Genomic DNA, 56,081 nt, shown 5'->3' on the forward strand with positions numbered 1-56,081 from the left:
GCAGGAAGTGATGAGTGACATGAGTGCTACTGCCACCACCACCGGGCGCGTGGTCCGGGTCATCGGTCCGGTCGTCGACGTGGAGTTCCCGCGGGAGTCCGTGCCGCAGCTGTTCAACGCGTTGAACGCCGAGGTGACCTTCAAGGCCGTCGCCAAGACGCTGACCCTCGAGGTCGCCCAGCACCTCGGCGACAACCTGGTCCGCACCATCTCCATGCAGCCGACGGACGGCCTCGTCCGCGGTGCCGAGGTCAGCGACACCGGCCGCGCCATCTCGGTGCCCGTCGGTGACGTCGTCAAGGGCCACGTGTTCAACGCCCTCGGCGACTGCCTCGACGCCCCCGGCACCGGCCGCGACGGCGAGCAGTGGGGCATCCACCGCAAGGCCCCCGCCTTCGACCAGCTTGAGGGCAAGACCGAGATCCTTGAGACCGGTGTGAAGGTCCTCGACCTGCTCACCCCGTACGTCAAGGGTGGAAAGATCGGTCTGTTCGGCGGCGCGGGCGTCGGCAAGACGGTGCTCATCCAGGAGATGATCACCCGTATCGCCCGCGAGTTCTCCGGCACCTCGGTGTTCGCGGGCGTCGGCGAGCGCACCCGTGAGGGCAACGACCTCATCCTGGAAATGGACGAGATGGGCGTGCTGCCCGACACCGCGCTGGTGTTCGGTCAGATGGACGAGCCCCCGGGCACGCGTCTTCGCGTCGCGCTCTCGGCGCTGACCATGGCGGAGTACTTCCGCGATGTGCAGAACCAGGACGTGCTGCTGTTCATCGACAACATCTTCCGCTTCACCCAGGCCGGTTCCGAGGTGTCGACCCTGCTGGGCCGCATGCCTTCCGCCGTGGGTTACCAGCCGACGCTGGCGGACGAGATGGGTGAGCTCCAGGAGCGCATCACCTCGACCCGTGGCCGCTCGATCACCTCGTTGCAGGCGATCTACGTGCCCGCGGACGACTACACCGACCCGGCCCCGGCGACCACGTTCGCCCACCTGGACGCGACAACGGAGCTTTCCCGCCCGATTTCGCAGAAGGGCATCTACCCGGCGGTCGACCCGCTGTCCTCGTCCTCCCGGATTCTGGAGCCCTCCATCGTGGGCGCCGAGCACTACCGGGTGGCGCAGGAGGTCAAGCGGATCCTGCAGAAGTACAAGGAGCTGCAGGACATCATCGCCATCCTCGGTATGGACGAGCTGTCCGAAGAGGACAAGGTGCTGGTGGGTCGCGCCCGTCGACTGGAGCGCTACCTCGGCCAGAACTTCTTCGTCGCGGAGAAGTTCACCGGCCAGCCGGGCTCGTTCGTGCCGATCAAGGACACGATCGAGGCGTTCGACCGCGTCTGCAAGGGCGAGTTCGACCACTACCCCGAGCAGGCGTTCTTCTCCTGCGGTGGCCTGGACGACGTCGAGGCCAACTACAAGAAGCTCCAGGGCTGATTGTCGGACCTGTTGCCGGAGCCGGGGCCGCCGTCAGGTGGCCCCGGCTCCGCCATGCCGGGGGAGAGCATGCTCGCGTTCCGGGCAGAGACGTGGCGGCGCACCGCCTACGGCATCACCACGCTGCCGCTGGCGTCCGTCGTGTACCTGGCGCTGACCCTGCCGGGACTGATCGCCGGTCCGCTGGCGGCGGTCGGCGCGATCCTGACCGTGTTGCTGGCACTGGCCTTCCGCCGGGTGGCCCGCCACGCGGTCTGGTTCGAACGCCGCCGGGCTCAGGTGCTGTTGGGCCGCGACATCGGCCCCAGCCCCGGCAGGCGCTGGCGTGAGGTGGCCTACCTGCTGCTGAACGTCCCGTTCGGCCTGCTGTTGTGCTTCGTGTGCGCCTACCCATGGGTGCAGGTCCTCTACTCCCTGAGCTACCCGATCCTCCAGTGGGGCACCACCTTCGGACCCAGCACCTGGGGCGGCCCGACGTGGCTGGGTGCCGTCGCCCTGCACACGCTGCCCGGAGTGATCCTGCTGGTGGCGGGGCCGTGGCTGATCAGGTGGGCCACGACGGCACACGCCGACTGGACCGCCCGCATGGTGGGGTCCGGTGCGTCCTCGCCCGGGACACTCAGCTGAGGGGCACCACCACGGGCGCCTTGCCCGGATAACCGACCTCCACCTCCACCGACCTGCCCGGCACGAACGCGGCATGGCTGCCCAAGGGCTGCCAGTCGGTGGCCTGCGAGGTGCGGTAACGCAGCTCGGCTCCATAGGCCGCCACCGCCCACCCGCGGTCCGGTATCCACAGCCTCACCGGCAGTGGCTCGTTGGTGTCGATTGGCCCGCCGTAGAGCACATCTCGCGACCGGACCCCAGGACCGGTCCTGACGGCTGCGAGCTCCTCTCGCCGATCGCCTTCCCGGAAGCCGAACAGAGTGAGCTGGGTGATCTCGGCGACTTCCACCGTGGCTGTCCACCTGGTTGCCCTGGCATCCAATCCGGGATCGAGATATCCCATCGCGCGCAGATCGTCGAGCTTCATCGGCTCCGGGCTGACGTCGATGTGACCGTTGGCGATGGTGCGGGTCCGGCCGTCAGGGGCACCCCAGGGCAGTTCAACGCCGGGAGACCGGGGCCCCGGCTCGTAAGTCTTCGAACGTGAGGCCTGTACCGGCTTGAAGAGGTAGGAAGGCTTGTTCTGAGGGTCCGGCCAGCTCGTACCGATCAGTACATCGTCGGCGAGCACCTGGTCGGGCAATGTGCCGGTGTGGACACCTTCGTCGGCTTCCAACTGCCGCCAGGGCCGCTGGTACCGCCCGTTCGCTCCGCTTTCGCCGGACGAGATGAGCAGCGGAGCCTTGGTGGTCAGCGTGATCAACACCCGCCTGCGCTCACCCGCCAGGAAGGCCGCGGCGGCGGGGTGGTCGACGCTGGGCATCACGCTGCTGATCAGCTTCAACGCGCTGTTGCCGAGGTCGATCACCAAACCAAGCGCCACCGAGTTGGTAGCTGCCCGGGTTGAATCCGCTCGGGCGAACTCCTGCGTGACCACAGCCGCGCGGCCCGCCTCCGTCTCACCCGCCCAGAACACGTGGGGCTTGCCGATCGGGGCGCCGAACGGGGTGTCACTCACGATGGGAAACCAGCCGCGGTTTTGCCAGGCTGCGATCGCCCCGTCGAGGAGTCCCTGGTCCCGGCCGAGGCTGCCTTTGGTGTCTCCGATCAACCAGGCCCGCTGGTCAGGGGCGAGGCGGGAGGCGGAGCCGCCCCAGCCGATCGCCAGCCCCGCCGCGAGCGCGATGGCCAGCACCGTCGCCGTGCCCCCCAGCGCCAGCTGGCGTCGGATGCGGCGTCTGCTCGCGGTGAGCACCCGTTCGGTCCACCGGTCGGGGATCTTCGCCGCGCCGCCCGCCTCGTGCATGGCTCGGCTCAGCACGTTCACGTCCATGTGAGCCCTCCGATCGGAGCCGGTTCGTCGGTGCCTATGAAGCGTCGGAGTTCGGCGAGCGCGCGGGAGGTGTGGCTCTTGACGTTGCCCACGCTGCATCCGAGCACGTCGGCGGTCTGCTGCTCGGTCAGATCCTCGAAGAACCGCAGCACGAGCACCGTGCGCCGCTTCGGTGAGAGCACGGCCAGCGCCCGCAGCACCGTGTCCCGGTTGACCACCTGCTGTTCCGGCCCCTCAAAGCCCCGGTTCGACGCCAGATCGAGGGGTGCCTCCACCACCCGCCGCCTGCGCAGCCGCCACCGGTTGGTGGCCGCGTTGGCCAGCGCGGCCCGTGCGTAGGCCTCCGGGGAGCCGCTGATGCGACGCCACTTCGGGTACATCCGCTCCAGCACGTCCTGGAGCAGATCCTCGGCGGCACCGTGATCGCCCCCACATAACAGATAAGCGCTGCGCAATAGTCTCGCCGAGCTGTGCGTCACGAACTCGGCGAAGTCCTCGGACTTCATCGGCCCCCACTGTTCAGCATGCCGGCTTGCCGAGACAGTTCCATCTAGGTTGACACCGGTACGGGCGGAAGGGTTGCTTGGGCAGGCGTCTAAACTGCGGAGGACGCGCAACGAACAAGGAGTTCCCTGTGGCTGAGATGTCCGTCCAGCTGGTCGCTGTCGAGCGCCGCCTGTGGTCCGGAACCGCAACGATGGTGATCGCCAAGACGACCGAGGGCGAACTGGGCATTCTGCCCGGCCACCAGCCGCTGCTCGGGCAGCTTGTGGACGGCGGCGTGCTCACCATCAAGACCACCGACGGCCAGACCGTCACCGCGGCTGTGCATGGCGGGTTCCTCTCCGTCTCGGGTGAGGGCGTGAGCGTGCTCGCCGAGAGCGCCGAACTGGGCGAAGAGGTCGACGTCGAGGCGGCGAAGGCCAACCTCAGTCATGAGGACGAGGTGGAGAGGGCCAGGGCGGTCGCGCAGCTTCGCGCCGCCGGTCACTCGGTCTGAGCCGGCACGGGTCGCCGGACTGTGGGGGTCGCGGAGGTCATCGGCCTGCTGCTCTGCTGCGTGGTCCTTGTCCTCAGCATGCTTGCTTGGCGGCGAATCCGCCTGATCCGTCAGGGCGGCGTCGACGTCGCGGTCCGCACCCGTCCCCGAAGCTGGAGCATCGGCGTCGGCCACTACCGCGGCGATGATTTCCTTTGGTACCGCGTGCTGAGCCTGCGGTCCCGCCCGGACCAGGTGGTTCGCCGCAGCGGTCTGGAGATCGCCGCCCGCCGCGAGCCCACCGGCTCCGAGCTGTACTCCATGCCCGCGGGCTCCACGATCCTGTGCTGCCGCGGCGACGCCATCGACATCGAACTGGCCATGGGCCCCGACGCCCTCACCGGGTTCCTGTCCTGGCTGGAGTCATCCCCGCCGGGCCACTCGATCCCCTTCGCCTCCTGAGGCGGTGGGTATGCGGCGGATCGTGAACTCGTCACTGAGGCCACCGCCGAAGAGGATGTCCAGGCGGCCGCTGACGGCGTAGATGCCGTGCGGGGTGGCGGTCAGGGTGCTCGGCCAGGGGTCCGGCCACGCCTGGGTGGTCACGGCGGCGGTGCGCCAGCGGTCGCGTGAGGTCAGCTTGTGCACCTTGCTCGCCGCGATGTCGGCGACATACAGCGAACCGCCTCGCAGCAGCAGGCCGTCGGGGCTGGTCAGCGGGGCGTCCAGCTGGGCCCGTGTGACGGTGGGCCGTGCGGTGAGCGAGACCCGCCACAGCGAACCGGTGCTGCTGTTGGCGACCAGCAGCCCACCCGGCAGCCAGACGACGCCGTTGGCGCCGACACCGCCGGGTTGCGGCTTCAGGCGGTCGTCGCGAACCACCAGGGTGGCCCGGCCGTCGGGGTTGATGCGGTGGACCGTGCCCCGGGCGGAATCGGTCACGTACGCGGTGCCGTCGGGCGCCAGCGCCAGGTCGTTGGCCAGCGCGGGTTCACCCGGAGTCGCGAGGTCGGTGTACCACTGGCGGACACCGGTGCGCAGGTCGTAGCTGCCCACCCCGGCGAGCTTGCCGGTCGTGGTCGGGCTGCTCCTGGTGGACAGTCCGCCATCGGCGTTGGCCACCAGCACCCGCCCGCGAACCGGGTCGACCTTGATGCCGAGTGCCATGACCAGGGTCGGATCGGTGACCAGCGGTTCGACCGCGCCGCGCGGGGTGACCACGGAGATCGTGCCGTGGCGGGCCGAGCCCACCAGGAACCGGGCGCGGGAGTGGTCGTAGGCGATGCCCTCCGGATGCAGCGACGGCGCGCGGCCCTCGATCACGTCGGGCCAGGCCTCGGCCACCCCACCCGCCAAGCCGCTCAGGACCAGGACGACGGCAAGCAGCATCGAACGCATGGCAACCCCCTGTTGCCTGATGGCTCAGGCGTTCTCCCCGGGCTTCCAGAGTACGTCGCCGTCGGGGTTGGCGACTCGGCTGAGGATGAACAGCAGGTCCGACAACCGGTTGAGGTACTTGGCGGTCAGCACGTTGGTGCGCTCGGGATCGACGTCCAGCAGCGCCCAGGCGTTGCGCTCCGCGCGCCGGGCCACGGTGCGGGCCTGGTGCAGCAGAGCGGCGCCGGGGGTGCCGCCGGGCAGGATGAACGAGTCGAGCTTGGCCAGCGTCGCGTTGTACTCGTCGCACCAGCGCTCCAGGCGGTCCACATAGGACTGCTCAACGCGCAGCGGCGGGTACTTCGGGTCCGGCACGATCGGCGTGCACAGATCCGCGCCGACGTCGAAGAGGTCGTTCTGCACCTGCCGCAACAGCGTCGCGAGCTTGTCGTCCAGGTTGCCCAGCGCCACGGCGACGCCGATCACCGAGTTGGCCTCGTCCACGTCGGCGTAGGCGACCAGTCTGGGGTCGGTCTTGCTGACGCGGGAGAAATCGCCCAGCGCGGTCGTTCCGTCGTCCCCGGTGCGGGTGTAGATCTTCGTCAGGTGCACGCCCATACGAGTCACCCTAAGCCCACCAGGTAGGTTGCCACGCGTGAGCGAGCATTTCCGGGTGCATGGTGGCGCGCGGCTGGTCGGCAGCGTCGACGTGGTCGGTGCGAAGAACAGCGTGTTGAAACTGATGGCGGCCGCTCTGCTGGCGGAGGGCACCACGACCCTCACCAACTGCCCGGAGATCCTGGACGTCCCGTTCATGGCGGACGTGCTGCGCAGCATCGGCTGCGAGGTGAACATCGACGGCGCGACCGTGGTGATCACCACCCCGGCCGAGCTCAACCACCGCCCGGACGCCGCGTCCATGGGCAAGCTGCGGGCGTCGGTATGCGTGCTGGGGCCGTTGGTCGGCCGCTGCCGCAAGGCCGTCGTCGCGCTGCCCGGCGGTGACGCGATCGGCTCGCGGCCGCTGGACATGCACCAGAGCGGCCTGCGTCAGCTTGGCGCGCGCAGCGAGATCGAGCACGGCAGCGTCGTCGCCGAGACCGAGCAGCTTCGCGGCGCGCAGATCTGGCTGGACTTCCCCAGCGTGGGCGCTACCGAGAACATCCTCACCGCCGCCGTGCTGGCCGATGGCACCACGGTGATCGACAACGCCGCCCGCGAGCCGGAGATCGTGGACCTCTGCGTGATGCTCCAGCAGATGGGCGCCAAGATCGAGGGCGCGGGCAGTTCCACCCTCACGGTGCACGGCGTCGACAAGCTCCAGCCCACCCAGCACCGCGTGATCGGCGACCGCATCGTCGGCGCCACCTGGGCCTTCGCCGCCGCCGCCACCCGCGGCGACATCACCGTGCGCGGTGTCGACCCGCACCACATGGACCTGGTGCTGGAGAAGCTGCGGATGGCGGGCGCGGAGATCACCCTGCTGGACGGGGACGAGCGGGGCTTCCGGCTGGTAATGGCCGACCGCCCGCGCGCCGTCGACTTCGTGACGCTGCCCTATCCCGGTTTCGCCACCGACCTGCAGCCCTTCGCCATCGCGTTGTCCGCGATCTCCGAGGGCACCGCGATGATCACCGAGAACCTCTTCGAGGCCCGGTTCCGCTTCATCGAGGAGATGATCCGGCTCGGTGCCGACGCCCGCACCGACGGCCACCACGCGGTCATCCGCGGTCTGGAGCGGCTCTCCAGCGCCCCGGTGTGGGCCTCCGACATCCGCGCGGGCGCGGGGCTCGTGCTGGCCGGGCTGTGCGCCGACGGTGTCACCGAGGTGTGGGACGTCTTCCACATCGACCGCGGCTACCCGCGTTTCGTGGAGAACATGGTCTCCTTGGGCGCCAACGTCGAGCGGGTCAACGAGCCGCCACCGCGTTGAGCGCCAACACCTTCTGAAAGTAAAAGGGTGCCGCCGCGGGGGTTCAGAGAACCGGGCGGCGGCACCGACCAACAGTCACGGCTCGGTTGTGAACCTGGGGGTCGTTCACACCTGCGAGCGAGATAAGGTGCGGTGAGTGACACCGCAGTTTTCTGCTGGTGAACATACGGTAGAACGTTGCCTGGGGTGCGGTAATGGTCATCTTTGACCATGGCTCCATATAGCAGGGCGACAGTAGGGTTTTTCGCCCGCGTGTGTCCTAATTGTGGTTGGGTGTGACACTGGCGCCGGGCACTGGGGGAAGCGATGGAAGGCAAGCAGCTCAACGCGTTGCTTGAGGTGGCAGGCATACTGGGCAGCACGGCACCGCATGGGCAGAAGGCGAATGAGATCTTGTCCGTCGTCGGACAGGTCATTCCGTTCGAGGCCGCCAGCCTTTCTCAAGCGGGACTGGATGAAGATCCGCATTCGCCCGTTGCGGTCATCGCGTATCCGGATAACGTGCAACATCATCTTGATGACTGGCTCGTCCGCCACGATGTCGCGTATTTACACATGCGACGCAATGATCGAACTCCGTTGTGCTGGCGCACCGCGCCCGGTGTCTACCGAGAAACGTATTCGGCACAGGAGGTTCTCATTCCCGCCGGATTCAACGAGGGCGCCACCACCTGTCTCTACGCCCGCGACGGCCGCTACACCGGCGCCCTGCACGTCAGCTTCGGCCGCGCCGACGAGTTCCCGGCCGACGCGCTGCCCCTGCTCGGTGCGTTGCAGCGGGTGCTGGGCGGGCTCGTCGACCCACTGCGCGAGGCGAGCCGGGTGCTGGCCGAGGCGAAGCCCGGCGCCAACGCCGCCGCGCTGTCCCGCGGCGGCGAACCGCGCACGGTGCCGGGTCGGCAGCCTGGCGCCTGGCTGGAGCCCGACGGCGGCCTGACCAGGGCCATGGCCAGGAAACTGGCGGCAGGCCCGGTCTCCGGACGGTTCTGGTGGGCGGATCAGAACTCGGCGCTGCACCAGGTCAATGCCGTGGACTGCGGCCAGTACACGTTGGTGGTGGAAACGCCGCGGCCCGCGCCCTACGGCCTGACCGGCCGCGAGTTGGAGGTGTTGACGCTGGTCTCGGCGGGCAAGACCAACGACCAGATCGCCAGCGCCCTGCACATCACGCCCCCCACGGTGGCCAAGCACGTCAGCCACGTCATCGCCAAGCTCGGCGTACCCAGCCGCGCCGCAGCGGCCGCCCAGGCACAGGTCGGCGGACTGCTGCTGCTCACGTGATTGCGTACTCACGGAGCCTGTGAGCAATGGCACGAGCAACAAAGGTTACCGACCAGTAGTCTGATTTTCACGATTCGGCGGCGCCTCCCCGGAGAGCGTCGGCGTGCAGATCAGAAGCGGACACGACCGCTGATGGCGTGTACTGCAGAGCGGGAGGTGGCCAAGCCATGCCGTACCCGACCGACCGTGAGCGTGACCGACCGTGGGTGATGCGGACCTACGCGGGCCACTCGTCGGCCGCCGCGTCCAACACCCTCTACCGGCGCAACCTCGCCAAGGGCCAGACGGGGCTTTCGGTCGCGTTCGACCTGCCGACGCAGACCGGCTACGACCCCGACCACGAACTCGCCAGGGGCGAGGTCGGCAAGGTCGGCGTCCCGATCAGCCACATCGGCGATATGCGGCAGCTGTTCGACGGCATCCCGCTGGACGAGGCCAACACCTCGATGACCATCAACGCCACCGCCATGTGGCTGCTGGCGATGTACGTGACGGTCGCCCAGGAGCAGGCCGAGGCGACGGACAAGGACTGGCACGAGGTCGTCGCGAAGCTGGCGGGCACCACCCAGAACGACATCATCAAGGAGTACCTCTCCCGCGGCACCTATGTGTTCCCGCCGGGACCGAGCCTGCGCCTGATCACCGACATGGTGGCCTACACGGTGCAGAACGTGCCGAAGTGGAACCCCATCAACATCTGCAGCTACCACCTGCAGGAGGCGGGCGCGACGCCGACGCAGGAGGTCGCCTACGCCTTGTGCACCGCGATCGCGGTGCTGGACTCGGTGTTCGGCTCCGGCCAGATCCCCGAGGAGCGCCGCGGTGACGTGGTCGCCCGTATCTCCTTCTTCGTCAACGCCGGTGTGCGTTTCGTCGAGGAGATGTGCAAGATGCGCGCCTTCGCGCAGCTCTGGGACGAGATCACCCGCGACCGCTACGGCATCCAGGACCCCAAGCACCGCCGCTTCCGCTACGGCGTGCAGGTCAACTCGCTCGGCCTGACCGAAGCGCAGCCGGAGAACAACGTGCAGCGCATCGTGTTGGAGATGCTCGCGGTGTCGTTGTCCCGCAACGCCCGCGCCCGCGCCATCCAGCTGCCCGCCTGGAACGAGGCATTGGGTCTGCCGCGCCCGTGGGACCAGCAGTGGGCGCTGCGCATGCAGCAGGTGCTCGCCTTCGAGACGGACCTGCTGGAGTACGAGGACATCTTCGACGGCTCCCCGGTCATCGAGGCGAAGGTCAACGAGATCATCGGCGGCGCCCGCGAGGAGATCGACCGCGTCCAGGCCATGGGCGGCGCGGTCGCCGCGGTGGAGTCCGGCTACATGAAGTCCGCGCTGGTGTCCTCCCTCGCCGAGCGCAGGCGCAGGCTGGAGTCCGGCGAGGAGATCATCGTCGGCGTCAACAAGTTCGACACCTCCGAGCCCAGCCCGCTGCAGGCCGAGGGCGCCAAGGCGATCGAAAAGATCGACCCCGCCGTCGAACACGCCGCCATCAAGGCCATCACCGAGTGGAAGGCGGGCCGCGACTCCTCCACCGTGGACCTCGCCCTCCAGGAACTCCGCGACGCCGCCAAGACCGACGCCAACCTGGTCGAAGCCACCCTGACCTGCGCCCGCGCGGGCGTCACCACCGGCGAATGGGCCCACGCCCTGCGTGAGGTCTTCGGCGAGTACCGCGCCCCCACCGGAGTCTCCGGCGCCTCCGCGGCGGGCGAGGCGGGCAGCGAGATCGCCCGCGTCCGCGACCGCGTCAAAGCCACCGGCGACGAACTCGGCGAGCGCCTGCGCATCCTGGTCGGCAAGCCCGGCCTCGACGGCCACTCCAACGGCGCCGAGCAGGTCGCCGTCCGCGCCCGCGACGTCGGCTTCGAGGTCATCTACCAGGGCATCCGCCTCACCCCGTCGCAGATCGTTGCGGCCGCGGTCCAGGAAGACGTCCACGTGGTCGGCCTGTCCGTACTGTCCGGCTCCCACCTCGAGGTCGTCCCCGCCGTCGTCGACGGCCTCCGCGAGGCGGGCGCAGGCGAGGTCCCGGTCATCGTCGGCGGCATCATCCCGCCCGAGGACGCCGAGATCCTCACCGCCCGCGGCATCTCCCGCGTCTTCACCCCCAAGGACTACGCCCTCACCGAGATCATGGACGAGATCGTCACCGTCATCCGCCAGGCCAACGGTTTGGCATAAACGCCCCCGCCGACACGGAGAGTCCAGTACTTTCCGTGTCGTGTCGGATGCGTTGCGTGTAGCCAAAGCGCTGATCGAACCAGTCGTCAAGGCACTGATCACCGACCGCCAACGCCGCGAGCAGCGCAGCCTGCCCCTGGCCGAGCTGGTCAACGTGTCTGCTTCGGGTGGCGCCGCGGGAGCTGGCCGGATTCTCCGAGCCCGCTAGCACCGCGATGGTCTCGGCCGCAGCGATCACCGGTCATCCTGATGCACTTGCCTTGCTGTCCTCGTACGCCAACGATGAACGAGCCGTGGTGCGATCACAGATCCGCATGAGGGCAGGCCATTTCGACCCATCGGATTTCGCCGCTTCCGTGCTTACCGGCTCGCCGCTTGAGGATGAGGTCTGGATCACTGATGACGCGCAGCTTGAATCCTATCGACAGGTGCCGAGTCTGCGACGGATAAAATTCCTCATGCTGCAAGAGGTGGCCGATCTCGCCGCCGAATTGGATGGGCTCGCGCCGATAGAAAAGCTCTGGGTTGCCGGACGGCCCGCCGGGGGTACTGGAGGCTGTGGTAGACAACCTGCCCTGGCTGAAGAAACTCGACCTGTCGACCTTCCTGAAACACGTGGATCTCAGTCCAATCGTGAAGCTGACCGGACTTGAATCCCTGCACCTGTCGATGCACCAACCCATCGACCTCAGCCCACTCAATGAGTTGACTGGACTTAAATCGCTCCGAGTGGGCCCCCATTTGCCCCACCAGGTGACTCCGCTGACGACGGAGGGTCTGACCGTGTGGGCTCCTAACAGAAGAGTTCGAAGCTGGTGGCGGAAAGCGATGCCGCCCCAGGTTCGCGTCCGGCAGGGCTTCCCGGACTGAGCAACGAATCGTTGTTCAAGCGCAACAAAATGCGGGGTTGTGACTGTTCAAGGTGGTCAAGTCGTAGCTTGTTGATCCGAATGGCGCATGGACAGCAGGTGCATGATCGGCGAATCTCAACGGGTGGGGAGCAACCGTGGGCGTGGGGTGCTGGCCGCCGTTGCGACTGGCGCGGCGTTGGTCGGCGGCGTGACGACTGCCCACTTCTACTTCGGTGTCGGCGGGGCCACTGAAACCGTTGTGCCGCAGGCCGCTCGGCTGCCGACCGTGCTGTCCGCGCCTTCCACGCTGGAGGCGTCCGCTGTTCTGCGGCCCGGTGACTCGGGGCCGCAGGTCGCCGAGGCGCAGCGGATTCTGAAGCGGCTGGGGTACCAGGCGCGCAAGGACAACGGGCAGTTCGACGACGAGACCAAGCACGCTGTGACCGCCTTCCAGAAGGTGCACGGGCTGGAGCGGACCGGCGAGATCGACGCCGCCACCAGGGCGGCGCTGCGGGCGCCGATCGTGCCGGGGTCGCGGTCGGAGGCTCGCGGGCTCCACGTCGAGGTCGACTTGGCGCGACAGGTCGCCTACTTCGTCCGGGACGGCGAGATCGACCGCATCTACGACGTGTCCACCGGCAAGCCGGGCAAGGAGACGCCGCCGGGGGCGTACAAGATTACCTACCAGATCCGCGGCTGGCGCTACGCCGAGCTTGGTCCGATGTACAAGCCGTCCTACTTCGAGAACACCCGTGGGCTGGCGTTCCACGGCGGTGAGCCGGTGGAGCCGCAACCCGCGAGCAACGCCTGCGTCCGGATGACCGACCCGAGCATCGAAGAGGTGTTCCCGCAGCTCAAGCCGGGCACCGAGATTCTGATCTACAGCTGAGTATCTTTCGTCGATGGCGAAGCGACTTTCGCCCGATGCGGCGGCGGGAAAGCCTTCTCTAACGTTCCTGCCATACGGGGGAGCCACGATTTCTGGTCGGCGGTCGGTCTGTTCTTACTGGCGCCGTTCGTCGGGGAATACCTGCTGGGCAATCAGCCGATCACCGCGCTGCCCCAGTTGTTGCTGCTGGCCCCGATGTACGGGGGCGGGGCGCTGCTGATCCGCGAGGTCGCTCGGCGCACCGGGCGGGGGTGGCCGACGATGGTGTTGCTCGCCGCGGCCTACGCCCTGCTGGAGGAAGGCCCGATCGATCAGATGCTGTTCAACCCGGGCTACGGCGGGGTGGACATCGGCCTCGCCTACGGCGCGACCTTCATCCCCGAATTGGGTACCAGCGCCGCACTGGTGCAGGACGTGTTGACGATGCACGCGATTTGGAGCATCTGCGTGCCGATCGCCATTGTGGAGGCCTTTCGGCGGGACCAGCGGAAACCCTGGGCCGGACGATCAGGGCTGCTGGTCACGAGTGTCGTCTTCGTGGCGGGGTCCGCCTTTCTCGCCTTCGTGAACTATCAGAACGAGCACTTCGTGGCGCACTGGACCCTGCTGACCGGATCGGCGGCGGTCGTCCTGGTGCTGGTCGTGGCGGCCTTCCTGGTCGGCCGCCGCCCGGCGCCGCCGGTGGATGCCGACGCGCCAACGCCCTGGGCGGTGGGTGTCGTGGCGTTCGTGGTGACCAGCTTGTACTGGGCCCGCGTGTACCTGCCGGACGGGCTGTCCGACTGGCGCCTGGTCGGCGTGTGGTTCGTGCTCGTGGGCGTGGCCGTGGCGCTGTGCGGCCGGTGGTCGCGCAGCCGAGGCTGGAGCGGCGGGCACCGTCTCGCCCTCGCGGGCGGCGCGCTGCTCACCTACGTCTGGGTGGGCTTCACCCACGTGTGGGAGTCGAACGTCCCCGGCGCCGTCGCGCTGTTCGGCGCGGCGGTGTTCGGTGCCTGCGCGGTCCTTCTGCTGTTGGTGGCCGTCCGCGCGCAGAGAACGCGAGAGGCGATCGCCTGAGCGGTCCTCACGCGGGCCAGACCGGCTTGCGCTTGGCGAGGAACGCGGCCATGCCCTCCTTCGCGGCGGGTGACTGGGACGCCTCGGCCATGGCCTCCAACGCGATGAGGTAGGCGTCGCCCTCGGGGCGGTCAAGCTGGGCGTACAGCAGGCGCTTGCCCGCTGCCTTGCTGGCGCGGCTGCCGCGGGTGGCCCGCTCGAGCAGCGAGTGCACCGCGGTGTCCAGTTCCGAGTCGGGGACGGCGTAGTTGACCAGGCCCCAGTCGGCGGCGGTCGCGGCGTCGATGACATCGCCGGTCAGCGCGAGTTCCATGAGGCGCTTGCGGCCGATGGAACGGGCCACCGGAACGGCGGGGGTGTGGCAGAACCAGCCGCCCTTGCCGCCGGGCAGCGCGAAGCCCGCCGACTCGCCCGCCACGGCCAGGTCGCAGGAGGACACCAGTTGGCAGCCCGCGGCGGTCGCGAGCGCGTGCACCCTGGCGATGACCACCTGCGGCACCGCGTGGATCGTGCGCATCAGGTCCGTGCAGAGGGTCAGCATCTCGTGCACGCCCTCCAGATCGCGGGCGGCGACATCGGCGAAGTCGTGGCCCGCCGAGAACACCGGACCGTTGGCGGCCAGCACGATGCCGGTCGCATCGGTGTTCGCGGCCTCCTCGAAGGCCTCCTTCAACTCGGCGAGGTGCGCGAAGGATAATGCGTTGCGCCGCTCCGGCCGGTTCATCGTGATGGTGACCGTCGCGCCGTCGCGCTTCACCAACAGAGAGTCGCTCATCCCGCTAACGCTAGCGGCGCTCGTGGAGCAGCAGCAGGGTGTATGCCGCCAGCGACTGCGCGTCGGTGATCTCGCCCGCGGCGATCATGCGCTCGAACTCCGCGCGACTGAACCAGGCGGTGCGCATGTCCTGCTCCTCAAGCTCCCGCGCGGGCAGGCCCTCGGTCAGCTCGGTGGCCAGGAACGCCCGGCCGCGCTGGCTGGACATGCCCGGCGCGACGTCGATCAGCCCGAGCTCCACCAGCCTGCCCGCCCGCAGACCGGTCTCCTCGCGCAACTCCCGTTCGGCCAGTTTCAGCGGATCGAGGTGGGCCCGCTCGGGGGCGGTGCCCTGCGGGAACTCCCAGCGGCGCAGGCCCAACGGGTAGCGGAACTGCTCCACAAGCTGAAGCCGGTCCCCGTCCAGCGGGATGACCAACGCGTAGTCCGGCTTGTCCACCACCCCGTAGATCCCGGCGGACCCGTCGGAGCGGCGGATGGCGTCCTCCCGAACGGTCATCCACGCGTTGGCGTAGACCTCACGGCTGTCGACTGTGTGCACGGGTGTCGATGGTGGCGGACGCCTTCTGCTGCTGTGCGGGGGCCCGGCCATCCCAGGAGCGTTCGCCACCCGGACCGTGGTCCAGGTGGCGAACGCTCCGGGGGATCAGCCTCTGGCCAGCTTGGAGTTGCGCATGCCGTAGAGGAAGTAGACGGCGAGGCCGACGGCGGTCCAGATCGCGAAGGTCACCCAGGTGACGGCGTTCAGGCCCCAAATGAGGTAGGCGCAGAACGCCAGGCCCAGCAGGGGAGTGATCGGCATCAGCGGGGTGCGGAAGCTGCGCGGCAGGTCCGGCTGGGTGTGCCGCAGCACCAGGACACCGGCGTTGACCAGCGCGAAGGCGACGAGCGTTCCGATGCTGGTGGCCTCGACCAGGTTGCCGAGCGGGACCAGCGCGGCGAGCACCGCGACGATGATGCCGACGATCCAGGTGTTGGCGCTCGGCACCGCGCGCCGGTTGATCCTGGCGAAGATGCCGGGGACCAAGCCGTCACGGGACATCGCCACCAGGATGCGTGTCTGTCCATACAGGACGGTCAGGACGACGGAGGCGATGGCCACCACGGCGCCGAAGGACAGGATCACCGAGGGCCAGTTGCTGCCGGTCACGGTGCCCAGCACGGTGGACAGTGAGGCCTTGGCGTCGGACAGCCCCGCGGAGCCGACGGCGCCGATCGCGGTCAGCGCCACCAGCACGTAGGCGATGGTCACGATGACCAGCGAGATCACGATGGCCCTCGGCAGGTCGCGCTTGGGGTTCTTGGCCTCCTCGCCCGCGGTCGACGCGGCGTCGAAGCCGATGAAGGAGAAGAACACCAGCGAGGCCCCCGCGGTGATGCCGAGGTAGCCGTGCGGGGAGAACGGGGTGAGGTTGCCGGACTTGAAGCCGCTGACCGCGACGATCACGAAGAAGCCCAGCACCGCGACCTTGATCAGCGTGGTGATCGTGGTGGCCACGGCGCTTTCCCGCACGCCAATCAGCAGCACGCCCATCGCGAGCAGCACCGCGACCGCGGCCGGGATGTTCACCACCCCGCCGTCGCCGGGCGGCGCGGCCAGTGCCTCGGGGATGGTCACGCCGATGGTGGAGCCGAGGAAGGCGTTGAGGTACTCGCCCCAGCCGACGGCGACCGCCGCGACCGAGACCCCGTACTCCAGCAGCAGGCACCAGCCGCAGATCCAGGCCACGCCCTCGCCGAGGGTGGCGTAGGAGTAGGAGTACGCCGAGCCCGACACCGGGACCGCGCCCGCCAGTTCGGCGTAGGACAGCGCCGAGAACAACGCGGCAAGGCCCGCCACCACGAAGGACACGATCACCGCGGGACCGGCCAGCGGGACGGCCTCGCCGAGCACCACGAAGATGCCGGTGCCGAGGGTGGCGCCGATGGAGATCGACACCAGGGCAAGCAGACCCATGCTGCGTTTGAGCTGGGTGTGGGCACCGTCGTCCACGATCTGCGTGACGGGTTTGGTGCGTAGCAAGGCGGGCGTTGTTGACCCGGCGGTAACCGACATGGGACGGAAACCTACGAGGTCTGGAAAGCGATCACCATCGAGCGTGATCGCCGTCACAATAAATGGTCTGAATATCAGTCCAAACGGCGTAAGCAGGAAGAATCGCGGATGCGGCCACTTTCCGCAGGAAACCTTTCTCCGTTGAATGGCAACTTCGAGATGCCGGGCCGGTCGAGCGTCTGGTATGGGGCTGCACTAGCATGGCGCGGTGATCTCGGACAACGCAGCGTCGCCGGAGCTTCCGGAGCCCGGCCGCGGCAGGCTGTTCACCGCGATCGGCATCGATCTCCTGTTGTCCCTCGGCAGCGGCATCACCGTGCTGATCATCGGCTTCCTCCCCGAGTACCAGCACCTCCAGGTGAAGTGGCTCGCGGTGGCAGCGGTGCTGGTGGTCTCCTTCGTCAACCGGGTGCTGCTCCAGCTGGCCACCCGCGCGACCGTCGGCAAGTTGCTGACCGGACTGGCTGTCGTCGAGGACGGCCGCCGTCCCGGCATCGGCGCGCTGCTCTCGGCCTGGGTCACCGGCGGCTTCGTGGTGATCGGGCTGCTCACCGGCGGCGCCGACGCGGACGACGACCCCGCCCGCCTGAAGATCGTCCGACGCGCCGACCTCCGTACGCGTTCACTGAACTCCAACGCCTAGTCTGTCTGGCTGTGCGCCTTGTCATCGCTCGCTGCCAGGTCGACTACGTCGGACGCCTGACCGCCCACCTGCCCATGGCCAACCGGCTGCTGCTGGTCAAGGCCGACGGATCGGTGTCGGTGCACTCCGACGACCGCGCGTACAAGCCGCTGAACTGGATGAGCCCGCCGTGTTGGCTCACCGAGGGCGCGGACACCTGGACGGTGGAGAACAAGGCGGGCGAGAAGCTGCTGATCGGCATCGAGGAGATCCTGCACGACTCCAAGCACGAGTTGGGCATCGAACCGGGCCTGGTCAAGGACGGCGTCGAGGCCCACCTCCAGGCACTGCTCGCCGAACATGTGGTGACTCTCGGCGAGGGCTGGACGCTGGTGCGCCGCGAGTACCCCACCGCCATCGGGCCGGTCGACCTGCTCTGCCGCGACCACAAGGGCGCCTCGGTCGCGGTGGAGATCAAGCGCCGCGGTGAGATCGACGGCGTCGAGCAGTTGACCCGCTACCTGGAACTGCTCAACCGCGATCCGCTGCTGGCGCCGGTGACCGGGATCTTCGCAGCCCAGCAGATCAAGCCGCAGGCCAGGACGCTGGCCGAGGACCGAGGGATCCGCTGTGTCACGCTCGACTACGACGCGCTGCGCGGCACCGACTCCGACGAATTCCGCCTCTTCTGAACGCGGGTCGCGGCCCAGAACGCGCCCAGCGCCAGCACCTCGATGACGGCCGCCACCGGCGGTAGGGAACCGCTGCCGGAACGGGCGAGCAGGGTGCCGCCGAGTGCTCCCGCGATCGAGATGCCGATGAAGATGATGCTGGCGTTCAACGCGAGCGCCTGGGTGCCCGCCCGACCGGCCAGCGCGAGCAGCCGCGCCGACATCGCGGGGTTGAGCCACCACCCCGCGCCACACCAGATGCCCAGCAGCGGCAGCACGAGCCAGGTCGGTGCCGGGCGGAACTGCCACAACAGCATGAGGCTCAGCATGATCACCACGAATGCCGCGATGCCGAGCTGCATGGTGCGGTCCGGGCCGAGGCGGTCCGAGGCCCGGCCACCCAGCTGGACGCCGACGAAGCCCGAGATGCCCGCGATGGCGAAGGACGCGCCCAGCAGGGTCGGGCCGAAGCCCGCCAGGTCGCGTAGGAACACCGCGAGGTAGATGACGACCATCATCGTGCCCAGCACGGACAGGCCGGTTCCCGCCAGTCCCAACGCGATCGGGGTGCTGCGCAGCGGGCGGAGCCGGTCGGACAGGCTCAGCCGCGGTTGCGGCGGGGGCTCGGGCAGTGAGCGGCGCACCATGACCAGCGACACCACCCCGAGCGCGCCTGCGGCGAACAGCGTCGACCACCAGCCAAGCGCGGCGCCGATCCAGGTGCCCAGCGGGGCGCTCACCACGATCGCGGCCACCTGACCGTTGGCGACAGCGGCGAGGTAGCTGCCCTGCCTGCCCTCGGGGGCCAGCCCCGCCGCCAGCGCGTAGGCCGCCGGGGTGACCACGGCGGCGGCCAGCGCGGCCAGCACGCGCAGGCCCATCAGCACGGCGTAGGAGCCCACCAGCGGCGTCGCCAGATTGGCCAGCGCGAAAATGATCAACGCGATGGTGAGCAGCCTGCGGCGGGGCCAGGTCGCGGTGAACACCGCGGCGAGCGGCGCGGCCAGCGCGAAGGTGATGGCGAAGACCGTCACCAGCTGACCGGCGGCGGGTTCGCTGACCGACAGGTCGTGCGCGATGGCGGGCAGCACACCGGAAATCACCACATCATCGGTGGCGAACGTGAAGGTGGCCAGCGCGAGCGCGAGCAGCCAGGCGGGCTTGCGGCGGAAGCGCTTTCCGCCCGCGGTGGTCTGGTCCGTTGCGGCCGTCATGATCCCCCCGAAGCGTGTCGGCGACAGGTTAGGGCCGTCCGGGGTAGGCATGCGAATCAATAAACTGGTGCGGGAAGGGCCGCGATGGCCCTCGAGCGGGCGCGACCTCGTTTGTCGTTGCGTATTGCTAAATGTGTCTTGCTCCTTATCTGCTGATTCATAGCGGTCAGGACGGAAACGCCGAGGTGTACAACAAATTTCCCCGTTTCCTGTTTTTCCGTTTCGGGGCTTCTGTGGGCATGTGAGCATCACGGCGGCACGCCGCCAACCCCTATTGCGGCGGTTTCGAAGGAGACAACACGTGACTCGAAAGCAGCGTCACCCTGCGATGCGCCTGATCGCGGCGGCATGCCTGGCCGCCGCGTCGACCGGAGTAGCCCTGCCCGCGGCCGCCGCCCCGGCCGTGCCCGCCGACCTGCTGCACGCGATGCAGCGCGACCTCGGTCTGACCGCCGACCAGGCCAAGCTCCGGCTGAGCCGCGAGGACGCCGCCACCAAGGTGAGTGCCGCGGTCAGCGCGCGGCTTGGCGAGAAGCTGGCCGGACTCCGTTACGACGAGGCATCCGGACGTCTTGTCGCGCTGGTCGCCGACCACAACGCCGCCCGCCAGGCACGGGATGCGGGAGCCGAGGTCAAGGTGGTGGGCCTGGGCCGCACCCAGCTGGACCGGCGCACCGCCGAGATATCCGCGCTCGTGGCCGCGAGCAAGCCAGCGGGCATCGTGAGTTGGGGCGTGGACGCCGAGACAGGGCGGGTCGTCGTCACCGTGGACCGTTCCGCGAGGGACGCCTCGACCGCGCGGTTGCTCGCAGGTCGGGACTTCCAGGTTGACCAGGTCGACGAGGCGCCGGTGCCGCAGGCGTCGATCCGCCCGGGCGACCGGTTCGGCGGCTGCTCGATCGCGTTCCCCGCCACCGGCCCCTTCGGCAGCAAGCACTTCGTCACCGCGGGCCACTGTACCGACGATGGCGGAAACGCCGTGGCGGCCGACGGCACTGTGATCGGCAAGAACGCCGCCTCCACCTTCGGGCGTGCGGGTGACTACGGCAGGGTCGACGTCAACTCCAACTGGACCCTGTCCAGCGAGGTCAACACCTACGGCAAAGCCGCCGTGCAGGTCGCGCGATCGGGTGATCCGGTCGTCGGCATGTCGATCTGCCGCTCCGGCTGGAAGACGGGCTGGCGCTGCGGCAAGGTCACCAGGGCGAACCAGACCGTCAAGATCAGCGGCTCGACACTCGAGGGCATGGCGATCTCCAACGCCTGCTCGGCACCCGGTGACTCCGGCGGCGCATATCTCAGCGGCCGCTCCGCCATTGGCATCCACTCCGCCGGACCCGGCAACAACGCCTGCGAGCGTCCCAACCCGTTCACGGTCTTCACCCCGGTCCGGACGGCCCTGCAGGCGTACAAGCTGAACCTCGTCACGGAATGGGGCTGGGACTGGACAGCGCCTTGGTCCTGACCCGGTCGTAGGCGCGCCTGCGCGGGTTGAGGTGAAGCCGGGCAGACACACAGCCTCCGCACAGCATGGCGATCTTGTGCAATACAGGCTCGGATGCGAGTGTGTCCCACGTCATTGTCAACGTTGTCGGTGAGGGGATGACAGGGGTGGGAGCACTCGCATCGGGTCTGCGGCTGGACGTGGGCCCGCTGGACTACGCCCTGCTGGCGGTGTATTTCGCGCTGGTGCTGGGCATCGGCTACCTGGCCCGCCGGTCGGTGTCCAGCAGCCTCGACTTCTTCCTGTCCGGCCGCTCGCTGCCCGCCTGGGTGACGGGGCTGGCGTTCATCTCCGCCAACCTCGGCGCGCTGGAACTGCTCGGCATGGCGGCCAACGGCGCCCAGCACGGCATCCCCACCGTGCACTACTACTGGATCGGCGCCATCCCCGCGATGGTGTTCCTCGGCATCGTGATGATGCCCTTCTACTACGGCTCCAAGGTTCGCAGCGTGCCCGAGTTCCTGCTGCGGCGCTTCGGTCCCGGCGCGCACCTGGTCAACGCGATCAGCTTCGCGGTGGCGCAGATCCTCATCGCGGGCGTGAACCTCTACGCGCTGGCCCTGCTGCTGGAGCTGATGCTGGGCTGGCCGATCTGGCTGTCCATCGTGATCGCCGCGGCGGTGGTGCTCAGCTACACCACCCTCGGCGGGCTGAGCGCCGCGATCTACAACGAGGTGCTCCAGTTCTTTGTCATCGTCGCCGCGCTGGTACCGGTCACGGTGCTCGGCCTGGTCAAGGTGGGCGGCTGGCAGGGGCTGGTGGACAAGGTGACCGCGGGCCCCGGCGGCGCGGAGCAGCTCTCCTCCTGGCCCGCGACCAGCCTCACCGGCATCGGCGACGCGACGCTCAGCGTGATCGGGCTGGTCTTCGGCCTCGGCTTCGTGTTGTCGTTCGGGTACTGGACGACCAACTTCGCCGAGGTGCAGCGCGCCATGTCGGCGCGCAGCATGTCCGCGGCCCGGCGCACGCCGATCATCGGCGCCTACCCCAAGGCGCTGATCCCGGCCATCGTGATCATCCCCGGCATCATCGCCGCGGTGGCCGTGCCCGAGATGACCGCGCTCAAGGCCGGGCAGGCATCGGATGTCGAGTACAACCACGCGCTGCCGCTGCTGATCCGCGACCTGCTGCCCAACGGCGTGCTGGGGGTGGCGATCACCGGTCTGCTTGCCTCGTTCATGGCGGGTGTCGCGGCCAATGTGAGCTCGTTCAACACCGTGTTCACCTACGACCTGTGGGAGCGCTACTTCCGCAAAGGCAAGCCCGACGCCTACTACCTGCGGGCCGGGCGGCTGGCGACGGTCGGCGGCGTGGTCGCCGCGATCGGCACCGCGTTCATCGCGGCCGGTTACGGCAACATCATGGACTACATCCAGGCGCTGTTCTCCTTCTTCAACGCGCCGCTGTTCGCCACCTTCATCCTGGCCATGTTCTGGAAGCGGATGACGCCCACCGCGGGCTGGGCGGGCCTGGTCGCGGGCACGCTGACCGCGGTCGCGGTGTTCGTGCTGGCCGAAACGGGTGTGCTGAACCTGCCGGGGCAGGGCGCCAGCTTCCTCGGCGCGGGCCTGGCCCTGGTGGTGGACATCGTGGTCAGCGTGCTGGTCAGCCTCGCGACCCGGCCCAAACCGGACGCCGAGCTTGTCGGGCTGGTGTGGAGCCTGACGCCCAAGGCCGACCGGGAACACAGCAGCGAAGGTGAAGACCGCGGCTGGTACCGCTCGCCCAAGCTGCTCGGCGCCGGCGTGCTGGCGCTGGCGTTCGTACTCAACATCTTCTTCTGGTGAGGGGAGTCGACATGGCCAGGACAGAAGAGGTCACCGGCAAGGCTCGGCTGTTCGATCTGCGCTTGATCATCGCGTTCCTGTTCGCGGTGTACGGCGTGGTGCTCACCGTCACCGGCCTGGCGTTCACCACCCAGGCCGACCTCGACAAAGCCCAGGGCGTGAACATCAACCTGTGGTCCGGTCTCGGCATGCTCGCCGTGGCCGGGCTCTTCCTCACCTGGAGCACCCTCCGCCCGCTGCGTGTACCCGATCCGCCTTCCGAGGCCTCCTGACCTGAACCCGACCAACACCCGACCAGCCGACCTGCTCACGCGACCCAAGGTTCCGTACCGACGGTATGTTTTTGACCGGGTGGGGGCTATGCGTCTGTCCGTTACTTCCGTACTCTGCGGTAACAAACTCCTTCAGGGGCCACAGCAGTAGCGGGAGCAGCCAAGATGACCGAGATTGCCCACTCCGCGTCCCAGCAGCTCAACGGACATGCGCCGACGACCTTCGACTCGGTGAGCCCGCGGACGGGGGAGGTGCTCGGCAGCTACCCCATTCACAGCGCCGACGAGGTGCGGGCCGCGGTCGAGCGTGCTGGCGAGGCGGCGGACTGGTGGGCCGGGCTCGGCTTCGACGGACGCAAGCGGCTGCTGATGGAGTGGTCCAAGGTGATCATGCGGCGGCTGGACGAGTTGGCGGCCGTGATCGCCGCCGAGACCGGCAAGCCCAGCGAGGACGCCCAGCTTGAATCGGTGCTGGTGGTGGACCATCTGCGCTGGGCGGCGAGCCACGCGCGGCGGGTGCTGCGGCGCCGCCAGGTCTATTCGGGCGTGTTGATGTACAACCACCTGTCCACCGTGGAGTACCTGCCGTTCGGCGTGGTCGGCGTGATCGGGCCGTGGAACTACCCGGCGCACACGCCGATGGGCTCCATCTCTTACGCGCTGGCCGCGGGCAACACGGTGGTGTTCAAGCCAAGCGAGTTCACCCCTGGCGTCGGGCACTGGCTGGCCGACAGCCTCGCCGAGGTCGTCGGCGGCAAGCCGGTGCTCACGGTGGTCACCGGCTTCGGGGAGACCGGCGCCGCACTGTGTTCCTCCGGTGTGGACAAGCTGGCCTTCACCGGTTCCACCGCCACCGGCAAGCGGGTGATGGCGGCCTGCGCGCAGAACCTGACCCCGGTCGTGGTGGAGTGCGGCGGCAAGGACCCGCTGATCGTGGCCGCCGACGCCGACCTGGAGAAGGCCGCCGACGCCGCGGTCTGGGGCGGCATCGCCAACGCAGGGCAGACCTGCGTCGGCGTGGAGCGTGTCTACGTCGTGGACTCGGTCGCCGACCGCTTCACCGACCTCGTCACCGCCAAGGCCAGGGAGTTGACCGTCGGCGGGCAGGACGCGCACATCGGGCCGATCACGATGCCCGCGCAGGTTTCCATCATCAAGCGGCACATCCAGGACGCCATCGCGGCGGGCGCGAAGGCCGTCGTCGGCGGTCCCGACTCGGTGCGCGAGCCGTTCGTTGAGCCGGTGGTGCTGCTCGACGTGCCGGAGGACTCGGCGGCGATGCGCGAGGAGACCTTCGGCCCCACCATCGCCATCAACCGGGTCAAGGACCTCGACGAGGCGATCGAGCGGTCCAACGCGGGCAACCTGAACCTGGGCGCGGCGGTGTTCACCAAATCCAAGGGTGCCGAGGTCGCCCGGAAACTGCGTACCGGCATGGTCGCCATCAACTCGGTGATCTCCTTCGCCGCGGTGCCCTCACTGCCCTTCGGCGGCGTCCGGGACGGCGGCTTCGGTCGCATCCACGGCTCCGACGGCCTGCGCGAGTTCGCCCGCCCGCACGCGGTCTCCCGCAAGGTGATCAAGGGCGCGTTCGAGCCGATGACCTTCTCCCGTGGCCCGAAGACGGTCAAGCGGCTCCGCACGCTACTCAAGGCCGTCTACCGCGCCTGGTAACCGCTTCGATTCGACTAAAAGGTGTCCGGAAAACGGATGCCTGGTTTGGGCTGTTCGGTGGACATGAGAACTATGCCCAGCTGCGATTGTCATTGAAGTCTGTGGAGTTTCACATTTAACGCTGTCGGCTGGAGGGCATGCATGACAGCCGATCCGGTGTGCGCGCAGGTCCCTGCCTTCGCCCGCGCCGGACCCTGCATATGGAAGGAGAAGCCGGATGCGGCTTCGCAGAATTGGCGCTGCCTTGGCGGCGGTGGTCACCGCGACCGCCGGCCTGCTGGTGGCGGGCGCGGTCTCGAATGGTTCCGCCACTCCACAGGCACAGGCGGGCGGCCCGCAGCCCTACATCATCGGCGGTCGCCCCGCCACGGAGAACTATCCCTTCTACACCAAGCTCTTCTCGGGCGGCAGCTTCGGCTGCGGCGGCTCGCTGATCGCCCCGCTGTGGGTGGTCACGGCCGACCACTGCATCGGCCAGGTCACCTCGGTCCGCATCGGCGGCACCACGCTGAGCAGCGGTGAGAGCCGCAGCGTCAGCCAGCAGATCGCAGGCCCGAGCGGCGCGGACATCGCGCTGCTGAAGCTGTCCAGCGCCTCCACCCTGGCGCCGATCCCGATCACTGGGCACGGCCTCGGCGCGGGCACCGGCGTGCGGATCATCGGCCACGGCCAGACCTGCCCGACCCGCGGCTGCGGCGGCTCCCCGCAGACGCTCCAGGAACTGGACACCACCCTGCTGAGCAGCGGCTGCACCGCGGGCTTCGACCCGCAGCGCGAGTTGTGCGTCGGCGACGCCCGCGGCGCGGGTGCCTGCTACGGCGACTCGGGCGGTCCGCTGGTCGTCAAGGTCAACGGCCGCTGGGAGCTTGGCGGTGCGACCAGCCGGGCGGGCCAGGGCCAACCGACGTGTGCCGAGGCACCGTCGATCTACATGAAGGTGCCCGCGTTCAAGTCCTGGATCGAGGGCTACACCGGTGACCTCGACGGCGGCACCACCACGCCGCCGACCTCCACCACCACCCCGCCGGGAGGCAACTGCTCCGAGGCCACCTACACCGGCTCCCTGAGCAGCGGCGGCAGCGCCTACCAGCCCAATGGCCGCTACTACCAGAGCACCGTCTCCGGCACCCACCGCGGCTGCCTGACCGGTCCCGCCGGCAGCGACTACGACCTCTACCTCCAGAAGTGGAACGGCTCCACCTGGACCTCGGTGGGTGAGGGCACCTCGCCCGGCGCCGCCGAGACCGTCACCTACAACGGCACGGCGGGCTACTACCGCTGGCTGGTGCACGCCTACAGCGGCTCCGGCTCCTACACCCTGAAGGCCGACAACCCGTAACAACCCCGGTTCGGCGCGCTGAACCCCCGGCGGGTTTAGCGCGCTGAACCTGTTTGCGCGAGTGCGCGGCGCTACGGTGGGTCAGGACACCATGGAGGTGGACGTGACCGTCGGACTCGTGCTCGTCGCACACAGCGCCAAGCTTGCGGAGGGCGCCGCCGAGTTCGTCCACGCGGTGGCCCCGGAGGTCACCGTCCTGCCCGCGGGCGGGCGGGCCGACGGGGGACTGGGCGCCGAACTCGATGCCGTGCGGGACGCGCTGGACCGGGCGGAGTCCGGGGACGGCGTGATCCTGCTGTACGACCTCGGCAGCACGCAGATGGTGGCCGAACTGGCCGTGGAGGGCCTCGGCGACCCGGACCGGGCCTATGTCGTGGAGGCGCCGTTGGTCGAGGGCGCGGTCGCCGCCGCCATCGCCGCGGCGGGCGGCGCGGACCTGGACGAGGTGGCCTCCGCCGCCGCGTCCGCCGGTTCCGGCGGCGAGATCGAGGAATCCGGATCGTGACCGGCACCGGGTTTACGCATGTTCGTGCGCGGGTGTTGCCGTCGTGGCATAGCTCACCCCGCCATCGCGGTCCGTCGTGGCAGTATCACCTGCAATCACGACGAATTCGCCGAATAGCCCCGATGCCGCGGCTTCGCACCTAATCTCAGGAGGTTTTGGCCTTGGCGCGCCAGTTCACCACCGTCGGCGTTGTCGGTCTCGGCACCATGGGTGCCGGTATCGCAGAGGTCTTCGCCCGCACCGGTCTCAAGGTCATCGCCGTCGAGGTCAGCGAGGACGGCATCGAACGCGGCCGGGGCCACCTCAAGCACTCCACGGACCGCGCGGTCCGCAAAGGCAAGCTCGAGGAGGCGGCGGCCACCGAACTGCACGGCCGCGTCAGCTACTCCACCTCGTTGCAGGACCTGGCCGAGGCCGATCTGGTGGTCGAGGCGGTGCCGGAGCACATCGACCTGAAGTCCAAGATCTTCAACGAGCTGGACAAGATCTGTCGCCCGGACACCATCCTGGCCACCAACACCTCCTCGCTGTCGATCACCGAGATCGGCGTGCAGACCGGCCGCCCCGGCAAGGTCGTCGGCATGCACTTCTTCAACCCCGCCCCGGTGCTCAAGCTGGTCGAGGTCGTGCGCTCCGTGGTCACCGAGCCCGATGTGGTCGACGACGTGGTCCAGCTGGCCACCCGGCTGGGCAAGGTGCCGGTGGTGATCGGCGACCGCGCGGGCTTCATCGCCAACGCGCTGCTCTTCGGCTACCTCAACCACGCCGCCACGATGTACGAGCAGAAATACGCCACGCGTGAGGACCTCGACGCCGCCATGCGCTTCGGCTGCGGCTACCCGATGGGCCCGCTGGCGCTGCTGGACCTGATCGGCCTGGACACCGCGTATGAGATCTGCGAGACGATGTACGCGCAGTCCCGCAACCGGCTGCACGCACCCGCGCCGCTGTTCAAGCAGATGATCACCGCGGGTCTGCTTGGCCGCAAGACCGGTCGCGGCTTCTACACCTACGACGGCCCCGACTCCCCGGTCGTGGTCGCCGACGCCGAGACCCCATCGGCCGACGGCGACTTCGGCGGCACCCCGCGCGATGTGCAGCGGGTCGGCGTGATCGGCACCGGCACCATGGCCACCGGCATCGCCGAGGTCTTCGCCAAGACCGGCCACGATGTGGTGCTGCGGGCCCGCAGCAAGGAGAAGGCCGAAGCCTCCATCGCCAAGGTCCGCAAGTCGCTGGACAAGGCCGTGGTCAAGGGCAAGCTGACCGAGGAGGCCCGCGACGCGACCCTGGCCAGGATCAGCCCGGCCGTGGAGTTCGAGGAGCTTGCCGACTGCGACCTGGTCGTGGAGGCCGTCGCCGAGGAGCTCAGCATCAAGCGCGCCGTGTTCGAGGCGTTGGACGAGGTGCTCAAGCCCGGTGCGGTGCTGGCCACCACCACCTCCTCGCTGCCGGTGATCGAGTGCGCCTCCGCCACCTCGCGCCCGCGCGACGTGGTCGGCCTGCACTTCTTCAACCCGGCGCCGATCATGAAGCTGGTCGAGGTGGTCAAGACGATCTCCACCGCGCCGGACGTGGTCGCCACCGCGCACGCGGTCTGCAAGAAGCTGGGCAAGGTGCCGGTGCACTGCGGCGACCGCGCGGGTTTCATCGTCAACGCGCTGCTGTTCCCGTACCTCAACGACGCGATCAAGATGCTGGAGGCGCACTACGCGTCCTCAGAGGACATCGACAACGCCATGAAGGTCGGCTGTGGTCTGCCGATGGGTCCGTTCGAGCTGCTGGACGTGGTCGGCCTCGACGTGTCGCTGGCCATCGAGCGCACGCTGTACCAGGAGTTCCGCGAGCCGGGCTTCGCACCCGCCCCGCTGCTGGAGCACCTGGTCACCGCCGGTCGGCTCGGCCGCAAGACCGGTAAGGGCTTCCGCGACTACACCTGAGTTCCGCCGACGCGACATCCCGGACCGCCCCCCCAGGTGGTCCGGGATTTCGCTTCTCACGGGTCAGGAAAGCAGCTTCACCTGTTCCGTGTTCGCCTGCTGGTTGGTGCACGCGATGTACGGATTCGGGTCTCCCTGGATCTGCTCGCACCGCCAGTTCACGCCGTCCACCGTGACCGTCAGCGGCGTGCTCTCGCCCTGCGCCTTCGCCAGGAAGGCGTTGCCGACCTTCACCGCGGTCGGGCAGGCCGCCTGGCCCTTGGTCGTGACCGCGACGACCTGGAGCCCGTTGGAGGCGTTCCCGCAGGACAGGTCCGCGGGTTTGGCCTGCGCCGCGGTCTGTGGCGCGGGCGCGCTGGTCGGAGCACTGGTGTCGGCGTTGGTCGGGATGGCGGGGCCGGTCGTGGTGTTCGGCGCCGCGGTATCCCCACCGGTGCAGGACGACAGACACAGGGCGAGAGCCGCGGCGGCGATGAGGGCGGAGGCTGTGGGACGGGATCGCATGACATGCCTTTCACACGTACTGAGCTGTGATTTCCGGATTCACCGGGATCACGGCATCCATCCGCCGCCGGTTGCCCATTCCCCCGATTCGGCACCCGTCAGGATGACGCGGGCAACCATTCTCCACGTTCGCGCGTTCACCGCACCGAATAGCCGCCCCACTCGACCTTGAAAAACGGTGCCGCGCCGAGGCACAGCGGTACCTCACCCCATTTCGCGGGGTCCGCCGGGTCGACCGAATGCCCGTGGATCCAACTCCAGCCGATGCGGTCGCGGCCGCCCCGGTCCTGCACGGTGAAGCCGACCCGGTGGCCGAGCACCTGTTCGCCGCCGGGATTGCCGGGGAAGTGCGCCTTCGTGACGATGCCGGTGGCCACCGCGGTGTCGCCGCCGACATCGAGGCAGTCCATATCGCCGGAGAACTCCGCCCACAGGTCCCCGTTCGGCCGGTGGTGGGTGACGTGGAACCGCCCGGTCGTCCGGCCTGGTCCGGCGCCCTTGGCCTCCAGGTCGAACCGGACCGGATCGCCCTCGAACGTGGGGAGGCCAAGCCTGCCGCCGCCCGTGCCGCGGAGCGCGGGCTCCGTCGCGCCCTCGTGCTGCGCGCTCGCGGGCAGGACCGTGACAAGCGCGCCGAGTACCAGCGTGAGACCGGCCAGCGCGGTGGCGCGTCGTCTGGTGGTGTTCATCGTGACCCCCAAGTTCCGATGCAGTGGGCCAAGCCTGACGCGGCGAACGCCTAGGGAACTCCCACCCGCAGGGGAGCGGCCTCCCTCTCGGGCGGGAAACCGACCCGCGGAAGCGAAATGGGGGAGAACCCGGAAAGCGGCGGTACTGTGGCTGTTCGTGAGGACATCGCGACTGGTCACCGGAGCCGTCGCCGCCGCGGTCGCCTTCGGCGTCTCGGCCGCGACGCACACCGACGCGCCCGCGCACGACTTCGACCGCGAACTCCAGGCCCGCATCGCCGCGGCGCAGGTGTACGCGGAGGCCCGCCCCGGCTTCGCCGGGATCGTGGTACGGGACCGCAAGACCGGTGCGGTCTGGCGCAACGTCCACACCAAGACCCACATCTGGGGCTGCTCGGTGCCCAAGCTGGCGATGGTGGTGGACCTGCTGCTGCGCAACGACTCCGGCGCGGTGCGGCTGACCGCCGAGGACCGCGAACTGATGCGGCTGATGCTGCACAACAGCGACAACGACGCCGCGACCACGCTGTGGCACCGCTACGGCGGCGAGGACTTCGCCACTCGGTTCCCCGCCTACGGCATGACGGACATGCGCTTCACCGACCAGCATCCGCACACCTGGGGCTGGATCCTCACCACCGCCGACGATCTCGACCGACTGATGAACTTCGTGCTGGAGAAGCTGCCCGCCGCGCACCGCGAGTACATCGTGCGCGAGATGCGCTCGGTGGACCCCAACCAGCAGTGGGGCGTGTGGGGTGCTGGCCCGAAGGCGATGCCGGGCAACAAGAACGGCTGGGCCGACGACAACGACGACGGCTCCTGGGTGATGAACTCGCTCGGCTTCGTCGGCCCCGGTGAGCGCTACACGATCTCGATCATGAACAACACGCAGGTCGTCGAGAACGGCTTCGAGGTCGGCAAGGAGACCACCACGAAGATCGGCAGCCTGCTCTTCGAGGGCTACTTCGACTGATCAGCCGCAGCAGCCGCCACCACAGCAGCCGCCTCCGCCGCCGGACGGCGCGGGCGCCGAGCCGCCGCGTCCGGTCATGGCCACCGTCGACAGCAGCTTGACCGTGTCATCGTGCCCCGCCGGACAGGCCGCGGGGGCGGAGGACTCGCTCATGGTGCGCTTGACCTCGAACGTCTCGCCGCAGGCCCGGCACCGGAACTCATAGGTAGGCACCCTCACATTTTGCCTTGCCCGGCTACTGGTTTGCGACCACCCGCCCCTACCGTTTAAGCGTGCCGCGCCGAAACCAGCCGAAGGGACGCCGATCGGCGGATGCCCAGCGTCCGCTCGGCGCCGCGGTGGGGTGGGCCCGTAGTGAAGCGAGTCCGGACGGGGACTGGCTGGTGCGCGATGTGCCCGGCAGCCAGGCCGTCAAGACCTACCGCTGCCCAGGCTGCGACCACGAGATCCGCCCCGGCACACCGCACGTGGTGGCGTGGCCCGCGGACGAGCCGGGCTCGGCGGAACAACGCAGGCACTGGCACTCTGGCTGCTGGAACGCGCGGTGGCGTCGGCGCCCCACGACGCGGTTCTGAACGCCCGATTTCCTCGGTCAGGTGACATTCCAGCGGCAATCCGCGTAATTCGGTTGTCCGCCAACGGCGACCCGAGGACTCTGATAGGTGCCCGGCGGGATGGGGCCGTCGGGATCGATGGTGCTGGGGAGGTGTGCCATGGAAGCCGGTTTGGCGATGCTGGCGCTGGCTGTGGCCGCCACTGTGATGGTTCTTGTCGCACAGTTGCGGAATGGTCGTGACCAGTCCGAAAACGAGACGCTCTCCTGCGACGAAGAGGTGAGCCTGCCGAGTTCCAAAAGACTGCTCGGCAGATTGGGCGTGATCAAGGCGGGATTCGCCTTGCGTTGACAGGCGTGACGAGGAAGGCCCCGACTTCACGACAGTCGGGGCCTTCCCATTGGGCAGCCCATGGCGTGCGCTCGCCCGATCGAGTGGCAGGATCGGAGGTGATGAGCACTCCGAGCACCCCGATCCGGGCCAACACCGTCCTGCCCGCCCGCCGCGAGGCGATCACCCTGCACACCGCCGACGGCCTGAGCCTGATCGGCGAGTTGTCGCTGCCCGAGCAGGCCACGCCCAAAGCCACGCTGGTCTGCCTGCACCCGCTGCCCACCCACGGCGGCATGATGGACAGCCACCTCTACCGCAAGGCCGCCTGGCGGCTGCCCGCGCTGGCCGATCTCGCGGTGCTCAGGTTCAACACCCGTGGCACCGCCAGCGAGGCGGGCCGCAGCGAAGGCGCCTTCGACAACGCCGAGGGTGAGCGCTTCGATGTCGCGGCCGCCTTGGAGTACGCCGAGTTCCACGACCTGCCCAACGTGTGGCTGGTGGGCTGGTCCTTCGGCACCGACCTCGCCCTCATGTACGGCTGCGATCCGCTGATCACCGGCGCGATCCTGATCTCCCCGCCGCTGCGGTTCAGCAAGCCCGAGCACTTGGCGGTGTGGGCGGAGAACGGCAAGCCGGTGCACGCGCTGGTGCCGGAGTTCGACGACTACCTGCGCCCCGCCGAGGCCCGCGAGCGCTTCCTGCCGCACCTTCCGCAGTGCCGGATCGTGCCCTTCCCCGGCGCGAAGCACCTGTTCGTCGGCCAGGCCGAGGAGGTCTTGGACGCCATCGTGGGCATCGTCGCCCCGGACGTCGCCACTCCGCTGCCCCGTACCTGGAACGGTCCCTCGGAGACTCGCGAAGTCAAGATCGTCGAAGGCTGAATCCCGTAGGCGCCCAACGACGAAGCGAGCGGCATACGCCGCGCGCTCGCGGTAGGCGCTGTAAACCGAGGAGGGCGGTTTAGGCCTGACACGTGGTATGCCGCCGATCGGGCGGCATTTGTTTCGCCGGGCAACATATCTGGTTAACACTGTTCGCACCCTGCCCTGCGAACTGCTGGAGGTGGACTCCATGCACCGTGTGATCACTGTCCTCATCGCCCTGCTCACCGCGTTTCCGCTGGTCACCTTCCCTGCGGCCACCGCGCCCGCGTGGACCCAGGTGTGGCGTGACGACTTCGACGGCCCCGCGAACACACTGCCCTCGGCCGCGAACTGGATCATCGACCTCGGCCACGGCTATCCCGGCGGACCGGGGAACTGGGGCACCGGCGAGATCCAGCGCTACACCGACAGCACCGCCAACCTGAGGCTCGACGGCACCGGCCTGCTGCGCATCACCGCGCTGCGGGACGGCGCGGGCGAGTGGACCTCGGCCCGCATCGAGACCCGCCGGGCCGACTTCCGACCGCCCGCGGGCGGCAGGCTGGCGATCGAGGCCCGCATCCAGATGCCGAACGTGACCGGCGAGGCCGCGCTGGGCTACTGGCCCGCCTTCTGGGCGCTCGGCTCGCCCTACCGCGGCAACTACTGGAACTGGCCCGCGATCGGCGAATTCGACGTGATGGAGAACGTCAACGGCATCAACCGGGTCTGGGGCGTGCTGCACTGCGGCGTGAACCCGGGCGGCCCCTGCAACGAGACCTCGGGGCTGGGCAACAGCCGGGAATGCCCCGGCTCGCCCTGCCAGGCCGCGTTCCACACCTACCGCTTCGAATGGGACCAGAGCACCAGCCCCAACCAGTTGCGCTGGTATGTCGACGGGCAGCAGTTCCACAGCGTGCACCAGAACCAGGTCGACGCGGGCACCTGGCAGAACATGACCGGGCACGCGGGCTACTTCCTGCTGCTCAACCTGGCCGTCGGCGGCGCGTTCCCCGACGGCGTCGCCGGCCACCGCACGCCGGTCGCCGCCACCGTGCCCGGCCACGCGCTGGTCGCCGACCACGTGGCCGTCTACACCTCGTAGAGCACCGCCGACACGCCGTCATACCCGGCCGTGCCGGAGTAACGCAGCCCGACCTTCTCCGCGACGCGGATGGCGCGGCCGTTCTCCGGCACGGTCAGGACGACGATCGGCACATCCGGCATCGCGCGCCGCGCCCAGCCCACCGCCGCGCGCGCGGTCTCGGTGGCGTAGCCGCGGCCCCACGCCTCGACCCGCAGGCGGTAGTAGACGTTCAGCGAGAACCGGCCCTCCCAGTGGTTGGGCCGCACCCCGCCGAAACCCAGGGTGTCGCCGCTGCCGGGGTCGATGATCGCCCAGTAGCCGAAGCCGTGCTCGTCCCAGTGCCGCAGCCACGCCGTCAGCGTGTCCAGCGCCTGCTCGGCGTTGAGCGGGGCGTTGTTGTGGTGCTCGGCGGTGCGCGGGTCGCCGAGCACCGCCCGCACCGCCGCGAGGTCCTCGGGCACGACCCGCCGCAGCACCAGCCGCTGCGTGCGCACCAGGGCGGGCTCGGTGGGCCGCCGGTACACCGGGCAGCGACCCTGTTCTTCCAGCGAGGTGACACCCGCGAACACGAAACCCAGCCGCTCCGCCAACGCGATCGCCCGCTCGTTGCCGAAGCTCGTGACGATCACGACCGGTTCCGGGCGGTTGGCCTCCGCCCAGCGCACCGCGAGCGAGGCCATCTCGCCCGCATAGCCCTTGCCCCACGCGGTGGGCCGGAACCGGTAGTACAGGTTCAGCGCGGGCAGGCCTTGCCGCACCGAGGGCGAGATGCCGCCGAAGCCCACCGTCCGACCGGTGCCGAGTTCGTCCACCGCCCAGTAGCCGAAGCCGTCGCGCCGCCACGCCTTGCGCCAGGTGGTCAGCATGTCAAGGCACTCGATGCCGGTCGCCGCGCCGTTGCTGTTGTGGCGGTTGGTCTCCGGATCGCCGTGGATCTCGATCACCGCGTCGAGGTCGCTCGGGACCGGCATCCGCAGCACCAGCCGCCCGGTTCTGATCAGCTCGACGTCGGCGTCCACACGAGAATGCTAACCATGCCCCGCGGGCGCGTCGGATGCTCCAGTGGGACCATGATCTTGTGTACTTTTCCGACATCGGAGTGGGCTTCCCCCTTGTTCTGCTGCATGCCTTTCCGGTGGATTCCCGGATGTGGCAGCGCCCGGTGGAGCTGCTGTCCGAACAGGCCAGGGTGATCACCCCCGATCAGCGGGGTTTCGGCAGGACACCGCTGGACTTCGGCGGTGCGGTGCCGGAGCCGGACCTGACCGCGGCGGCGGCGGACGTGCTCGGTCTGCTGGACCGGCTGGACCTGCACAGCGTGGTGCTCGGCGGCTGCTCGATGGGCGGCTACGTCGCCATGCGGCTGCTTGAGCTCGCGCCCGAGCGGGTGGCGGGCCTGCTGTTCGTGGCCACCAAGCACACCGCCGACGACGAGGCGGCCCGCGAGACCCGGCTGCTCGCCGCCGAGCGGGCCGACCGCGAAGCGGGCCTTGGCTGGCTGTCCGGCCAGCTGGTGCCGAAGCTGCTGGCGCCGGCCTCGGCCGCGCAGACCGAGGTCCGCGCGGTGGTCGAGGAGCAGCGGCCCGAGGCCGTGGCCTGGGCGCAGCGCGCGATGGCCGCCCGGCCGGACAGCACCGCGCTACTGAGTGCCTGCGACCTGCCCGCGTTGATCGTGCACGGCGAACAGGACGCGATCATCCCGCGGGCGCAGGCCACCGAGCTGGCGGGCCTGCTGCCCGCCGCCCGGCTGGTCACCGTGCCGCGCTGCGGTCACTTGGTGCCGTTGGAGGCTCCCGCCGCGTTCGCCGACGCCGTCGCGGACTGGCTGCCCTTCCCGTCCGGAGCGGCCTGAGCCGCCGCGACGGGCTCGGCCACCTCGTCGGTGAGCATGGGCTGCTCCGGCCGCGGGCTGTTCCGCTCCGCGGCGGACGGGGTGGGTCGCGGCGTGGGAGAGGGCGTGGGCGCCTCCTCGGTGACCGCGATCAGCTCCTGCGAGGAGGTCAGCACGCCCTGGATGGAGCGCAGCTGACCGGCGATGCCATCCCGCATCGCGGTCAGCACGTCCACCCGGTCCGCGGCCTCGCTGATCCGGCGGTTGGCCTCCTCGGTGGCCTCCTTGACCCGGCGGTGCGCCTCGTCGGTGGCCTCCCGGATGCGGGTCTCGGAGTCCTCGGTGGCCTCCCGCACCAGCCGCTCCGCCTCCGCCTTCGACTCGGTCCGCAGCCGGTTGGCCTCCGTGGTGGCCTCCGTGAGCAGGCGGTTCGACTCGGCCGTCGCGTCGGCGACCAGCTTCTCCGACTGCTCGGTTGCCTCCTTGACCATGCGGTTGGACTTCTCCACCGCATCGCGCAGCCGCCGCTCGGCCTCCTGCTTGCTGGCGGCTTCCTGCGCGGCAAGCTGACGCATCGCCTCGGTGCGGCGGGAGGCCATCGCGATCTCGAAGTCCTCGTCGACCCGCACCCGACGGGCCTCGGCCTCGGCGTCGGCCTGGGCGCGGGCCTGGTCGGCCTCGTTCACCAGCTGCGCAGCCTGCTTGCGGGCGTTGTCCATCAGGGTGCGGTGCTCGGACTCCATCGCCGAGCGCCGGGCGTCCAGTTCGGCGATCAGCGTCTCGTACCGGGTGCGCAGCTCGGCAGCCTCGGCGTCCTGCTTCTGCCGCGCCTCGGTCGTCTCCTGCTCGGCCTTGGCGCGGATCTCGTCGGCCTCGTCCTGCGCCAGTCGCAGCATGCGCTGCAGTCGCTCGGACAGGCCGTCCATGTTCGTGGGTGGCACGGACAGCCGCTCGACCTGCCCCGAGAGCTGCTCGATCTCGGCGCGGGCCGCGTCGAGCTGCCGGGAGACCTCGGACGCCTGGGACACCGCGGCGTCCCGGTCCGCGGCCAGGATGCGCAGGTCGGCATCCAGCCGCTCGAGGTGGTCGTCCACCTGGCTGCGCTCATAACCGCGGCGGACAATGTCGAAACCGGATCCCAGCGGGATGAGCTCTCGCTCCTCGGACACACCCATGGGCCTCACGCTACCTCGCTTGCCAGCGGCTTTGGGACTCGAACCGCCCTACGTTCTCGCCAATGCCGGCTCGGGCGCCACCGGTGTGCCCCTTTTGGACCCGTAGCCGCCCAACGCACGACGCAGCAGCTTGCGGGAGGGCTCCTCGACCCAGCGCCAGAGCACGTAGGCCGCCAGCATGGTGGCGCCCAGCATGCCCGCGCCGAGCCACTCCCAGTTCTCCTTGTCCTTGGGGAACAGGTCGAACTCGGGACCGATCAGCCAGACCGCGAAGAACAGCGGCATGTGGATCAGGTACATGCTGTAGGAGATCTGCCCGCCAAGCACCAGCGGACGGATCGCGAGCAGCCTCGGCAAACCGGTGCTGCCCACCGCGAGCGTGACGACCAGCGGCACGAACAGGATGCGCACGTAGCCCGCCGCGCCGGGGACGCTCTCGAACTTGTGCTCCTCCAGGTACATGATCGCGCCGATGATCAGCGCGAACAGCCCGGTGGAGACCCAGCCGGAGACCTTGCAGATCCGGTCGGTCAGCACGCACCGGCCGACCGCGGCGAAGGCCAGCGCGCCCGCGGTGAACTGGAGGATGATCCGCGGCAGCCAGCTGTAATCGGAGTTGAAGTCGCCCTCGGTGTACATGAGCGCGGCGCAGGGTAGCGTCACGGCCACCGCGAGCAGCATCAGGTTGCGGGCCTTGACCTTCCAGCGCATCCGCCAGATGGCCAGCACCAGCAGCGGGAACAGCAGGTAGGCCAGCCACTCCGCGCTGATCGACCAGGCGGGCTCGTTCCAGCTCGCGCCGTCCAGCCGGGGACGGGTCCACAGCTGCACCATGAACAGCTGCTCGAGGTAGTTCCCCACGCTGAAGTCGGCTCCGGAGAGCAGCTTCCGGTCCATCGCACCGGCCAGCAGGATGACGCCTGCGGCGATGTTGAGGGTGACGAAGTAGACCGGCCAGATCCGGGCAACCCGCAGCCACCAGAAGCGGAGGCTGTCCTTCCAGTCGAAGCGGTCGCCCATCTTGTGGCTGTAGTTCAGTGCCAGCACGTAGCCGCTGAGGATGAAGAACAGGTCGACGCCGAGATAGCCGTTGAGGACCGTCGGCAGGTACTCCACCGACCCCCAGGGCGCGGAGTTCAGCAGAAGCCAGGTCAGGTGGTAAACAGCCACCCAGGTGGCCGCAACGAACCGCAATCCGGTGAGCGCTCGAATCTCTCCAGGCCGCACAAATAACCTCTGAGTGGTCGGGGAGCGGGCACCACCACCCTAACGGGCCAGCCATTGCGTCACATGCACCGGTCGTGAACAGCACGTTTTCTTCACGCGCCCGAGTCGCGAAGAATGCCCACTTTGGCTGAACCTGTGCCGCACAACACGAATTCGGCGGGCTTGTGTGCATGAATCCCCACTGGATTCTTCACCAGGTGAGTGGAAGGCCCGCGGGTGGCAGCGTCGGCTACCACCCGCGGGCCGCTCGGGTCAGACGCCGCGGAAGCGGTTGATCTCCGCCAGGTGCTTCTCGCGCGTCTCGTGGTCGCGCACGCCGAGGCCCTCCTCGGGGGCCAGCGCCAGCACGCCGACCTTGCCCTGGTGGAGGTTCTGGTGCACGTCGTAGGCGGCCTGGCCGGTCTCCTCGAGCGAGTACACCCGCGACAGCGTCGGGTGGATCTTGCCCTTGGCGATCAGGTTGTTGGCCTCCCAGGCCTCGCGGTAGTTCGCGAAGTGCGAGCCGATGATGTTCTTGAGGTTCATCCACAGGTAGCGGTTGTCGTACTGGTGCAGGTAACCGCTGGTGGAGGCGCAGGTGACGATGGTGCCGCCCTTGCGCGCCACGTAGACGCTGGCGCCGAAGGTCTCCCTGCCGGGGTGCTCGAACACGATGTCCGGGTCGTCGCCGCCGGTGAGCTCGCGGATCTTGGCGCCGAGCCGCTTCCACTCCGAGGGGTCCTGGTTGTGCTCGTCCTTCCAGAACTTGTAGCCCTCGGCGGCGCGATCGATGATCAGCTCCGCGCCCATCTTGCGGCAGATCTCGGCCTTCTCCGGGCTGGACACCACGCACACCGGGGTCGCGCCGCCGTTGAGGGCGAACTGGGTGGCGTAGGAGCCGAGGCCACCGGAGGCGCCCCAGATCAGCACCGTGTCGCCCTGCTTCATGCCCGCGCCGTTGCGCGAGACAAGCTGGCGGTAGGCGGTGGAGTTGACCAGGCCGGGGCAGGCGGCCTCTTCCCAGCTCAGGTGCTTGGGCTTGGGCATGAGCTGGTTGGTCCGCACCAGCGCGATCTGGGCGAGGCCGCCGAAGTTGGTCTCGAAGCCCCAGATCCGCTGCTGCGGGTCCATCATCGTGTCGTTGTGGCCGTCGGGGGACTCCAGCTGCACGTCGAGACAGTGCGCGACGACCTCGTCACCGGGCTTCCAGAGGTTGACGCCCGCGCCCGTGCGCAGCACCACGCCCGCCAGGTCCGAGCCCACGATGTGGTACGGCAGGTCGTGACGCGAGGCCAGCTCGGAGGTGCGGCCGTAGCGCTTGAGGAAGCTGAACGTCGACACGGGCTCGAAGATCGAGGTCCACACCGTGTTGTAGTTGATGGCGCTGGCCATCACGGCGACCAGTGCCTCGCCCGGTCCCAGCTCCGGCGTCGGCACCTCGTCCAGGTGCAGGGAGCGGCGGGGGTCCTTCTCCTTGTGTGCGACGCCGTCGAAGAGGTTCACCTCGTCCGCCCGGACGGTCACAGCCTGGTACGACTCCGGCGCATCGAGTGAGGCGACTGCCTCCGGCTCGTCGGCGAGGATGGCGTCAAGGATCTTCTGCACAGTGGCACTCCTTCGGGCTCCGCCAGGGGGCTCCCGTTGGGGGTAGCGGTCCAGTGAGCCTGCTGTTGGCCCAGGTTGGACAGAGGTTACTGACCGGTAATCGATCCAGCGATCCCCATGTGAGGCATGGCACGACTATTCGCTCATGTGGGTCAGTAGAGCACTGATCGGGTACTGCCGCGCGTGAGCAACTCATGGCCCGAGATGTATTGACCGGCCGGCCAACCAAGCGCACACTTGTGATCTGTATCACTCAGGAGGTGATGTTGATGGCGAGGCAATGGAGCCGGTGGCAGGACTGGGCACTCACGGTGCTCGGCGTCATCACGCTGTTGTCCCCGATGTGGATGGAGACCTCGAACAGCGCCATGTGGACGATGGTCGTCTTCGGTGCGCTGCTCGTGCTCACCGGGCTGTGGTCGCTGTACATGCCGGGTTCGGAGATCAGCGAGTACACCCACATGGGGTTGGGCGTGCTGTTGTTCCTGTCCCCCTGGGTGGTCGGCTTCACCGACCTGAGCGGCGCCGCGTGGACCTGCTGGGTCGTCGGCGTGCTCGCGGTGGTCATGGGCGCGGCCGCACTGCCGGAAGCCCAGACCGCACACCGCGGTGGTCTGGCCGGTTCGACCTGATCCATCTCCGCCGTTCACGGCTGTGGGGGCCGCTTTCCGGCCCCCACAACCCTCATCGTCTGGCCGGGACGGGCCGGAGTGTGATGAGGTGGTTTTCGATGAGCCCGCCCACCCGCATTCCACGCCAGGCATCCGGCGAGGACGCCTCCGCCCGCGAGCGCATCCTCGCCGCCGCAGCCGACCTGTTCGCCGAGTCGGGATTCGACGCGACGCCGACCTCGCGCATCGCCGAACGGGCCGAGGTGCCGAAAGGCCTGGTGCACTACTACTTCAAGCGCAAGACGGACCTGCTCGCCGCCCTGGTCGAGTTGCTGCCGGATGACGAGATCGACACCGGCGCGGTGGTGGTGCCCGGCGATGTCGCGGCCAGCCTGCGCAGACTGGTGGCCGTACTGGACGCCAAGCTTGACGACTCGGTGCTGCTGTCGCACCTGCTGTGGCGGGAGGCCGACACCCACGAGGCCATCCGCGACGCGTTGCGTTCCCGCTTCCGCCGCACCGTGGAGACCGTGCGCGTCGTGATCGCCGCCGCCAACCCCTCCGGTCTGGCCGCCGCGGCGGTCGACAGCGCGGCCCGGCTGGTCGCGCTGGCGCTGAGCTACCGACACGCGATGGCGCGGCACGGGGATGACGAGCAGAGCCACTTCGAACGCGAACTGCGCTTCATCGCCGACGCTCTGACCCTCGGCGCGGGCACGCCTCCGCTGGGAGCAGCAGGCGCCCCGGCGGCAGGCTAGGCGCACTGCTGGGTGCCGCAGGCCGCAGGCGAATGAGCCAGGGGGCCACGGCCCGCCCGCCTTGGCTCCTCGGGGCACCAGTGCGGTGTGATCTGCTTCACTGTGCATAATGCCGAAGGGTTATGGGCTTTACCGTCTTGCCCCGCTTAAGCTCGTTTCGAGCCCAAAAATCGGGGGCTTGAATTCGGAACAAGAATTGGGGGAACGCGATGGCAACCACGTTGCGCCGTTTTATTTCCGCAATTGCGGTGATGGCGGCTTCCGCAGGAATTGTAACGGTGACCAGCACTGCGGCGGAGGCGACCGTCAAGGCGAATTGTGATCCACAGGTGTGTATTGCCGCCGATATTTACACCACGAGGGTCCAGGACGTGACCGTTTCCACGCGAAACAAGAAGCCCGCACGGCTGCACGTGTACATCGGCGAAAAAGGGCACCACGGGACATTCGATCGGTGGACCCCTCATGGGCAGGACACCAACGAGGTGCGGTGGGACGTGAACCGCGACTGGGGATACGGCACCTACGTCTGCGGTGAGGCGTGGGTGGGCGAACATCTCCTCGGCCGCTCCTGCGTCCGGATCTGATCGGGTGATGAAGTGGTCCGCCCGGAGGTCCGGGCGGACCACTCAACTCGCGGCCTCCGCCCGTACCTGCGTGAGCACCAGGTTCATTTCAAGGTCGCCCGGCTCCCCGTCGGCGGGCCGGACCGGGTTGAGTTCGAACCCGGCGCGCTCATACAGCGCCCTGGCTACGGTGTTGTCCTCCTCCACCTTGAGCCGCACGGTGCGCGCGCCCTGGCCGCGGGCCCAGTCGACCACCGCCCGCACCAGCGGTTTGGCCAGGCCGCGACCGCGGGCGGCCGGGTCGATCCACATCGAGTACAGGTACACCGTGCCCTCGTGCTTGAGGTGCCCTGCGGCGAGGCCGACCGGTGTCCCGTTGTAGGTCACCGCGAAGAAGGCGTGGCTGACCAGCCGGTCCCGCCACTGCGCCTCGGTGTAGGACTTCTCGTGCCGGTACACCTCGGTCGGCACGCCGTAGGACTCGCGCAGCGCGGTCAGGCGCAGCCTGCTGAACAGCTCCCACTGGTCGGGCAGGAGGCGGAACACCTCCCGCTCGGCTTCCACCGGAGCCAGCGGCAGCAGCATCTCAAGCTCGGGGACCGTGGGGTTGGAGTCCAGCGTGCCGGTGAGCCCGGTCAACGTGAACCCCAACTCGGTGTAGAGCCGCCTGGCCGGGGTGTTGTGCTCCGACACCCACAGCCGCACGTTGGGCAGCCCGCGACGAGCGGCCCAGTCGATCACGGTCTGGCTGAGCAGCCGGGCCAGGCCCTGGCCGCGGTGGGTGGGCCGGACCCACAGCGAGATCAGGTGTACCTCGTCCGGGCCCTCGTAGTAGCCGCCCACCAGGCCAACCGGCAGGTCGTCGTCGGCGGCGAACCAGTACACGTTCGCGGTCAGCCGCTGCCGCCACTCCCGCTCGGTCAGTCGCGTCGCCTCGGCGTGGGTGGAGGAGAAGGCATCCGGGGAGTCCAGCAGGGCCGCCAGCCGAAGCTCGCGGTAGACCTGCCAGTCCGACGGCCGCAACTGCGCGATCGTGATGGGCACCCAGTAATGCTTACCAGCACCTCGCGGCCGATCAAGCGTTTCGAAGCTAAAGGCCCCGCGTCCGGGAGCGGGGACGCGGGGCCACGCCCCGCTCGACCGGCCTCGGAAACCGGGAGCGATCGGCGTCTGGGGAAACCTGCTGCCCTATCTACGCACCCGGGTGGGAAGGTGTTCATGGCATGTTCGAGGGAGGTCCGAGGTGATCCTGCACCCTGACGAGCCGCTCGCGGTGGCCGTCGTCGACGCGATCCACACCGGTGATGTGCCTGCGTTGCAACAGCTACTGGCCGCGCATCCCTCGCTGGCGACGGCGCGACTGGACGACGGCATTCCCGCCCGCACCCTGCTGCACGTGGCCGCCGACTGGCCGGGCCACTACCCCAACGGCGCCGAGGTCGTCGCCTGCCTGGTCGAGGCGGGAGCCGATGTCAACGCCAGGGTTCGCTGCGACGCGCCGGAGACCCCGCTGCACTGGGCGGCGAGCAGCGACGACGTCGCCGTGCTGGACGCCTTGCTCGACGCGGGCGCCGATATCGACGCCGACGGCGGCGTGATCGTGGGCGGCACCCCGCTGACCGACGCCCGCGCCTTCGCCCAGTGGCGCGCGGCCTTCCGGCTGGTCGAACGCGGCGCCAAGGTGGACCTGGTCGACGCGGCGGCGCTCGGGCTGCTCGACCGGGTGCGGGCCTTCTTCACCGAGCCGGTGGCGCCGCTCGACGTGAACCGCGCGTTCTGGAACGCCTGCCACGGTGGCCGGGTAGCCACCGCCGAGTACCTGCTGGAGCGGGGCGCGGACCTGAACTGGATCCCACCGTGGGAAGACCTGACCCCGCTGGACGCGGCGCTGCGGAGCGAGGCCGCTGAGACCATCGAGTGGCTCCGCGTCCGGGGCGGGCTGCCCTATACCGAACTCGCCGCGCCCGGCTGACGTCGCGCTCGCCGCCGCGTTCGGTTGCTGCCAGCATGGACGGCGTGAAACGACCGATCTTCGCCCGCTTCTACGCGTGGGTGAGCCCGCAGATGGAACAGCAGGGCATGGCGGAGCACCGCGAGCGACTGCTCGACGGTCTCACCGGCACCGTCCTGGAACTGGGCGCCGGCAACGGGCTCAACTTCCCGCACTACCCGCCCGGGGTGACCCGCGTGCTGGCGGTGGAGCCCGAGCCCCACCTCCGCGGCCTCGCCACCAAGGCCGCCGCCGAGGTGGCCGTCCCGGTCGAGGTGGTGGACGGCGACGCGGGCGCCTTGCCCGCCGCGGACGGCACGGTCGACGCGGTGGTGGCCTCGCTGGTGCTCTGCTCGGTGCCCGACCAGGCAGCGGCGCTGCGCGAGATCCACCGAGTGCTGCGTCCCGGCGGCGAACTCCGCTTCCTGGAACACGTGGCCGCCGACGGCGGACGGCTGCGCCAGGTTCAGCGGGTGCTGGACGCGACTCTCTGGCCGCGGCTGATGGGCGGCTGCCATATCCACCGCGGCACCGCCACGGCGATCCGCGAGGCGGGTTTCACCATGAATCGGCTGGAGTCGTTCCGCTTCCCCGAGACCAAGGTGCCCTCGCCCGCCGCGCCGCACATCCTCGGCCGCGCCGTGCGCTGAGCTCCCACGACGCTGTGGGAGCTCTGGTGTTCAGTGCGATTCGGCGGGCTCCACCAGTTCGATCAACACGCCGCCCGCGTCCTTGGGGTGGACGAAGTTGACGCGGCTGTTGGCGGTGCCGCGCTTCGGCGCGTCGTAGAGCACCCGCAGGCCCGCCTCCTTCAGCGCCGCGCAGGCGGCGTCGATGTCGGAGACGCGGTAGGCCAGTTGCTGAAGGCCGGGGCCGCTGCGGTCGATGAACTTGGCGATCGTGGAGGCGGAGCTCAGCGGCGCCAGCAACTGGATGGCGGTGCCGGTGCCGGTGTCGCCGGGTGCGCGGAGCATCGCCTCCCGCACGCCCTGCTCCTCATTGACCTCCTCGTGCGCCGATTCGAGGCCGAAGTTGTCACGGTAGAACGCAATGGCCGCGTCGAGATCGGGGACCGCGATTCCCACGTGGTCGACGGCCGTCACGAAGGGCTGCAGCTGTTCAGGCATGGTGGAAGAGTAGGAGCAATAGCGGATAACCGGCACAGAACGTGTGCGGCTACTCACAGAGCTACCGCCGCGTAGGCGCGGGTATGGTCCGCTCAAAGTTAACCCCATGTTGCTGGAGGCACCCCGTGAGCGGATCTGTGATTGTCGCCGGAGCGCGGACCCCGATGGGCCGGCTGCTCGGCTCCCTGAAGGACTTCTCAGGCGCACAGCTCGGCGGCGTCGCGATCAAGGCCGCGCTGGAGCGCGCCGGGGTGGCACCGGAACAGGTGCAGTACGTGATCATGGGCCAGGTGCTGACCGCGGGCGCGGGACAGATCCCGGCGCGGCAGGCCGCCGCGGCAGCGGGCATCCCGATGGAGATCCCGGCGCTGACCATCAACAAGGTCTGTCTGTCCGGTATCGATGCCATCGCGCTGGCCGACCAGCTCATCCGCGCCGGTGAGTTCGACATCGTGGTCGCGGGCGGCCAGGAGTCGATGACCCAGGCCCCGCACCTGCTGAACAAGTCCCGCTCCGGCTTCAAATACGGCGACGTGCAGCTCACCGACCACATGGCCTACGACGGCCTGTTCTGCGCCTTCGACCAGGTCGCGATGGGCGCCTCCACCGAGAAGTACAACCAGCGCTACAACCTGACCCGCGAGGAGCAGGACGCCTTCTCCGCCCGCTCGCACCAGCTTGCCGCCGCGGCCGCGACCAACGGCGTGTTCGCCGAAGAGATTGCCCCGGTGAGCATCCCGCAGCGCAAGGGTGACCCCGTGGTGTTCTCCACCGACGAGGGCGTCCGCGCCGACACCACCCCGGAGAGCCTGGCCAAGCTGCGCCCGGCCTTCGCCGCCGACGGCACCATCACCGCGGGTTCTGCCTCGCAGATCTCCGACGGCGCCGCCGCGGTCGTGGTGATGAGCAAGGCCAAGGCCGAGGAGCTCGGCCTGACCTGGCTCGCCGAGATCGGCGCGCACGGCGTTGTCGCGGGACCCGACTGCAGCCTGCACGAGCAGCCGTCCAACGCGATCATCAAGGCTTGCGCCAAGGAAGGCATCGAGCCCGGCGACCTCGACCTCGTGGAGATCAACGAGGCCTTCGCCGCCGTCGGGCTGGTGTCCACCAAGAAGCTGGGCATCGACGAGAACAAGGTCAACGTCAACGGCGGCGCGATCGCGCTGGGCCACCCGATCGGCATGTCCGGCGCCCGCATCGCGCTGCACCTGGCGCTGGAGCTCAAGCGCCGCGGCGGCGGGGTCGGCGCGGCCGCGCTGTGCGGTGGCGGTGGGCAGGGTGACGCGCTCATCATCCGAGTGCCCAAGGCATAGTTGACGCGTGGCCCGCAAGGTAGACGTCCCTGATCTGATCGAGCGAGCGCGCGATGGCTCGCCACGCGCGCTCGCTCGGCTCATCTCGCTGGTAGAAGACGCCAGCCCGCATCTGCGCGAGGTGGCCGAGCGGCTCGCGCCGTTCACCGGCCGAGCGCAGGTCATCGGGCTGACCGGTTCTCCCGGCGTCGGGAAGTCCACCTCGACCTCCGCGCTGGTCTCGGCGTTCCGTGAGCAGGGCAAGCGGGTCGGGGTGCTCGCCGTCGACCCGTCATCGCCGTTCTCCGGCGGGGCGCTGCTCGGCGACCGCATCCGCATGCAGGACCACGCCACCGACGCGGGCGTGTTCATCCGCTCGATGGCCACCCGCGGCCACCTCGGCGGCCTGGCCTGGGCCACCCCGCAGGCGCTGCGCGTGATGGACGCCGCGGGCTTCGACGTGGTGTTGGTGGAGACCGTCGGCGTAGGCCAGTCCGAGGTGGAGGTCGTCGCGCTGGCCGACACCACCCTGGTGCTGCTCGCGCCGGGCATGGGCGACGGCATCCAAGCCGCGAAGGCGGGCATCCTGGAGATCGCCGACATCTTCGTGGTGAACAAGGCCGACCGGGACGGCGCCGACACCACCGTCCGCGATCTGAAGTACATGATCTCGCTGGGCCGCCGGGAGATCCCCGGCCCGATCTGGCGCCCGGAGATCGTCAAGACCGTGGCCGTGCGCAACGAGGGCCTGGCCGATGTGATCGCCGCCATCGATAACCACCGCACCTGGATGGTCGACCACGGCGAGCTCGACCAGCGCCGCAGGCACCGCGCGCAAACCGAGATCGAGGCCATCGCCGTCGAGCAGGTCCGCTCCAAACTGGGCGACGTGCGAGGCGGCGCCGCCCTCGAGCAACTCGCCAAACGCGTCGTCGCGGGCGAACTCGACCCCTACAGCGCCGCCGACGAACTCATCAACGGCCTCTGACCCAGGCCGGAATCCGGCGGGCCACGCTCCAGGACAGCACGCCCGCGGCAAGCGTGAGCGGCAGGACCGCCATGGCGGGCAGGTACTCCATGAGCACCGGGTACACGGCGTAGTGCGTCAGGTAGATGTAGAGCGATGCCGCGGCCAGCAGGCCGACCGCGCGTTGCGGCAGCAGCGGCAGGGCTAGCTGGGGGAGCAGGAACAGCACCAGCAGGCCACCGATGACGATGCCCTCGCGCAGCGGGTCGCCGAAGTAGTCGGGCACGGTCAGCAGAGTCACCGCCAACACGGTCAGGCGCTGGGCACCGGTAGCGGCCCGCCGCGCGAGCCAGCCCAGCACGAAGAACCACAGCACCGCATGGGTGCTCATGGCGCGCTCGGGGAAGGTGCTGCCGTCGTCGATGAACAGCCTGCCCACCAGCGCGAGGCACAGTGCGGCCAACGCGAAGGCGAAGCCGTGCCGCCGCTCCAGTCGCGCGACGGCGGGCACCGCGAAGACGACGGCGAGCAGCACGAGGATCTGCACCAGCACCTCGATGTACCAGTAGCCCGCCGAGCCGAGTTGCAGGTAGTTGTTGAGCAGGAAGATGTTGGAGAACACCACGTCTTCGGTGACCGCGGCCCGGAACGCCAGCCACAGCACGGCGGGCACCGCGATGGCCGCGACGCTCCGCAGGATCCGCGCGGCCGGGTTCCGCGCCTCGGCAAGGACGAACCGGGCGAAGCTCCAGCCCGCGAGTACCAGCAGCAGGTGTGCGCCGCCGAGGATGTCGAACAGCTTGATGTGCGACCCGACGATCAGCGTGATCGCCACCGCGCGGAGCGCGATGTCGGATTCCAAGCGGTGCAGGAATCGGCGCCGCGGCGGGTGGCCCGCGAGCCGTTCCAGCGCGGCCACCGGCAACTGGTGCCAGCCTTCGGGCACCCGGCCGAGCAAGGCCTCCAGCCGGATCGAGGTCCGCACGTAGGACAGCGAGTCCCCGCCAAGCGACACGAAGCTCGCCTCCTCGGGTATCTCGCGGTGGAACACCTCGGCGAACACCTGCGCCACCGACCCCGGCGCCGCGGCGGGGGTGCCGGGCAGCAGGCGGATGGCGGCGTAATCGAGCTTTCCGTTGGGCAGCCGCGGGAACTCGTCCACGGTGCAGACCCGCACGGCGTCGGGCGGCAGGCCGATGTGCCGGGTGATCAGCCGATTCAGCTCCTCGGCCTGCGCACCGGGCAGCGCGGCCACGATCAGCTCGTCGTCGGTGCCGGTGCACGCCACCCGGTATCCGCCCGCCTCGGCCAGGCGTTCCACCCGCGCGAGGTCCACCCGCAGACCGAACAGCTTCAGGAAGCGGCTCTTGCGGCCGGTCACCTCGTACAGGCCGTCGGCGCCGCGTCGGGCCAGGTCGCCGGTGGGCAACGCGTGCACGGTGCGGCCCAGCGCCAGGTCGGCGGGGCGGCGGGCGTAGCCGAGCATCACATTGGGACCGCGGTAGATCAGTTCGCCGTCCGCCGCGATCTCGAAGGAGCCGCCCGGAATCGGCACCCCGATCGCCTCCGGCCGGCGCGCCGCCAGTTCGGGAGGCAGGTAGGCCATTCGTGCGGTCGCCTCGGTCTGCCCGTACATCACCACGAACCGCCAACCGTGGTGTGCGCCCAACTCGGCGAAGCGGCGCACCCGCTCCGGAGCCAGCCGCCCGCCCGCCTGCGTGACGTACCGGAGGCTGGGCAGCGCCAGCCGCTCCACGCCTGTGCGTTCCAGCAGTTCGAACGTGTGCGGCACGCCGTGCAGGCTGGTGACCCCGTGTTCGCGGGCTTGAGCCCAGAAGCACGGGTCCACGACCGAGTCGCCGGTGAGCACCAGCCCGGCGCCGCGCAGCAGGTTGCTGTTGATCACCGAGAGGCCGTAGCAGTAGAACGGTGGCAGCGTGGTGATCGCCCGGTCGGTTGGCCGGATGTCCAGATACTCCCCGATCGACTCCGCGTTGGCCTGCACGTTCTGCGCGGACAGCCGCACCAGCTTCGGGGCGCCGGTCGAGCCCGAGGTGGACAACAGCAGCGCCAGGTCAGGATGCAGGTCGTGGCGGGTGTCCTCGCGCCGCTCGTGCATTCCCGCGGCCGTCACCACTACGTCCGGGTCGTACGCCTCGGTCAGGCCCGACGCCTGCCGCTCATCGGTGAGCATCACCGGATGCCCCGCGGCGAGCGCGGCCAGGTAAGCCACCAGCGGCTCGACCTCGTTGGCCGCCGACACCAGCACCAGCCGCCGCGTCGCGCCGAGCCGCTCGGCCGTCTCGGCGACTCGGTCGGCGAGCTGTTGGTAGGTCAGCGCCGCGCCATCGGTCGCGACCATCGCGAGTCTGGACCCGTGTCGGTGCAGCTCGTGGGCCAGCGGAGCACCTCGGTCCACCGTGCCGAGAACGCGCGCATACTCCAGTGCCACGTGACCCTCGGCTTCTCTCGGCGGACTTCACCTCCGGCCCCCACCGGCTTACGAAGGCTAGGCATACCTGGCCTCATCGGTGCATAACCAGACCGCTCAACCCAACCGATGACGCGCCGTTGCCTACCTGTTGTGGTCCCGGTCCGGGGCCTGCGGCGAGAAGGTCACCGGCAGGCGGAAGAGGCCGCGCATGATGGTGCTCGGCCACCAGACCAGCTCGTCCGCGGGCTGCGTCAGCGCCAGGTCGGGGAATCTGCGCAGCAGACTGCCGATCGCGATTTTTCCTTCGATCCGGGCCAGCGCGGACCCGATGCAGAAGTGCGGACCGCGCCCGAACGCGAGATGGCCTCGGGTGTCGCGGTCGGGCTGGAAGGTGTCGGCGTCGGCGAAGGCCTCCGGGTCCCGGTTCGCGGACAGCAGCGAGATCAGCACCGCGTCTCCGGGCTGGATGACCGTGCCCGCGATGGTGACCGGTTCGGTGGCGAACCGCCAGGTGGCATTGCGCACCGGCCCGTCGAACCGCAGCGCCTCATCCAGCACGCGGTCCAGCACCTCGGGGTCGTTCGCGGCGGCCGAGACCAACTCGGGCCGTTGCAGCAGGAGCAGCAGCGCGTTTCCGATGAAGGCGACCGTTGTCTCGTGTCCCGCCACCAGCAGCAGGAACGCGGTGGCGGTGACCTCGTCGGCGCTGATCACGCCCGCTTCCTGCTTGGCGACGAGGTCACTGAGGATGTCGGCGCCCGGTTCGGCCCGCTTGAGTTCCACCAGGGAGGCGATGAAGTCGTCCAGGCCGTCAGTTGCCTTGGTCAGTTCGTCCACGGCGTGGTGGGAGGCGGAGTCGATGACCGCCGCGTGGCGGTGAAGCTCCGCTCGCCGGTCTTCCGGGACGCCCAGGATTTCGCAGATGAGGGTGATCGGTAGGGGATAGGCAAGATCCGCGATCACATCGGCGGTGCCGAGGGGTGCGATTCGGTTCAACAGTTGATCGGTGATCTGCTGGGTGCGGTCGGCAAGCTGGGCCATCCGGTTCGGGTTGAACGCCGATCCGACCACGCGCCGCAGCCTGCCGTGGTCCGGCGGATCGGCGTTGATCATGTTGTGCACCAGCGACTGCCGGTGGTCGACCGGAAGCCCCAATCCGGCGCGGCGCCAGTGCTCGGTCGCCCGGTCCGGCGACTTCGCCAGCCGGGGATCGGCCAGCGCCGTGACAGCGTCCTCATAGCGGGTGACCAGCCACGTCCAGGTACCGCCGAGTTCCAGCCGGTGCACGGGCGAGTGCCTGCGCAACCACGCCAACGCGGGATAGGGGTCCGCGTCGAAAGCCGGGCCGAACAGTTGCGGCACGGCGGCTGCACTGGAGCTGTGGCCGACGGTTTCGCCCACGACGAAGTCCCCCTTGAGTTCGGTGATGGAGCCGGGAGGTCTCCTGATGACTACCCCGCGAGAAACCGCCCGACCATCTGATTTTCGGCCCTGGGCCGTGTACCGATCATGCAGGGGATGTGGTGATCAGTCATCCGATCGAGGAAATTCGGTACTCGACTTCACTGCCGCGCGGAGGTGGCTGCCGGTATCGCTATGGCGAAACGGGGTGCCAGGTGTCACTGCGATTGCTGCCGGTGGGAAAGGCCAAGGAGAACGTGGCACGCGGCGATGCGGTCATTGGGAAGCGTCTTCGGCGGGCTCGCGCCGCGGCGCCGGAATCGCCGCGTTCCGGCGGCGCTGCCGCCACTGCTCTGCGTTCTGGCGGCGATGGGCCGCTGCTGTATCGCACGAGGCACACGGTGGCCAGGCTGCTTGGAGTAGGAGCCGATCACCGCGCCGCCCTCGTCCCGACGGACGGCGACCATCGTGGCGCCTGACCGCCACTGCTGTCGCTACTGCTTCTGCGTTCTGGAGAACGGGTGCCGGGGTTCCGTTCCTAATCGGCGCTGCGGGTGAAGGTGATCAGGTCGGAGATCGGGTCGGTATACGGGTTCACCTTGCGGGTCAGGCGGAGCAGGCCCGGTCCGCACACCTCGATGCTCAGCAAATGGCCAGGTTGGAGGCCTGCTTCGGTCAGCGCGTCCTGGGGCAGCGTCACGGTTGCTCCGTTGCCGATCACCGTCTCCCCGGCCGGATGGTTACAGCGTCTGCACATGTCTAGACTCTAGCACGGAATTCGAACATGCGTTCGAACATTCACCAATCCAGGCTGTCCAGCGGATCGGCCTTGATCAGTACCGGATCGTCCAGGGCATAGGTCCTGACCAGGCCGGGACCGGAGCTTCGAGTTTCGAAGCGGACCGAAACACGACCGGTGCCCGCGCCCTGCACCCAGCCGTGCCCGTGGTCGGGGTGCCGCACGTCGTCACCCGCCCGCCACGCGCGCGCGACGGGTTCGCTGGGGGCAGGCGCTTCCGGGAGGGTCAGCGGCGGCGGTTCGCCGGGGTTGGGGAACAGCGGTTCCTGGGCGCTGAGGCTCAGGCCGGACAGCGACACCCCGATCAGCCGGACCGCGCTCGCGGGCAGAGCGGCGATCACCAGCCGCTGGGCCGCGGCGATCAGCACCGCCTTGTCGGTGGTCGCGGCGGCCATCGTTTCCGAGCGGTTGGTGATGCTGAAGTCCGAGGCCTTCACCTTCACCGTCACGGTGCGCGCCGCGCGGCCCGCGGAGACCAGGCGGTTGTGCGCGGCCTCGGTCATCGCGGCCGCCGCGGCCGACAGGCCCGCCAGGTCGGTGACGTCCACGTCGAAGGTGGTCTCGGCGCTGACCTGTTTGCTCTCCGCCCGGTGCGCGACCGGCCGGTTGTCGATGCCTTGGGCGAGCCGGTGCAGGCCGGCGCCGACGGCCTGGCCGAGCAGCGAGGTCACATCGCTGGGGTGCAGCGCCGCCAACTGGCCCACGGTGTCCACGCCGATCTTGCGCAGCTTGCCCTCGGCGACCGGGCCGATGCCCCACAGCGAGCGCACCGGCAGGCCTGCCAGCAACTCGCGTTCGGTGCCGTGCGGAACGACCTTCAGACCATCGGGTTTGGCCAGTTCGGAGGCGATCTTGGCAAGCTGCTTGCCGGAGCCCGCGCCGACCGAGGCGGCGAGGCCGACCTCGGTGCGCAGGCGCTCGCGCAGTGCCGCGGCGAACTCTTCCACCTCAGCCACGCTCGCCTCGGCCAGCGATGGCGGCTCGCAGAAGGCCTCGTCCAGCGACACGTGCTCCAGCACCGGCGCGACCTCCCGAACAACGGCGAACACCCGCTCACTGGCCGCCTGGTAGACCTTGAACCGAGGCGGCAGCACCACCGCGGGCGGGCAGAGCCTGCGGGCGTGCGCCATCGACATCGCCGAGCGGGCGCCATAGACGCGCGCCTCATAACTGGCGCCCGCCACGGTGCCGCGCGGGCCGGGCCCGCCGACCAGCACCGGCCGTCCCCGCAGGGTCGGCCGGGTCAACTGCTCGACAGCCGCGTAGAACGCGTCCATATCCAGGTGCAGCACCCACCTCGGCACCTGTCCATTGAACGTCCTGGCACCGACATTTGCCGCCGCGGTGTGGAAAACGGTTGACACCGGGAGCCGAACTGAGTACACCTTACGCGGTTAATTTCGATGACTGGGGGTTGCCGATGAATGCGCTGGCTCGAGGGTCGGTGTCGGTCAGGGAACGGTCGCTGGCGCCGGACCTGGCACGGGGCGTGATGCTGCTGCTGATCGCGATGGCCTACGCCACCACGTATCTGGTGGGCGGCTACGGTCACCCGGCAGAACAGTCCATAGTGGACCAGGTAGCGGTCTTTCTGAAGGCCGTGCTGCTGGACAGTCGGTCCTATCCGATGTTCGGCGCGCTCTTCGGCTACGGCATGTGTTGGCTGGTGACCCGGCAACTCGCGGCGGGCACACCCGAGCCGGAGGTACGCAGGCTCCTGCGGCGCCGAAGTCTCTTTCTGCTGCTGTTCGGGTTCGTCCACGGCGTGCTGGTCTTCCCCGGCGAGATCCTTGGCCCGTACGGCATCGCGGGCCTGGTGCTGGGCTGGTTGATGTTCCGACCGGACCGCTCGCTGCTGGTCGCGGCCGCCGCGCTCACCCCGCTGTTCGTGATCACGCTGCCGTTGGCGGGCATGTTCATGGCGCAGACGACCGACGCAGGCGACTTCACCGGACTGCTCGCCCGCCTGGTGTCCTATCCGTTCGCGCTGCTGCTGAACCTCCTCGTCTTCCCCGTGCTGCTGCCGATCCTGCTGGGCGCATGGGCGGCCCGCCGCGGCCTGCTCGACCGCCCCGGCGAGCACCTGCCGCTGCTGCGTCGGATCGCCTGGGGCGGCATCCTGATCAGCATCCTCGGCGGCATCCCGATGGGCCTGGTGCTCAGCGGCCAGTGGCAGGTGGGCACGGGCCTGCATGGGGTGCTGTTCGCGGTGCAGGTGCTCACCGGCATCTGCGGCGGCATCGGCTACACCGCTGTGTTCGGTCTGATCTGCCACCGTCTCGCCGACCGCCGCGGTCCCGTGACCGGCGCCCTGGTCGCGGTGGGGCAGCGGTCGCTGACCTGCTACCTGCTCCAGTCCGTACTGGTCGCGTTGATCCTGTCCAAGGAGTTCCTCGCCGTCGGCACCGAGGTGCACACCTTCGCCGCGCTGGTGATCGCCCTCACCGTCTGGCTGCTCGGAGTGTGCGTCGCGAACCTGCTCGCGCGGGCGGGCAAGCCGGGTCCCGCGGACGCCTTCCTGCGCAGACTCGTGTACCGAACGACGCGGTAACCATCACCACAGATGGCTTGTTTGCCGTTCACCCACCCGGTACGTCTGGGCATAACGCCGGAAATATGGAGGTATCGGGTGGGTGAGGCACAGGTCCGGGCGCTGGCCGTGGCACTGGTCAAGGAGCTTGCCCCCTGGGAGATGGCGACCTTCACCGAACTCGGCGACTCCTACCTCGCCGAGCCGGAACGCGCCGTCCCACCCCAGCGCACCGACGGCGCCCTGCTGACGCCGGTCGCCGTGCTGGTCGCCAGCGAGGCGTGCAAGACGTTGGCCCCACCGCCCACCTTCTTCGCGCGAGTCCTCCAACGGCTCACCGGTCGCCGGGAGCCGGAACCGTTGACCGAAGAACAGCTCGGCCGGGCAGGCGAGGCGGCGCTGCACACCGCCCGCCGATGTCACGTCCCGGAATCCCGTGCTCGTCAGATCGCCAACACCGTGACAGCCCGCCTCCTGCTGCCACTCCCGACCTAGTGCCCCAAGACGACCTCGGGGCACCAAGCCGGGGTCCGGGTCAGCACTGGGTTTTGTAGAAGTACTGCGAGTTCTGCTGCATGGTGTCTCGGGTGATCGCCACCAGGTCGGTTTCGATCTCCTTCTTGTTCTCCTTGCCTTCGATCGCGGCCACCGCCTGCTGGACGCCTTGGCGGCCGATGCCCCCGGGGTCTTGGGCGATGAGGGCCTGGACCACGCCGGCCTGGAGGTCCTGGACCTGCTTGGGGCTGGCGTCGAAGCCGATCAGCTTGACCTGCTCCAGCTTGCCCGCGTTGCGCAGCGCGACGGCGGCGCCCTCACCGGTGTTGAGGTTGGTGGCGAACACGCCGATCAGGTCGGGGTTCGCGGCCAGCGTCGCCGACACCTTCTGCGCCGCGACCGACGGCTCGTTGTCGGTGTACTGCTGCCCGAGGTACTTCAGGTTCGGGTACTGCTTGACCGCGTCCTCGAAGCCCTTCGCGCGGGCGTCCGTTGTGGACGTTCCGGCCTTGGTGTTGAGCACCAGCACCGAACCCGACGCGCCCTTGACCAACTCCGACAGGGTGCCCGCGGCCTTGGCGCCGCCCTGCTCGTTGTTGGAGGAGATGCGGGAGACCGACAGCGAGGCGTCCTGTAGCGCGGTGTCCACCTCGGCGACCTTGATGCCCGCGTTCTTGAGCTGGCCGATGGGCGCCGCCATGGCCTTGTCGTCGGTCGGCGCGATCAGCACACCCGCGGGCCTGCTGGACACCAGCGCCGTCACGATCGGCGTTTGCAGCGCCGCCTCGAACTTCTCCGGCGCCTGGGTGTCCAATGTGTACCCCAGCTTGGCGGCCTCCTCCTGGGCGCCGCACTGCATGGAGATGTAGAACGGCTCCGCCTTCACCCCCGGCACCAGCACCAGCTTCTTGTTGTCCGGTGTGCCGCCGCTTTCGCCGACCTTGCCGCCCCCGCAGCCCGCCAGCAGTGCCGCAACGGCCAGCACTGCCCCGAGCACCCGCAGCTTCCGCATAGCCCTCGTTTCCTCCCTGCCCCAAGGGGCATCACCTGCTGTTTCGTGCCTTCCGGCGGTGCTGGTCGAACCATACGGCGGCCACCAGGACCGCGCTGACCGCGATCGGCTGCCAGAACTGCTGGACGCCGACGATCACGAAGCCCTTGGTCAGCACCGCGGGGATGAACACGCCGATCACGGTGCCCAGTACGGTGCCGACACCGCCGAACAGGCTGGTCCCGCCCAGCACCACGGCGGCGATCGCGTTGAGGTTGGTCGTGCTGTGGCCGGAGATCGTGGTGGTGCCGAAGTACGCCAGGTTCATGAAGCCCGCCAGCCCGGCCAGCGCGCCCATCAGCGAGTAGATGGTCACCAGCTGGCGCGAGACGCCGATGCCGGAGCGCCGCGCCGCCTCGGCGTTGGAGCCGATCGCGAAGGTGTAGCGCCCGAACGCGGTGGTGTGCAGCAGCCAGGCGCCCAGCAGGGTCACCACGGTGGCCAGCAGCACCAGGTTCGGCACGCCCCCGAGAGACGTGCCGAAACCCAGTGAATCCCGCAGCTTCGTCGGCACCGTGCGAACATCCACCCCGCCGGTGATGAGCTGCGCGGCACCCAGGGCTGCCCCGAATGAGCCGAGGGTGACGATCAGTGCCGGTATCCGCGCCTTGGCCACCAGCAGGCCGTTGAGGATTCCCCAGGCGGCGCCTGCGACCACCGACAGCGCCAGCCCGAGCGCGATGGTGCCCCAGCCCGCGTTGGTGGCGTCCCCGCCCGCCAACGCCTCCATGCTGGTCGCGGCGACCACGCCGGAGAAGACCAGCACCGAGCCGACCGACAGGTCGATGCCCGCGGTGATGATCACGAACGTCATGCCCACGGCCAGCACCAGCAGCACCGAGGCCTCGATGAGCAGCGTCTGGAACGTGAACACCGTCGGGAAGGCGTCCGGCCGCAGCACGCTGAACACCACGCACAGCACCGCAAGCACCAACGCGATCCACACCGT

58 protein-coding genes and 1 pseudogene (2 of these 59 only partly in view) are annotated in these 56,081 nt (G+C 69.2%); 36 read left to right on the forward strand and 23 right to left on the reverse strand.

The annotated features are described in order from the left end of the window. The 3 genes in view from ACU6XJ_RS16480 to ACU6XJ_RS16490 are tightly spaced (at most 1 nt apart) and all read left to right on the forward strand, a layout consistent with a single transcriptional unit that may run on beyond the window. Positions 1-18 carry the final stretch of a F0F1 ATP synthase subunit gamma gene (locus tag ACU6XJ_RS16480; protein WP_476312007.1) on the forward strand. Its footprint begins 918 nt before the window's first position, so the window shows 18 of its 936 coding nt (coding positions 919-936); its start codon lies beyond the left edge, outside the window; it ends in the stop codon at positions 16-18. A gap of 1 nt (position 19) precedes the next feature. Continuing rightward, positions 20-1,438 carry a F0F1 ATP synthase subunit beta gene (gene atpD / locus ACU6XJ_RS16485; protein ID WP_476312010.1) on the forward strand — a complete coding sequence of 473 codons (1,419 nt, stop codon included), beginning with the start codon at positions 20-22 and terminating at the stop codon, positions 1,436-1,438. After that, positions 1,439-2,065: a sensor domain-containing protein gene (locus tag ACU6XJ_RS16490; RefSeq protein WP_476312011.1), complete on the forward strand. Its 627-nt coding sequence runs from the start codon at positions 1,439-1,441 to the stop codon at positions 2,063-2,065. Here ACU6XJ_RS16490 and ACU6XJ_RS16495 read toward each other — a convergent pair. Together ACU6XJ_RS16495 and ACU6XJ_RS16500 are read right to left on the reverse strand one after the other, a co-directional pair. After that, the gene (locus ACU6XJ_RS16495) at positions 2,058-3,377 is read right to left on the reverse strand and encodes a hypothetical protein (RefSeq protein ID WP_476312014.1); all 1,320 of its coding nucleotides are present in this window, start codon (positions 3,375-3,377) and stop codon (positions 2,058-2,060) included. The genes ACU6XJ_RS16490 and ACU6XJ_RS16495 overlap by 8 nt on opposite strands. After that, on the reverse strand, positions 3,368-3,883 hold the full coding sequence (locus tag ACU6XJ_RS16500) for a SigE family RNA polymerase sigma factor (RefSeq protein ID WP_476312016.1): 516 nt from the start codon (positions 3,881-3,883) through the stop codon (positions 3,368-3,370). The genes ACU6XJ_RS16495 and ACU6XJ_RS16500 overlap by 10 nt, the downstream gene beginning before the upstream one ends. 128 nt (positions 3,884-4,011) lie before the next feature. Between ACU6XJ_RS16500 and ACU6XJ_RS16505 the strand changes: the two genes are divergently transcribed. Both ACU6XJ_RS16505 and ACU6XJ_RS16510 read left to right on the forward strand, forming a co-directional pair. Next, positions 4,012-4,377 carry a F0F1 ATP synthase subunit epsilon gene (locus tag ACU6XJ_RS16505; RefSeq protein WP_476312018.1) on the forward strand — a complete coding sequence of 122 codons (366 nt, stop codon included), beginning with the start codon at positions 4,012-4,014 and terminating at the stop codon, positions 4,375-4,377. A gap of 21 nt (positions 4,378-4,398) precedes the next feature. Further along, positions 4,399-4,818: a DUF2550 domain-containing protein gene (locus tag ACU6XJ_RS16510; RefSeq protein ID WP_476312021.1), complete on the forward strand. Its 420-nt coding sequence runs from the start codon at positions 4,399-4,401 to the stop codon at positions 4,816-4,818. Here the strand turns inward: ACU6XJ_RS16510 and ACU6XJ_RS16515 are convergent. Further along, the gene (locus ACU6XJ_RS16515) at positions 4,780-5,754 is read right to left on the reverse strand and encodes a hypothetical protein (RefSeq protein WP_476312024.1); all 975 of its coding nucleotides are present in this window, start codon (positions 5,752-5,754) and stop codon (positions 4,780-4,782) included. The genes ACU6XJ_RS16510 and ACU6XJ_RS16515 overlap by 39 nt on opposite strands. 24 nt (positions 5,755-5,778) lie before the next feature. After that, the gene (locus tag ACU6XJ_RS16520; protein ID WP_476312026.1) at positions 5,779-6,351 is read right to left on the reverse strand and encodes a cob(I)yrinic acid a,c-diamide adenosyltransferase; all 573 of its coding nucleotides are present in this window, start codon (positions 6,349-6,351) and stop codon (positions 5,779-5,781) included. 37 nt (positions 6,352-6,388) lie between these two features. Between ACU6XJ_RS16520 and murA the strand changes: the two genes are divergently transcribed. The 7 genes from murA to ACU6XJ_RS16555 all read left to right on the forward strand — a co-directional run bounded on the left by murA (position 6,389) and on the right by ACU6XJ_RS16555 (position 13,929). Next, on the forward strand, positions 6,389-7,666 hold the full coding sequence (gene murA / locus ACU6XJ_RS16525; RefSeq protein ID WP_476312029.1) for a UDP-N-acetylglucosamine 1-carboxyvinyltransferase: 1,278 nt from the start codon (positions 6,389-6,391) through the stop codon (positions 7,664-7,666). A gap of 555 nt (positions 7,667-8,221) precedes the next feature. After that, entirely contained in the window at positions 8,222-8,947 is a 726-nt protein-coding gene (locus ACU6XJ_RS16530) for a helix-turn-helix transcriptional regulator (protein WP_476312031.1), read from the forward strand. A 167-nt stretch (positions 8,948-9,114) separates the two neighbouring features. Then, complete coding sequence (locus ACU6XJ_RS16535; RefSeq protein WP_476312033.1) at positions 9,115-11,133, forward strand: protein meaA; 2,019 nt, start codon at positions 9,115-9,117, stop codon at positions 11,131-11,133. Between the two features lie 40 nt (positions 11,134-11,173). After that, entirely contained in the window at positions 11,174-11,341 is a 168-nt protein-coding gene (locus tag ACU6XJ_RS16540; RefSeq protein ID WP_476312036.1) for a hypothetical protein, read from the forward strand. A gap of 7 nt (positions 11,342-11,348) precedes the next feature. Next, entirely contained in the window at positions 11,349-11,786 is a 438-nt protein-coding gene (locus tag ACU6XJ_RS16545) for a hypothetical protein (protein WP_476312039.1), read from the forward strand. Positions 11,787-12,126: 340 nt separating this feature from the next. After that, on the forward strand, positions 12,127-12,873 hold the full coding sequence (locus ACU6XJ_RS16550) for a L,D-transpeptidase family protein (RefSeq protein WP_476312042.1): 747 nt from the start codon (positions 12,127-12,129) through the stop codon (positions 12,871-12,873). A gap of 177 nt (positions 12,874-13,050) precedes the next feature. Then, a complete protein-coding gene (locus ACU6XJ_RS16555) occupies positions 13,051-13,929 on the forward strand; it encodes a hypothetical protein (protein ID WP_476312045.1) in 879 nt (292 codons plus the stop codon). A gap of 7 nt (positions 13,930-13,936) precedes the next feature. Here ACU6XJ_RS16555 and ACU6XJ_RS16560 read toward each other — a convergent pair whose 3' ends face one another. The 3 genes from ACU6XJ_RS16560 to ACU6XJ_RS16570 all read right to left on the reverse strand — a co-directional run bounded on the left by ACU6XJ_RS16560 (position 13,937) and on the right by ACU6XJ_RS16570 (position 16,760). Continuing rightward, complete coding sequence (locus tag ACU6XJ_RS16560; RefSeq protein ID WP_476312048.1) at positions 13,937-14,704, reverse strand: enoyl-CoA hydratase-related protein; 768 nt, start codon at positions 14,702-14,704, stop codon at positions 13,937-13,939. A 10-nt stretch (positions 14,705-14,714) separates the two neighbouring features. After that, on the reverse strand, positions 14,715-15,245 hold the full coding sequence (locus tag ACU6XJ_RS16565) for an NUDIX domain-containing protein (RefSeq protein WP_476312051.1): 531 nt from the start codon (positions 15,243-15,245) through the stop codon (positions 14,715-14,717). Positions 15,246-15,350: 105 nt separating this feature from the next. After that, positions 15,351-16,760: an amino acid permease gene (locus ACU6XJ_RS16570; RefSeq protein WP_476312054.1), complete on the reverse strand. Its 1,410-nt coding sequence runs from the start codon at positions 16,758-16,760 to the stop codon at positions 15,351-15,353. A gap of 208 nt (positions 16,761-16,968) precedes the next feature. Here ACU6XJ_RS16570 and ACU6XJ_RS16575 point away from each other — a divergent pair, with 208 nt between their 5' ends. Together ACU6XJ_RS16575 and nucS are read left to right on the forward strand one after the other, a co-directional pair. Beyond that, on the forward strand, positions 16,969-17,403 hold the full coding sequence (locus ACU6XJ_RS16575; RefSeq protein WP_476312057.1) for an RDD family protein: 435 nt from the start codon (positions 16,969-16,971) through the stop codon (positions 17,401-17,403). Positions 17,404-17,414: 11 nt separating this feature from the next. Next, the gene (gene nucS, locus ACU6XJ_RS16580) at positions 17,415-18,074 is read left to right on the forward strand and encodes an endonuclease NucS (RefSeq protein ID WP_476312059.1); all 660 of its coding nucleotides are present in this window, start codon (positions 17,415-17,417) and stop codon (positions 18,072-18,074) included. On the opposite strand, the gene ACU6XJ_RS16585 is transcribed toward nucS, so the two are convergent. Continuing rightward, entirely contained in the window at positions 18,026-19,267 is a 1,242-nt protein-coding gene (locus ACU6XJ_RS16585; protein ID WP_476312062.1) for an MFS transporter, read from the reverse strand. The two genes, nucS and ACU6XJ_RS16585, sit on opposite strands and share 49 nt — an antisense overlap. Before the next feature lie 301 nt (positions 19,268-19,568). Between ACU6XJ_RS16585 and ACU6XJ_RS16590 the strand changes: the two genes are divergently transcribed. The 7 genes and pseudogenes from ACU6XJ_RS16590 (at position 19,569) to ACU6XJ_RS16620 (ending at position 28,288) form a co-directional block, all read left to right on the forward strand. Beyond that, entirely contained in the window at positions 19,569-20,732 is a 1,164-nt protein-coding gene (locus ACU6XJ_RS16590) for a S1 family peptidase (protein WP_476312064.1), read from the forward strand. Between the two features lie 146 nt (positions 20,733-20,878). Further along, entirely contained in the window at positions 20,879-22,558 is a 1,680-nt protein-coding gene (locus ACU6XJ_RS16595) for a sodium:solute symporter family protein (protein WP_476312067.1), read from the forward strand. An 11-nt stretch (positions 22,559-22,569) separates the two neighbouring features. Continuing rightward, positions 22,570-22,830, forward strand: a complete 261-nt coding sequence (locus tag ACU6XJ_RS16600; protein ID WP_476312069.1) for a hypothetical protein — start codon at positions 22,570-22,572, stop codon at positions 22,828-22,830. Positions 22,831-22,995: 165 nt separating this feature from the next. Then, positions 22,996-24,504, forward strand: coding sequence for an aldehyde dehydrogenase family protein (locus ACU6XJ_RS16605; protein ID WP_476312072.1), 1,509 nt, complete (start codon positions 22,996-22,998; stop codon positions 24,502-24,504). A 217-nt stretch (positions 24,505-24,721) separates the two neighbouring features. Continuing rightward, positions 24,722-25,843: a S1 family peptidase gene (locus tag ACU6XJ_RS16610; RefSeq protein ID WP_476312075.1), complete on the forward strand. Its 1,122-nt coding sequence runs from the start codon at positions 24,722-24,724 to the stop codon at positions 25,841-25,843. 103 nt (positions 25,844-25,946) lie between these two features. After that, positions 25,947-26,318 (forward strand): annotated as a pseudogene (gene dhaM, locus ACU6XJ_RS16615) (dihydroxyacetone kinase phosphoryl donor subunit DhaM); the annotation flags it as partial. A 191-nt stretch (positions 26,319-26,509) separates the two neighbouring features. Beyond that, on the forward strand, positions 26,510-28,288 hold the full coding sequence (locus ACU6XJ_RS16620) for a 3-hydroxyacyl-CoA dehydrogenase family protein (protein ID WP_476312078.1): 1,779 nt from the start codon (positions 26,510-26,512) through the stop codon (positions 28,286-28,288). 63 nt (positions 28,289-28,351) lie between these two features. On the opposite strand, the gene ACU6XJ_RS16625 is transcribed toward ACU6XJ_RS16620, so the two are convergent. Both ACU6XJ_RS16625 and ACU6XJ_RS16630 read right to left on the reverse strand, forming a co-directional pair. Then, positions 28,352-28,792: a hypothetical protein gene (locus ACU6XJ_RS16625; protein ID WP_476312080.1), complete on the reverse strand. Its 441-nt coding sequence runs from the start codon at positions 28,790-28,792 to the stop codon at positions 28,352-28,354. 137 nt (positions 28,793-28,929) lie between these two features. Then, positions 28,930-29,481, reverse strand: a complete 552-nt coding sequence (locus ACU6XJ_RS16630; RefSeq protein ID WP_476312083.1) for a hypothetical protein — start codon at positions 29,479-29,481, stop codon at positions 28,930-28,932. 274 nt (positions 29,482-29,755) lie between these two features. On the opposite strand from ACU6XJ_RS16630, the gene ACU6XJ_RS16635 reads away from it, so the two are divergent. Then, positions 29,756-30,457, forward strand: a complete 702-nt coding sequence (locus ACU6XJ_RS16635; protein ID WP_476314065.1) for a serine hydrolase — start codon at positions 29,756-29,758, stop codon at positions 30,455-30,457. Here the strand turns inward: ACU6XJ_RS16635 and ACU6XJ_RS16640 are convergent, their stop codons facing one another. After that, entirely contained in the window at positions 30,458-30,670 is a 213-nt protein-coding gene (locus ACU6XJ_RS16640; RefSeq protein ID WP_476312086.1) for an FmdB family zinc ribbon protein, read from the reverse strand. Positions 30,671-30,729: 59 nt separating this feature from the next. Between ACU6XJ_RS16640 and ACU6XJ_RS16645 the strand changes: the two genes are divergently transcribed. The 4 genes from ACU6XJ_RS16645 to ACU6XJ_RS16660 all read left to right on the forward strand — a co-directional run bounded on the left by ACU6XJ_RS16645 (position 30,730) and on the right by ACU6XJ_RS16660 (position 33,312). Beyond that, the gene (locus tag ACU6XJ_RS16645; RefSeq protein WP_476312089.1) at positions 30,730-31,032 is read left to right on the forward strand and encodes a hypothetical protein; all 303 of its coding nucleotides are present in this window, start codon (positions 30,730-30,732) and stop codon (positions 31,030-31,032) included. 138 nt (positions 31,033-31,170) lie between these two features. Beyond that, positions 31,171-31,362 (forward strand): hypothetical protein, encoded by a 192-nt coding sequence (locus ACU6XJ_RS16650; RefSeq protein WP_476312090.1) that lies wholly within the window; start codon positions 31,171-31,173, stop codon positions 31,360-31,362. 101 nt (positions 31,363-31,463) lie between these two features. Continuing rightward, positions 31,464-32,225, forward strand: coding sequence for an alpha/beta hydrolase (locus ACU6XJ_RS16655; RefSeq protein ID WP_476312093.1), 762 nt, complete (start codon positions 31,464-31,466; stop codon positions 32,223-32,225). Positions 32,226-32,415: 190 nt separating this feature from the next. Next, positions 32,416-33,312, forward strand: a complete 897-nt coding sequence (locus tag ACU6XJ_RS16660; RefSeq protein ID WP_476312095.1) for a glycoside hydrolase family 16 protein — start codon at positions 32,416-32,418, stop codon at positions 33,310-33,312. Here ACU6XJ_RS16660 and ACU6XJ_RS16665 read toward each other — a convergent pair. Then, on the reverse strand, positions 33,300-34,313 hold the full coding sequence (locus ACU6XJ_RS16665) for a GNAT family N-acetyltransferase (protein ID WP_476312098.1): 1,014 nt from the start codon (positions 34,311-34,313) through the stop codon (positions 33,300-33,302). The genes ACU6XJ_RS16660 and ACU6XJ_RS16665 overlap by 13 nt on opposite strands. Before the next feature lie 59 nt (positions 34,314-34,372). On the opposite strand from ACU6XJ_RS16665, the gene ACU6XJ_RS16670 reads away from it, so the two are divergent. Next, complete coding sequence (locus ACU6XJ_RS16670) at positions 34,373-35,146, forward strand: alpha/beta fold hydrolase (protein WP_476312100.1); 774 nt, start codon at positions 34,373-34,375, stop codon at positions 35,144-35,146. Here the strand turns inward: ACU6XJ_RS16670 and ACU6XJ_RS16675 are convergent. The 3 genes from ACU6XJ_RS16675 to ccrA all read right to left on the reverse strand — a co-directional run bounded on the left by ACU6XJ_RS16675 (position 35,065) and on the right by ccrA (position 39,111). Then, a complete protein-coding gene (locus tag ACU6XJ_RS16675) occupies positions 35,065-36,300 on the reverse strand; it encodes a chromosome segregation protein (RefSeq protein WP_476312103.1) in 1,236 nt (411 codons plus the stop codon). The genes ACU6XJ_RS16670 and ACU6XJ_RS16675 overlap by 82 nt on opposite strands. 48 nt (positions 36,301-36,348) lie before the next feature. Then, positions 36,349-37,527: an acyltransferase family protein gene (locus tag ACU6XJ_RS16680; RefSeq protein WP_476312106.1), complete on the reverse strand. Its 1,179-nt coding sequence runs from the start codon at positions 37,525-37,527 to the stop codon at positions 36,349-36,351. Positions 37,528-37,779: 252 nt separating this feature from the next. Then, positions 37,780-39,111 carry a crotonyl-CoA carboxylase/reductase gene (ccrA, locus tag ACU6XJ_RS16685; RefSeq protein ID WP_476312108.1) on the reverse strand — a complete coding sequence of 444 codons (1,332 nt, stop codon included), beginning with the start codon at positions 39,109-39,111 and terminating at the stop codon, positions 37,780-37,782. Between the two features lie 269 nt (positions 39,112-39,380). Between ccrA and ACU6XJ_RS16690 the strand changes: the two genes are divergently transcribed. The 3 genes from ACU6XJ_RS16690 to ACU6XJ_RS16700 all read left to right on the forward strand — a co-directional run bounded on the left by ACU6XJ_RS16690 (position 39,381) and on the right by ACU6XJ_RS16700 (position 41,067). Next, positions 39,381-39,743 (forward strand): SPW repeat protein, encoded by a 363-nt coding sequence (locus ACU6XJ_RS16690; RefSeq protein ID WP_476312110.1) that lies wholly within the window; start codon positions 39,381-39,383, stop codon positions 39,741-39,743. A gap of 98 nt (positions 39,744-39,841) precedes the next feature. Further along, on the forward strand, positions 39,842-40,480 hold the full coding sequence (locus ACU6XJ_RS16695) for a TetR/AcrR family transcriptional regulator (RefSeq protein WP_476312112.1): 639 nt from the start codon (positions 39,842-39,844) through the stop codon (positions 40,478-40,480). A 209-nt stretch (positions 40,481-40,689) separates the two neighbouring features. Then, a complete protein-coding gene (locus ACU6XJ_RS16700; protein ID WP_476312113.1) occupies positions 40,690-41,067 on the forward strand; it encodes a hypothetical protein in 378 nt (125 codons plus the stop codon). Positions 41,068-41,109: 42 nt separating this feature from the next. Here ACU6XJ_RS16700 and ACU6XJ_RS16705 read toward each other — a convergent pair whose 3' ends face one another. Continuing rightward, positions 41,110-42,090, reverse strand: coding sequence for a GNAT family N-acetyltransferase (locus ACU6XJ_RS16705; RefSeq protein WP_476312115.1), 981 nt, complete (start codon positions 42,088-42,090; stop codon positions 41,110-41,112). A gap of 199 nt (positions 42,091-42,289) precedes the next feature. On the opposite strand from ACU6XJ_RS16705, the gene ACU6XJ_RS16710 reads away from it, so the two are divergent. Beyond that, positions 42,290-43,018: an ankyrin repeat domain-containing protein gene (locus tag ACU6XJ_RS16710; protein ID WP_476312117.1), complete on the forward strand. Its 729-nt coding sequence runs from the start codon at positions 42,290-42,292 to the stop codon at positions 43,016-43,018. Between the two features lie 44 nt (positions 43,019-43,062). Then, on the forward strand, positions 43,063-43,686 hold the full coding sequence (locus ACU6XJ_RS16715; protein ID WP_476312119.1) for a class I SAM-dependent methyltransferase: 624 nt from the start codon (positions 43,063-43,065) through the stop codon (positions 43,684-43,686). Positions 43,687-43,716: 30 nt separating this feature from the next. On the opposite strand, the gene mce is transcribed toward ACU6XJ_RS16715, so the two are convergent. Beyond that, positions 43,717-44,163 (reverse strand): methylmalonyl-CoA epimerase, encoded by a 447-nt coding sequence (gene mce / locus ACU6XJ_RS16720; RefSeq protein ID WP_476312121.1) that lies wholly within the window; start codon positions 44,161-44,163, stop codon positions 43,717-43,719. A 125-nt stretch (positions 44,164-44,288) separates the two neighbouring features. On the opposite strand from mce, the gene ACU6XJ_RS16725 reads away from it, so the two are divergent. Beyond that, on the forward strand, positions 44,289-45,476 hold the full coding sequence (locus ACU6XJ_RS16725) for an acetyl-CoA C-acetyltransferase (RefSeq protein WP_476312123.1): 1,188 nt from the start codon (positions 44,289-44,291) through the stop codon (positions 45,474-45,476). Between the two features lie 7 nt (positions 45,477-45,483). Next, positions 45,484-46,443 carry a methylmalonyl Co-A mutase-associated GTPase MeaB gene (meaB, locus tag ACU6XJ_RS16730; protein ID WP_476312125.1) on the forward strand — a complete coding sequence of 320 codons (960 nt, stop codon included), beginning with the start codon at positions 45,484-45,486 and terminating at the stop codon, positions 46,441-46,443. Here meaB and ACU6XJ_RS16735 read toward each other — a convergent pair. From ACU6XJ_RS16735 to ACU6XJ_RS16750, 4 genes are all read right to left on the reverse strand, one after another. Beyond that, the gene (locus ACU6XJ_RS16735; protein ID WP_476312128.1) at positions 46,430-48,874 is read right to left on the reverse strand and encodes an AMP-binding protein; all 2,445 of its coding nucleotides are present in this window, start codon (positions 48,872-48,874) and stop codon (positions 46,430-46,432) included. The two genes, meaB and ACU6XJ_RS16735, sit on opposite strands and share 14 nt — an antisense overlap. Positions 48,875-48,997: 123 nt before the next feature. Next, positions 48,998-50,257: a cytochrome P450 family protein gene (locus ACU6XJ_RS16740; RefSeq protein WP_476312130.1), complete on the reverse strand. Its 1,260-nt coding sequence runs from the start codon at positions 50,255-50,257 to the stop codon at positions 48,998-49,000. Between the two features lie 538 nt (positions 50,258-50,795). After that, positions 50,796-51,014: a hypothetical protein gene (locus ACU6XJ_RS16745; protein WP_476312131.1), complete on the reverse strand. Its 219-nt coding sequence runs from the start codon at positions 51,012-51,014 to the stop codon at positions 50,796-50,798. A gap of 41 nt (positions 51,015-51,055) precedes the next feature. After that, a complete protein-coding gene (locus tag ACU6XJ_RS16750) occupies positions 51,056-52,360 on the reverse strand; it encodes a DNA polymerase IV (protein ID WP_476312133.1) in 1,305 nt (434 codons plus the stop codon). Positions 52,361-52,476: 116 nt separating this feature from the next. On the opposite strand from ACU6XJ_RS16750, the gene ACU6XJ_RS16755 reads away from it, so the two are divergent. Next, on the forward strand, positions 52,477-53,607 hold the full coding sequence (locus ACU6XJ_RS16755) for a DUF418 domain-containing protein (protein WP_476312136.1): 1,131 nt from the start codon (positions 52,477-52,479) through the stop codon (positions 53,605-53,607). A gap of 78 nt (positions 53,608-53,685) precedes the next feature. Further along, complete coding sequence (locus ACU6XJ_RS16760) at positions 53,686-54,081, forward strand: hypothetical protein (RefSeq protein ID WP_476312139.1); 396 nt, start codon at positions 53,686-53,688, stop codon at positions 54,079-54,081. Between the two features lie 40 nt (positions 54,082-54,121). On the opposite strand, the gene ACU6XJ_RS16765 is transcribed toward ACU6XJ_RS16760, so the two are convergent. Beyond that, positions 54,122-55,093: an ABC transporter substrate-binding protein gene (locus tag ACU6XJ_RS16765; protein ID WP_476312141.1), complete on the reverse strand. Its 972-nt coding sequence runs from the start codon at positions 55,091-55,093 to the stop codon at positions 54,122-54,124. A 31-nt stretch (positions 55,094-55,124) separates the two neighbouring features. Then, a protein-coding gene (locus tag ACU6XJ_RS16770; protein WP_476312144.1) for an ABC transporter permease crosses the window boundary here: on the reverse strand, positions 55,125-56,081 show its 3' portion. The gene runs 66 nt beyond the window's last position; 957 of the gene's 1,023 nt are visible here — the last part of the coding sequence; the start codon falls outside the window, past its right edge — the gene reads right to left on this strand; it ends in the stop codon at positions 55,125-55,127.

Source organism: Actinorectispora metalli (assembly GCF_056323685.1).

Bases quoted from the DNA above. Each gene is read 5' to 3' on its own strand.
- atpD (WP_476312010.1), top strand. From the start codon at position 20: ATGAGTGCTACTGCCACCACCACCGGGCGCGTGGTCCGGGTCATCGGT.
- ACU6XJ_RS16495 (WP_476312014.1), bottom strand. From the start codon at position 3,377: ATGGACGTGAACGTGCTGAGCCGAGCCATGCACGAGGCGGGCGGCGCG.
- ACU6XJ_RS16500 (WP_476312016.1), bottom strand. From the start codon at position 3,883: ATGAAGTCCGAGGACTTCGCCGAGTTCGTGACGCACAGCTCGGCGAGA.
- ACU6XJ_RS16515 (WP_476312024.1), bottom strand. From the start codon at position 5,754: ATGCGTTCGATGCTGCTTGCCGTCGTCCTGGTCCTGAGCGGCTTGGCG.
- ACU6XJ_RS16520 (WP_476312026.1), bottom strand. From the start codon at position 6,351: ATGGGCGTGCACCTGACGAAGATCTACACCCGCACCGGGGACGACGGA.
- ACU6XJ_RS16530 (WP_476312031.1), top strand. From the start codon at position 8,222: ATGCGACGCAATGATCGAACTCCGTTGTGCTGGCGCACCGCGCCCGGT.
- ACU6XJ_RS16535 (WP_476312033.1), top strand. From the start codon at position 9,115: ATGCCGTACCCGACCGACCGTGAGCGTGACCGACCGTGGGTGATGCGG.
- ACU6XJ_RS16545 (WP_476312039.1), top strand. From the start codon at position 11,349: ATGGTCTCGGCCGCAGCGATCACCGGTCATCCTGATGCACTTGCCTTG.
- ACU6XJ_RS16560 (WP_476312048.1), bottom strand. From the start codon at position 14,704: ATGAGCGACTCTCTGTTGGTGAAGCGCGACGGCGCGACGGTCACCATC.
- ACU6XJ_RS16570 (WP_476312054.1), bottom strand. From the start codon at position 16,760: ATGTCGGTTACCGCCGGGTCAACAACGCCCGCCTTGCTACGCACCAAA.
- ACU6XJ_RS16585 (WP_476312062.1), bottom strand. From the start codon at position 19,267: ATGACGGCCGCAACGGACCAGACCACCGCGGGCGGAAAGCGCTTCCGC.
- ACU6XJ_RS16600 (WP_476312069.1), top strand. From the start codon at position 22,570: ATGGCCAGGACAGAAGAGGTCACCGGCAAGGCTCGGCTGTTCGATCTG.
- ACU6XJ_RS16605 (WP_476312072.1), top strand. From the start codon at position 22,996: ATGACCGAGATTGCCCACTCCGCGTCCCAGCAGCTCAACGGACATGCG.
- ACU6XJ_RS16610 (WP_476312075.1), top strand. From the start codon at position 24,722: ATGCGGCTTCGCAGAATTGGCGCTGCCTTGGCGGCGGTGGTCACCGCG.
- ACU6XJ_RS16625 (WP_476312080.1), bottom strand. From the start codon at position 28,792: ATGCGATCCCGTCCCACAGCCTCCGCCCTCATCGCCGCCGCGGCTCTC.
- ACU6XJ_RS16630 (WP_476312083.1), bottom strand. From the start codon at position 29,481: ATGAACACCACCAGACGACGCGCCACCGCGCTGGCCGGTCTCACGCTG.
- ACU6XJ_RS16650 (WP_476312090.1), top strand. From the start codon at position 31,171: ATGGAAGCCGGTTTGGCGATGCTGGCGCTGGCTGTGGCCGCCACTGTG.
- ACU6XJ_RS16655 (WP_476312093.1), top strand. From the start codon at position 31,464: ATGAGCACTCCGAGCACCCCGATCCGGGCCAACACCGTCCTGCCCGCC.
- ACU6XJ_RS16660 (WP_476312095.1), top strand. From the start codon at position 32,416: ATGCACCGTGTGATCACTGTCCTCATCGCCCTGCTCACCGCGTTTCCG.
- ACU6XJ_RS16675 (WP_476312103.1), bottom strand. From the start codon at position 36,300: ATGGGTGTGTCCGAGGAGCGAGAGCTCATCCCGCTGGGATCCGGTTTC.
- ACU6XJ_RS16690 (WP_476312110.1), top strand. From the start codon at position 39,381: ATGGCGAGGCAATGGAGCCGGTGGCAGGACTGGGCACTCACGGTGCTC.
- ACU6XJ_RS16695 (WP_476312112.1), top strand. From the start codon at position 39,842: ATGAGCCCGCCCACCCGCATTCCACGCCAGGCATCCGGCGAGGACGCC.
- ACU6XJ_RS16700 (WP_476312113.1), top strand. From the start codon at position 40,690: ATGGCAACCACGTTGCGCCGTTTTATTTCCGCAATTGCGGTGATGGCG.
- mce (WP_476312121.1), bottom strand. From the start codon at position 44,163: ATGCCTGAACAGCTGCAGCCCTTCGTGACGGCCGTCGACCACGTGGGA.
- ACU6XJ_RS16745 (WP_476312131.1), bottom strand. From the start codon at position 51,014: ATGTGCAGACGCTGTAACCATCCGGCCGGGGAGACGGTGATCGGCAAC.
- ACU6XJ_RS16755 (WP_476312136.1), top strand. From the start codon at position 52,477: ATGAATGCGCTGGCTCGAGGGTCGGTGTCGGTCAGGGAACGGTCGCTG.
- ACU6XJ_RS16765 (WP_476312141.1), bottom strand. From the start codon at position 55,093: ATGCGGAAGCTGCGGGTGCTCGGGGCAGTGCTGGCCGTTGCGGCACTG.